The 57120-nt window shown below is 31.5% G+C and carries 68 protein-coding genes and 1 riboswitch (2 of these 69 only partly in view); of the genes, 58 read left to right on the top strand and 10 right to left on the bottom strand.

Annotation, left to right across the window (positions count from 1 at the left end; all coding sequences use genetic code 11):
• From grpE to recO, 17 genes are all read left to right on the top strand, one after another.
• Positions 1-260, top strand: partial view of a nucleotide exchange factor GrpE gene (gene grpE / locus ER639_RS03510; protein ID WP_129064367.1) — the end only. Its footprint begins 328 nt before the window's first position; 260 of the gene's 588 nt are visible here — the last part of the coding sequence; the start codon falls outside the window, past its left edge; the stop codon is at positions 258-260.
• 58 nt (positions 261-318) lie between these two features.
• The gene (dnaK, locus tag ER639_RS03505) at positions 319-2148 is read left to right on the top strand and encodes a molecular chaperone DnaK (RefSeq protein ID WP_129064366.1); all 1830 of its coding nucleotides are present in this window, start codon (positions 319-321) and stop codon (positions 2146-2148) included.
• A gap of 103 nt (positions 2149-2251) precedes the next feature.
• Positions 2252-3370 (top strand): molecular chaperone DnaJ, encoded by a 1119-nt coding sequence (dnaJ, locus tag ER639_RS03500; protein WP_129064365.1) that lies wholly within the window; start codon positions 2252-2254, stop codon positions 3368-3370.
• 2 nt (positions 3371-3372) lie between these two features.
• Positions 3373-4308, top strand: coding sequence for a 50S ribosomal protein L11 methyltransferase (prmA, locus tag ER639_RS03495; protein ID WP_129064364.1), 936 nt, complete (start codon positions 3373-3375; stop codon positions 4306-4308).
• A gap of 1 nt (position 4309) precedes the next feature.
• Positions 4310-5047, top strand: coding sequence for a 16S rRNA (uracil(1498)-N(3))-methyltransferase (locus tag ER639_RS03490; RefSeq protein ID WP_129064363.1), 738 nt, complete (start codon positions 4310-4312; stop codon positions 5045-5047).
• A gap of 139 nt (positions 5048-5186) precedes the next feature.
• The gene (mtaB, locus tag ER639_RS03485; protein ID WP_129064362.1) at positions 5187-6542 is read left to right on the top strand and encodes a tRNA (N(6)-L-threonylcarbamoyladenosine(37)-C(2))-methylthiotransferase MtaB; all 1356 of its coding nucleotides are present in this window, start codon (positions 5187-5189) and stop codon (positions 6540-6542) included.
• 104 nt (positions 6543-6646) lie between these two features.
• Positions 6647-6823: a 30S ribosomal protein S21 gene (gene rpsU, locus ER639_RS03480; protein ID WP_041636032.1), complete on the top strand. Its 177-nt coding sequence runs from the start codon at positions 6647-6649 to the stop codon at positions 6821-6823.
• A 262-nt stretch (positions 6824-7085) separates the two neighbouring features.
• The gene (locus tag ER639_RS03475; protein WP_129064361.1) at positions 7086-7721 is read left to right on the top strand and encodes an NfeD family protein; all 636 of its coding nucleotides are present in this window, start codon (positions 7086-7088) and stop codon (positions 7719-7721) included.
• Between the two features lie 10 nt (positions 7722-7731).
• Positions 7732-8730, top strand: coding sequence for a flotillin-like protein FloA (floA, locus tag ER639_RS03470; protein ID WP_164993342.1), 999 nt, complete (start codon positions 7732-7734; stop codon positions 8728-8730).
• Between the two features lie 11 nt (positions 8731-8741).
• Positions 8742-9275: a hypothetical protein gene (locus ER639_RS03465; protein WP_129064360.1), complete on the top strand. Its 534-nt coding sequence runs from the start codon at positions 8742-8744 to the stop codon at positions 9273-9275.
• 72 nt (positions 9276-9347) lie between these two features.
• Positions 9348-9794 carry a hypothetical protein gene (locus tag ER639_RS03460; protein ID WP_129064359.1) on the top strand — a complete coding sequence of 149 codons (447 nt, stop codon included), beginning with the start codon at positions 9348-9350 and terminating at the stop codon, positions 9792-9794.
• A gap of 52 nt (positions 9795-9846) precedes the next feature.
• Positions 9847-10791 (top strand): PhoH family protein, encoded by a 945-nt coding sequence (locus ER639_RS03455; protein ID WP_129064358.1) that lies wholly within the window; start codon positions 9847-9849, stop codon positions 10789-10791.
• Complete coding sequence (ybeY, locus tag ER639_RS03450) at positions 10791-11255, top strand: rRNA maturation RNase YbeY (RefSeq protein ID WP_129064357.1); 465 nt, start codon at positions 10791-10793, stop codon at positions 11253-11255. The genes ER639_RS03455 and ybeY overlap by 1 nt, the downstream gene beginning before the upstream one ends.
• A gap of 2 nt (positions 11256-11257) precedes the next feature.
• Positions 11258-11605 (top strand): diacylglycerol kinase family protein, encoded by a 348-nt coding sequence (locus ER639_RS03445; RefSeq protein ID WP_129064356.1) that lies wholly within the window; start codon positions 11258-11260, stop codon positions 11603-11605.
• A gap of 79 nt (positions 11606-11684) precedes the next feature.
• Positions 11685-12092 carry a cytidine deaminase gene (gene cdd / locus ER639_RS03440; RefSeq protein ID WP_240663980.1) on the top strand — a complete coding sequence of 136 codons (408 nt, stop codon included), beginning with the start codon at positions 11685-11687 and terminating at the stop codon, positions 12090-12092.
• Complete coding sequence (era, locus tag ER639_RS03435) at positions 12082-12984, top strand: GTPase Era (protein ID WP_129064354.1); 903 nt, start codon at positions 12082-12084, stop codon at positions 12982-12984. Before cdd ends, era begins: the two co-directional genes overlap by 11 nt.
• On the top strand, positions 12984-13724 hold the full coding sequence (recO, locus tag ER639_RS03430) for a DNA repair protein RecO (protein ID WP_129064353.1): 741 nt from the start codon (positions 12984-12986) through the stop codon (positions 13722-13724). The genes era and recO overlap by 1 nt, the downstream gene beginning before the upstream one ends.
• Positions 13725-13762: 38 nt before the next feature.
• On the opposite strand, the gene ER639_RS03425 is transcribed toward recO, so the two are convergent.
• Entirely contained in the window at positions 13763-15151 is a 1389-nt protein-coding gene (locus tag ER639_RS03425) for a glycine--tRNA ligase (RefSeq protein ID WP_129064352.1), read from the bottom strand.
• A gap of 284 nt (positions 15152-15435) precedes the next feature.
• Here ER639_RS03425 and ccpN point away from each other — a divergent pair, with 284 nt between their 5' ends.
• The 7 genes from ccpN (at position 15436) to ER639_RS03390 (ending at position 22043) form a co-directional block, all read left to right on the top strand.
• Positions 15436-16068, top strand: coding sequence for a transcriptional regulator CcpN (ccpN, locus tag ER639_RS03420; RefSeq protein ID WP_129064351.1), 633 nt, complete (start codon positions 15436-15438; stop codon positions 16066-16068).
• A gap of 9 nt (positions 16069-16077) precedes the next feature.
• The gene (locus ER639_RS03415; protein WP_129064350.1) at positions 16078-16893 is read left to right on the top strand and encodes a pyruvate, water dikinase regulatory protein; all 816 of its coding nucleotides are present in this window, start codon (positions 16078-16080) and stop codon (positions 16891-16893) included.
• Positions 16894-16909: 16 nt separating this feature from the next.
• Complete coding sequence (gene dnaG / locus ER639_RS03410; protein WP_129064349.1) at positions 16910-18685, top strand: DNA primase; 1776 nt, start codon at positions 16910-16912, stop codon at positions 18683-18685.
• Positions 18685-19782 carry an RNA polymerase sigma factor RpoD gene (gene rpoD / locus ER639_RS03405; protein ID WP_129064348.1) on the top strand — a complete coding sequence of 366 codons (1098 nt, stop codon included), beginning with the start codon at positions 18685-18687 and terminating at the stop codon, positions 19780-19782. The genes dnaG and rpoD overlap by 1 nt, the downstream gene beginning before the upstream one ends.
• 93 nt (positions 19783-19875) lie before the next feature.
• Positions 19876-20226, top strand: coding sequence for a c-type cytochrome (locus tag ER639_RS03400; protein WP_129064347.1), 351 nt, complete (start codon positions 19876-19878; stop codon positions 20224-20226).
• A gap of 51 nt (positions 20227-20277) precedes the next feature.
• Positions 20278-20958: a tRNA (adenine(22)-N(1))-methyltransferase gene (locus ER639_RS03395; protein ID WP_129064346.1), complete on the top strand. Its 681-nt coding sequence runs from the start codon at positions 20278-20280 to the stop codon at positions 20956-20958.
• A complete protein-coding gene (locus ER639_RS03390; RefSeq protein WP_129064345.1) occupies positions 20955-22043 on the top strand; it encodes a Nif3-like dinuclear metal center hexameric protein in 1089 nt (362 codons plus the stop codon). Before ER639_RS03395 ends, ER639_RS03390 begins: the two co-directional genes overlap by 4 nt.
• 69 nt (positions 22044-22112) lie before the next feature.
• On the opposite strand, the gene ER639_RS03385 is transcribed toward ER639_RS03390, so the two are convergent.
• Positions 22113-22958, bottom strand: coding sequence for a CAP domain-containing protein (locus ER639_RS03385; protein ID WP_129064344.1), 846 nt, complete (start codon positions 22956-22958; stop codon positions 22113-22115).
• Positions 22959-23413: 455 nt separating this feature from the next.
• On the bottom strand, positions 23414-24379 hold the full coding sequence (locus tag ER639_RS03380) for a 4-hydroxy-3-methylbut-2-enyl diphosphate reductase (protein WP_129064343.1): 966 nt from the start codon (positions 24377-24379) through the stop codon (positions 23414-23416).
• 136 nt (positions 24380-24515) lie between these two features.
• Between ER639_RS03380 and ER639_RS03375 the strand changes: the two genes are divergently transcribed.
• Genes ER639_RS03375 through ER639_RS03355 form a run of 5 tightly spaced genes read left to right on the top strand, consistent with a single transcriptional unit; the run spans position 24516 to position 28785 of the window.
• A complete protein-coding gene (locus ER639_RS03375) occupies positions 24516-25844 on the top strand; it encodes a DEAD/DEAH box helicase (protein ID WP_129064342.1) in 1329 nt (442 codons plus the stop codon).
• Positions 25845-25850: 6 nt separating this feature from the next.
• Positions 25851-26747, top strand: a complete 897-nt coding sequence (locus ER639_RS03370) for a deoxyribonuclease IV (RefSeq protein ID WP_129064341.1) — start codon at positions 25851-25853, stop codon at positions 26745-26747.
• 22 nt (positions 26748-26769) lie between these two features.
• Positions 26770-27537 (top strand): metal ABC transporter ATP-binding protein, encoded by a 768-nt coding sequence (locus tag ER639_RS03365; RefSeq protein WP_129064340.1) that lies wholly within the window; start codon positions 26770-26772, stop codon positions 27535-27537.
• Positions 27534-28385 carry a metal ABC transporter permease gene (locus ER639_RS03360; RefSeq protein ID WP_129064339.1) on the top strand — a complete coding sequence of 284 codons (852 nt, stop codon included), beginning with the start codon at positions 27534-27536 and terminating at the stop codon, positions 28383-28385. Before ER639_RS03365 ends, ER639_RS03360 begins: the two co-directional genes overlap by 4 nt.
• Entirely contained in the window at positions 28375-28785 is a 411-nt protein-coding gene (locus tag ER639_RS03355; RefSeq protein ID WP_129064338.1) for a Fur family transcriptional regulator, read from the top strand. Before ER639_RS03360 ends, ER639_RS03355 begins: the two co-directional genes overlap by 11 nt.
• 20 nt (positions 28786-28805) lie before the next feature.
• On the opposite strand, the gene ER639_RS03350 is transcribed toward ER639_RS03355, so the two are convergent.
• From ER639_RS03350 to ER639_RS03340, 3 genes are read right to left on the bottom strand one after another with little or no spacing between them, the layout of a single operon-like run.
• Positions 28806-29378: a 5' nucleotidase, NT5C type gene (locus ER639_RS03350; protein WP_129064337.1), complete on the bottom strand. Its 573-nt coding sequence runs from the start codon at positions 29376-29378 to the stop codon at positions 28806-28808.
• Entirely contained in the window at positions 29371-30474 is a 1104-nt protein-coding gene (gene ispG / locus ER639_RS03345; protein ID WP_205757686.1) for a flavodoxin-dependent (E)-4-hydroxy-3-methylbut-2-enyl-diphosphate synthase, read from the bottom strand. Before ispG ends, ER639_RS03350 begins: the two co-directional genes overlap by 8 nt.
• Before the next feature lie 42 nt (positions 30475-30516).
• A complete protein-coding gene (locus ER639_RS03340; protein WP_129064335.1) occupies positions 30517-31293 on the bottom strand; it encodes a DUF1189 family protein in 777 nt (258 codons plus the stop codon).
• Positions 31294-31416: 123 nt separating this feature from the next.
• Here ER639_RS03340 and ER639_RS03335 point away from each other — a divergent pair, with 123 nt between their 5' ends.
• The 13 genes from ER639_RS03335 to ER639_RS03275 all read left to right on the top strand — a co-directional run bounded on the left by ER639_RS03335 (position 31417) and on the right by ER639_RS03275 (position 42458).
• Entirely contained in the window at positions 31417-32016 is a 600-nt protein-coding gene (locus tag ER639_RS03335) for a superoxide dismutase (protein ID WP_129064334.1), read from the top strand.
• Positions 32017-32175: 159 nt separating this feature from the next.
• Positions 32176-34167 (top strand): peptidoglycan D,D-transpeptidase FtsI family protein, encoded by a 1992-nt coding sequence (locus tag ER639_RS03330; protein WP_129064423.1) that lies wholly within the window; start codon positions 32176-32178, stop codon positions 34165-34167.
• A 160-nt stretch (positions 34168-34327) separates the two neighbouring features.
• Positions 34328-35290, top strand: a complete 963-nt coding sequence (locus ER639_RS03325) for a phosphate ABC transporter substrate-binding protein PstS family protein (RefSeq protein ID WP_129064333.1) — start codon at positions 34328-34330, stop codon at positions 35288-35290.
• A 69-nt stretch (positions 35291-35359) separates the two neighbouring features.
• Positions 35360-36289, top strand: coding sequence for a phosphate ABC transporter permease subunit PstC (pstC, locus tag ER639_RS03320; protein ID WP_129064332.1), 930 nt, complete (start codon positions 35360-35362; stop codon positions 36287-36289).
• 1 nt (position 36290) lies between these two features.
• Entirely contained in the window at positions 36291-37184 is an 894-nt protein-coding gene (gene pstA / locus ER639_RS03315; RefSeq protein ID WP_129064331.1) for a phosphate ABC transporter permease PstA, read from the top strand.
• Between the two features lie 45 nt (positions 37185-37229).
• The gene (gene pstB, locus ER639_RS03310) at positions 37230-38072 is read left to right on the top strand and encodes a phosphate ABC transporter ATP-binding protein PstB (protein WP_129064330.1); all 843 of its coding nucleotides are present in this window, start codon (positions 37230-37232) and stop codon (positions 38070-38072) included.
• Between the two features lies 1 nt (position 38073).
• Positions 38074-38715, top strand: coding sequence for a phosphate signaling complex protein PhoU (phoU, locus tag ER639_RS03305; RefSeq protein ID WP_483306222.1), 642 nt, complete (start codon positions 38074-38076; stop codon positions 38713-38715).
• Between the two features lie 68 nt (positions 38716-38783).
• Complete coding sequence (gene rpmG / locus ER639_RS03300) at positions 38784-38933, top strand: 50S ribosomal protein L33 (protein WP_129064328.1); 150 nt, start codon at positions 38784-38786, stop codon at positions 38931-38933.
• Positions 38934-39015: 82 nt separating this feature from the next.
• Positions 39016-39573, top strand: coding sequence for a 5-formyltetrahydrofolate cyclo-ligase (locus ER639_RS03295; protein WP_164993341.1), 558 nt, complete (start codon positions 39016-39018; stop codon positions 39571-39573).
• Positions 39566-40987: a rhomboid family protein gene (locus ER639_RS03290; protein WP_164993340.1), complete on the top strand. Its 1422-nt coding sequence runs from the start codon at positions 39566-39568 to the stop codon at positions 40985-40987. The genes ER639_RS03295 and ER639_RS03290 overlap by 8 nt, the downstream gene beginning before the upstream one ends.
• 4 nt (positions 40988-40991) lie before the next feature.
• Positions 40992-41198 (top strand): YqgQ family protein, encoded by a 207-nt coding sequence (locus ER639_RS03285; RefSeq protein ID WP_129064325.1) that lies wholly within the window; start codon positions 40992-40994, stop codon positions 41196-41198.
• Entirely contained in the window at positions 41176-42147 is a 972-nt protein-coding gene (locus tag ER639_RS03280; RefSeq protein WP_129064324.1) for an ROK family glucokinase, read from the top strand. Before ER639_RS03285 ends, ER639_RS03280 begins: the two co-directional genes overlap by 23 nt.
• A complete protein-coding gene (locus tag ER639_RS03275) occupies positions 42147-42458 on the top strand; it encodes an MTH1187 family thiamine-binding protein (protein WP_129064323.1) in 312 nt (103 codons plus the stop codon). Before ER639_RS03280 ends, ER639_RS03275 begins: the two co-directional genes overlap by 1 nt.
• Before the next feature lie 24 nt (positions 42459-42482).
• On the opposite strand, the gene ER639_RS03270 is transcribed toward ER639_RS03275, so the two are convergent.
• Entirely contained in the window at positions 42483-42722 is a 240-nt protein-coding gene (locus ER639_RS03270; protein WP_129064322.1) for a DUF2759 family protein, read from the bottom strand.
• Between the two features lie 88 nt (positions 42723-42810).
• Here ER639_RS03270 and ER639_RS03265 point away from each other — a divergent pair, with 88 nt between their 5' ends.
• Positions 42811-43440 carry an MBL fold metallo-hydrolase gene (locus tag ER639_RS03265; protein WP_129064321.1) on the top strand — a complete coding sequence of 210 codons (630 nt, stop codon included), beginning with the start codon at positions 42811-42813 and terminating at the stop codon, positions 43438-43440.
• Between the two features lie 73 nt (positions 43441-43513).
• On the opposite strand, the gene ER639_RS03260 is transcribed toward ER639_RS03265, so the two are convergent.
• Positions 43514-43762, bottom strand: coding sequence for a DUF2626 domain-containing protein (locus ER639_RS03260; protein WP_129064320.1), 249 nt, complete (start codon positions 43760-43762; stop codon positions 43514-43516).
• 213 nt (positions 43763-43975) lie between these two features.
• On the opposite strand from ER639_RS03260, the gene comGA reads away from it, so the two are divergent.
• The 10 genes from comGA (at position 43976) to gcvPB (ending at position 52076) form a co-directional block, all read left to right on the top strand.
• On the top strand, positions 43976-44950 hold the full coding sequence (gene comGA, locus ER639_RS03255) for a competence type IV pilus ATPase ComGA (protein ID WP_129064319.1): 975 nt from the start codon (positions 43976-43978) through the stop codon (positions 44948-44950).
• The gene (comGB, locus tag ER639_RS03250) at positions 44913-45962 is read left to right on the top strand and encodes a competence type IV pilus assembly protein ComGB (RefSeq protein WP_129064318.1); all 1050 of its coding nucleotides are present in this window, start codon (positions 44913-44915) and stop codon (positions 45960-45962) included. Before comGA ends, comGB begins: the two co-directional genes overlap by 38 nt.
• 14 nt (positions 45963-45976) lie before the next feature.
• Positions 45977-46312 carry a competence type IV pilus major pilin ComGC gene (comGC, locus tag ER639_RS03245; protein WP_129064317.1) on the top strand — a complete coding sequence of 112 codons (336 nt, stop codon included), beginning with the start codon at positions 45977-45979 and terminating at the stop codon, positions 46310-46312.
• Positions 46296-46724: a hypothetical protein gene (locus ER639_RS03240; RefSeq protein WP_129064316.1), complete on the top strand. Its 429-nt coding sequence runs from the start codon at positions 46296-46298 to the stop codon at positions 46722-46724. Before comGC ends, ER639_RS03240 begins: the two co-directional genes overlap by 17 nt.
• Positions 46711-46962 carry a hypothetical protein gene (locus tag ER639_RS12220; RefSeq protein ID WP_164993339.1) on the top strand — a complete coding sequence of 84 codons (252 nt, stop codon included), beginning with the start codon at positions 46711-46713 and terminating at the stop codon, positions 46960-46962. The genes ER639_RS03240 and ER639_RS12220 overlap by 14 nt, the downstream gene beginning before the upstream one ends.
• Positions 46952-47359 (top strand): competence type IV pilus minor pilin ComGF, encoded by a 408-nt coding sequence (comGF, locus tag ER639_RS03235; protein ID WP_164993349.1) that lies wholly within the window; start codon positions 46952-46954, stop codon positions 47357-47359. The genes ER639_RS12220 and comGF overlap by 11 nt, the downstream gene beginning before the upstream one ends.
• 176 nt (positions 47360-47535) lie before the next feature.
• Positions 47536-48042, top strand: coding sequence for a shikimate kinase (locus ER639_RS03230; protein ID WP_129064314.1), 507 nt, complete (start codon positions 47536-47538; stop codon positions 48040-48042).
• Positions 48029-48115, top strand: a riboswitch (glycine riboswitch). Its footprint overlaps the gene before it by 14 nt.
• A 64-nt stretch (positions 48116-48179) precedes the next feature.
• The gene (gcvT, locus tag ER639_RS03225; RefSeq protein ID WP_129064313.1) at positions 48180-49262 is read left to right on the top strand and encodes a glycine cleavage system aminomethyltransferase GcvT; all 1083 of its coding nucleotides are present in this window, start codon (positions 48180-48182) and stop codon (positions 49260-49262) included.
• Between the two features lie 14 nt (positions 49263-49276).
• Positions 49277-50620, top strand: coding sequence for an aminomethyl-transferring glycine dehydrogenase subunit GcvPA (gcvPA, locus tag ER639_RS03220; RefSeq protein ID WP_129064312.1), 1344 nt, complete (start codon positions 49277-49279; stop codon positions 50618-50620).
• On the top strand, positions 50613-52076 hold the full coding sequence (gene gcvPB / locus ER639_RS03215) for an aminomethyl-transferring glycine dehydrogenase subunit GcvPB (protein WP_129064311.1): 1464 nt from the start codon (positions 50613-50615) through the stop codon (positions 52074-52076). Before gcvPA ends, gcvPB begins: the two co-directional genes overlap by 8 nt.
• A gap of 81 nt (positions 52077-52157) precedes the next feature.
• Here gcvPB and ER639_RS03210 read toward each other — a convergent pair whose 3' ends face one another.
• Positions 52158-52538 carry a rhodanese-like domain-containing protein gene (locus ER639_RS03210; protein ID WP_129064310.1) on the bottom strand — a complete coding sequence of 127 codons (381 nt, stop codon included), beginning with the start codon at positions 52536-52538 and terminating at the stop codon, positions 52158-52160.
• 100 nt (positions 52539-52638) lie between these two features.
• Between ER639_RS03210 and ER639_RS03205 the strand changes: the two genes are divergently transcribed.
• Complete coding sequence (locus ER639_RS03205) at positions 52639-53466, top strand: lipoate--protein ligase family protein (RefSeq protein WP_129064309.1); 828 nt, start codon at positions 52639-52641, stop codon at positions 53464-53466.
• 35 nt (positions 53467-53501) lie between these two features.
• Here ER639_RS03205 and ER639_RS03200 read toward each other — a convergent pair whose 3' ends face one another.
• Complete coding sequence (locus ER639_RS03200; protein ID WP_129064308.1) at positions 53502-54089, bottom strand: lipoprotein; 588 nt, start codon at positions 54087-54089, stop codon at positions 53502-53504.
• Between the two features lie 84 nt (positions 54090-54173).
• Between ER639_RS03200 and ER639_RS03195 the strand changes: the two genes are divergently transcribed.
• The 4 genes from ER639_RS03195 to accC all read left to right on the top strand — a co-directional run.
• Entirely contained in the window at positions 54174-55223 is a 1050-nt protein-coding gene (locus ER639_RS03195) for a M24 family metallopeptidase (protein ID WP_129064307.1), read from the top strand.
• Positions 55224-55248: 25 nt separating this feature from the next.
• Complete coding sequence (efp, locus tag ER639_RS03190; protein WP_129064306.1) at positions 55249-55806, top strand: elongation factor P; 558 nt, start codon at positions 55249-55251, stop codon at positions 55804-55806.
• A 137-nt stretch (positions 55807-55943) separates the two neighbouring features.
• A complete protein-coding gene (gene accB, locus ER639_RS03185; RefSeq protein ID WP_129064305.1) occupies positions 55944-56402 on the top strand; it encodes an acetyl-CoA carboxylase biotin carboxyl carrier protein in 459 nt (152 codons plus the stop codon).
• A protein-coding gene (accC, locus tag ER639_RS03180) for an acetyl-CoA carboxylase biotin carboxylase subunit (RefSeq protein ID WP_129064304.1) crosses the window boundary here: on the top strand, positions 56402-57120 show its 5' portion. Its footprint extends 628 nt past the window's final position; the window shows 719 of its 1347 coding nt (coding positions 1-719); the start codon lies at positions 56402-56404; its stop codon lies beyond the right edge, outside the window. Before accB ends, accC begins: the two co-directional genes overlap by 1 nt.

The following is a 57120-nucleotide window of genomic DNA, read 5'->3' as shown; positions in this document are numbered from 1 at the left end:
AAAAAGGTGAAAGTGCAGAATTCAAATCTTTACATAAAGGTGTAGAGATGGTTTATGAAAGCTTATTAAATTCACTGAAAGAAAACGGTCTTGAAGTGATAGAAGCCCTTGATCAACCGTTTGATCCTAATTTCCATCAAGCTGTGATGCAAGAAAGTAATCCTGAAAAAGCATCAGGTATTGTTTTAGAAGAATTACAAAAAGGCTATAAATTAAAAGAGCGCGTTTTACGTGCATCGATGGTAAAAGTAAACGAGTAATCGTTGAAAATATAAAAATATTACAAAAGATTTATTGAAAAAATGGAGGAATTATATAATGAGTAAAGTAATCGGAATTGACTTAGGAACAACAAATTCATGTGTATCTGTATTAGAAGGTGGCGAGCCTAAAGTAATCGCAAATCCAGAAGGTAATCGTACAACTCCATCAGTTGTTGCATTTAAAAATGGAGAAACACAAGTTGGTGAAGTAGCAAAACGCCAAGCAATTACAAATCCAAACACAATCATTTCAATTAAACGTCATATGGGTACAGATCATAAAGAAAATATTGAGGGAAAACAATATTCACCACAAGAAATTTCAGCAATGATTTTACAAAACTTAAAAGCTACTGCAGAAGCTTACTTAGGTGAAAAAGTTTCTAAAGCTGTTATTACAGTACCTGCATACTTTAATGATGCTGAGCGTCAAGCTACAAAAGATGCTGGTAAAATCGCAGGTCTAGAAGTTGAACGTATTATTAACGAACCAACAGCTGCAGCGTTAGCTTATGGTTTAGATAAAACAGATAAAGAACAAAAAGTATTAGTATTCGACTTAGGTGGCGGTACTTTCGACGTTTCTATTTTAGAATTAGGTGATGGTGTATTCGAAGTATTATCTACTGCAGGTGATAACCGTTTAGGTGGAGATGATTTCGACCAAGTTATCATTGACTACTTAGTAGAAGAATTCAAAAAAGAAAATGGTTTAGATTTATCAAATGACAAAATGGCGATGCAACGATTAAAAGATGCAGCTGAAAAAGCAAAAAAAGATTTATCAGGTGTATCATCAACTCAAATTTCATTACCATTCATTTCAGCTGGTGAAGCTGGTCCATTACACTTAGAAGTTACATTATCTCGTGCAAAATTTGAAGATTTATCACGTAACTTAGTAGAACGTACAATGGGTCCAACACGTCAAGCAATGCAAGATGCTGGTCTTTCTAAATCTGATATTGACGAAGTATTATTAGTTGGTGGTTCAACACGTATCCCAGCTGTACAAGAAGCAATCAAAAAAGAATTAGGTAAAGAACCAAATAAAGGCGTTAACCCTGATGAAGTAGTAGCGATGGGTGCTGCTATTCAAGGTGGTGTATTAACTGGTGATGTACAAGATATCGTATTATTAGACGTTACACCTTTATCATTAGGTATTGAAACAATGGGTGGCGTGTCTACAGTTTTAATCGAACGTAACACAACAATTCCAACATCAAAATCACAAGTATTCTCGACTGCAGCTGATAACCAACCAGCAGTAGATATTCACGTGTTACAAGGTGAACGTCAAATGGCAGCAGACAACAAAACATTAGGTCGCTTCCAATTAACAGACATTCCACCAGCACCACGTGGTGTTCCTCAAATCGAAGTGACATTTGATATCGATAAAAACGGTATCGTTAATGTAACAGCAAAAGATTTAGGTACTCAAAAAGAACAAAAAATTACAATTCAATCATCTTCTTCATTAAGTGATGAAGAAATTGAACGTATGGTTAAAGATGCAGAAGCAAATGCTGAAGCAGATAAAAAACGTCGTGAAGAAGTAGATTTACGTAATGAAGCAGATCAAATGATTTTTGCGACAGATAAAGCAATTAAAGATTTAGAAGATAAAGTTGAAGCTTCTGAAAAAGAAAAAGCTGAAGCTGCAAAAGCAGATTTACAAAAAGCACTAGAAGGTAATGATATTGAAGAAATTAAAGCGAAAAAAGATGCTTTAAATGAAGTTGTTCAATCATTATCAATGAAACTTTATGAGCAAATGGCACAAGCACAACAAGGTGCTGAGGGACAACCTGAAGCTTCTAAACAAGATGATGTTGTAGATGCTGACTTCACTGAAGTGAAAGACGACGACAAAAAATAATATGAACAGATGAAGTCAAAGTCAATTTATTGGCTTTGGCTTTTTCTTTTAAAAAAAGATATAAACTGATATAGTGTAATAGAATTTAAAAAGGAGAATGAATGTGGCTAAAAGAGATTATTATGAAGTATTAGGACTTCAAAAAGGTGCATCTAAAGAAGAAATTAAACGTGCATATAAAAAATTATCAAAGAAATATCATCCTGATATCAATAAAGAGCCAGATGCTGATGAGAAATTTAAGGAAATTGCAGAAGCATATGAAGTATTAAGTGATGAGCAAAAGAAAGCACAATATGATCAATTTGGTCATGCCGGAATGGGTCAAGGTGCAGGCTTTGGTGGTGCTGATTTCGGTGGTTTCGGTGGTTTTGAAGATATCTTTTCAAGCTTCTTTGGTGGTGGCGCAAGACGTGATCCGAACGCACCACGTAAAGGTGATGATCTTCAATATCAAATGAACGTTTCATTTGAAGAAGCGGTATTTGGTGTTGAAAAAGAAATTTCAGTGAAAAAAGAAGTAGCATGTGATACATGTAATGGGTCAGGTGCGAAACCGGGTACAAAAGTGAATACATGTCAAACATGTCATGGTCGTGGTCAAGTTCATGTTGAACAAAATACACCGTTTGGACGAGTTAGAACAGAAAGAACGTGTCCTGACTGTAGTGGGACAGGTAAAACATTCGAAGAGAAATGTCATGACTGTCATGGAACAGGTCGCGTCGTGAAAACAGTAAAAATCAAAGTCAATGTACCAGCTGGTGTTGATAATGGCCAACAAATCCGTTTATCTGGTCAAGGTGAACCAGGTATCAACGGTGGACCTCAAGGTGATTTATATGTTGTGTTCCGTGTTATGCCAAGTGATAAATTTGAGCGTGAAGGTGACGATTTATTCTATAAATTAGATTTAACAATCGCTCAGGCAGCTTTAGGTGATGAAATAGAAGTGCCAACATTGACAGGTAAAGTTGTATTAACAATTCCTGCGGGTACCCAAACAGGTAAACGTTTTAGATTACGAGATAAAGGTGTTAAAAATGTTCATGGCTATGGCCAAGGTGACTTATACGTAACAGTTAATGTTAAAACACCTGTAAAAATGACAAATCGTCAAGCAGAATTATTAAGAGAATTTGCAGAAATTGATGGCACAGATATAACAGAACAGCCATCAAATTTCTTCGATAAGACAAAACGCTTCTTTAAAGGAGAATAAATATGAATTATAAAGAAATCACAATGATGATTAATCATGAATTAGAGCCATATATTGCAGAAATACTAAATGAAGTAGGTGCAAATGGCGTCGTAATTGAAGACAGTAAAGAACTTGAAATCGGTCGCATAGAAACTTACGGTGAAATATACGAACTTGATCCGAATGATTATCCTGAAGAAGATGTACGTGTAAAAGTCTATTTTTCTGAATTTGATTATAATGATGGGATTATTGATCAAATCAAAGAAAAAATTCATGATTTAAAAGATGTACCAGTTTCAAGACTTGAATTTAGTACTGGTGATATTGAAGACGAAGATTGGGCAAATGAATGGAAAAATCATTTTCATGCATTTAAAGCATCAGAACGCTTTGTCGTTGTACCAAGTTGGGAAACTTATGAAAGACAATCGGATGATGAATTAATTATTGACTTAGATCCTGGAATGGCATTTGGTACAGGAGATCATGCTACAACTTCTATGTGTTTGAAGCTTGCAGAAAAATATGTTCAACCCAACAAATCTGTCATTGATGTAGGTACTGGGTCTGGGATATTATCAATTGCAGCACACATGTTAGGGGCAAAAGATATTAAAGCATTAGACTTAGATCAAGTAGCAGTTCAAGTAGCGATTGACAACTTTAAGAAAAATCATTGTGAGAACTTTATAGAAGCACAACCTGGAAATTTATTAGTTGGGGAGACTAAGAAAAGAGATATTATTTTTGCTAACATTTTAGCGCATATTGTAGATATGATGATTGATGATAGTTATGCACTATTGAACGAAAATGGACTAATCATTACTTCAGGTATTATTGATGAAAAAGAACAAATGATTGTGGAACATTTAGAACGTGTGGGTTATACAATCGTTGAAATCATGCGTGAAAAAGGTTGGGTTGCAATCGTAGCTAGAAAAGAGGTATAACATGCAAAGATACTTCTTAAATGCAGATGGCGTATTGAATCAACACTATCAAATCATCGATAAAGATGATATACATCATATCAAGAATGTTATGCGACAAAATCTAAATGATCAATTCATCGTGAATTTTGATAATGCAGTTATGGTTGGTAAGATCACTGAAATCGCAGACACAATCACATTTCATACGATAGAGCAATTGGATATTCAGACTGAACTGCCTGTTCAAGTTACAATTGCAAGTGGATTATTAAAGAATGATAAATACGAATGGATGATACAAAAAGCAACCGAACTTGGCGCATCGAAGTTTATCCCATTTATTAGTGATCGAACAATAATTAAAGTCGATGACAAGAAGATGCACAAAAAAATAGAGCGCTTTGAGAAGATTGTAAAAGAAGCAGCAGAGCAAAGTTATAGACAAGTGATTCCTAATATTGAATTTGTCAAAAATTCAAAAGCACTTGTTGAAAAAATTCAATCATTTGATCACGTCTTTATTGCTTATGAAGAAGTGGCAAAGTCAGGTGAAACAAAATCATTTGTTAATGCATTAAATAGTGTAGAACAAGGACAATCTATATGCATTATTTTTGGCCCTGAGGGAGGACTATCTGAACAAGAGGTTGCAATGTTTGGTGGCCAAACAATTGGTTTAGGACCTAGAATATTACGTGCAGAAACAGCACCTCTTTATGCATTATCAGCAATGAGTTATCAATTAGAACTTAAATAAGCCTAATTTCGAGCAAACTTACTTTTTTTATAAAGTGAGTTTGCTTTTTTAATTTATAATGTACAATCATTCACATTGAAAAAATAACTGTTTCATGGTATTTTAATATAATGCAAAGAATTTTAAATGAGGTGAACCTATGTCAACTGTTGCCTTTCATACATTAGGATGTAAAGTAAACCATTATGAAACTGAAGCGATTTGGCAATTGTTTAAAGAAGCGAATTATGAACGTGTTGATTTTGAAACAAATGCAGACGTTTATGTCATTAATACATGTACCGTTACAAATACTGGAGATAAAAAGAGTCGTCAAGTGATTCGTCGTGCCATTAGACGTAATCCAGATGCTGTTATTTGTGTTACTGGCTGTTATGCACAAACTTCATCTGCTGAAATTATGGATATTCCAGGTGTAGATATTGTTGTGGGTACGCAAGATCGTAATAAAATGTTACCATATATTGAACAATATCGAACTGAGCGTAAACCAATAAATGGTGTTACAAATATTATGAAAAATAGAACATATGAAGAGTTAGACGTACCATATTTTACAGATAGAACGCGAGCATCTTTAAAAATACAAGAAGGTTGCAATAATTTCTGTACGTTTTGTATTATTCCATGGGCGCGTGGTTTAATGCGTTCTAGAGATCCTAAAGAGGTTGTTAGACAAGCAACACAATTGGTACAATCAGGGTATCAAGAAATTGTTCTAACAGGTATTCATACTGGTGGATATGGTGAGGATTTAAAAGATTATAATTTAGCACAATTATTACGTGATTTAGAAACGATTGATGGTTTAAAACGTATTCGTATTTCATCAATTGAGGCATCTCAATTAACAGATGAAGTCATCGATGTAATCGATAAAAGTGAAAAAGTCGTTCGTCACTTACATATTCCATTACAATCAGGTAGTGATACAGTATTAAAACGTATGCGTCGTAAATATACGATGGCGCACTTCTCTGAAAGATTGCAAAAGTTACATGCCATTATGCCTGGACTTGCTGTTACGAGTGATGTTATTGTTGGATTCCCTGGAGAAACTGAAGAAGAATTTCAAGAAACTTATGATTTTATTTTAAATCACGGATTTAGTGAGTTACATGTCTTTCCGTATTCAATGAGAACAGGAACGCCAGCTGCAAGAATGACTGACCAAATTGATGAAAGTGTTAAAAACGAACGTGTTCATCGCTTGATTGAACTTTCAGATCAACTTGCAAAAGAATACGCGAGTCGTTTTGAAGGTGAAGTATTAGAAGTGATTCCTGAAGAAAAAGCTTCAGAAGGTAATTTATTAGTAGGTTATAGTGATAATTATTTAAAAATCCAATTTGAAGGTCAAGAAGACCTTATTGGACAACTGGTAAAAGTAAAAGTTACAAAAGCAGGTTACCCGATTAATGAAGGTACTTTTGTAAAAGTGATTGAAAACAATATTTTTTCAAGTAAAAACGATCATGTAATGGCATCTATGTAAAATAGAGTGTTGACCATTAATTTTTGTTATTATATAATGTTTTAGTACATAGAATATTCTATGTTTAAACTTGTTTTGTTGATATTTGGAGGGAGGGAAATTAAATGTCTAAAACTGTAGTTCGTAAAAACGAATCAATCGAAGATGCTCTACGTCGTTTCAAACGTACTGTTTCTAAAAACGGTACGATTCAAGAAGTACGTAAACGTGAATTCTACGAAAAACCAAGTGTTAAACGTAAGAAAAAATCAGAAGCAGCTCGTAAACGTAAATTTAAATAATTTGACTCCCTCAAATATTATTTAAATATTGCCACAAACACATTCGTGTTTGTGGTTTTTGTTTTATTATTATTATTATATTTTTTATACTTTTATGTATTTGTGCTTTTATATGTTCATACTTCAATAATTATTAGTAGAATTTTTATATAACTATAGGTCATTTTGATAGAAATTGCGTTTTACCTTAAAATAACCTTAATTTCCTTGTAATGTGAATGTTGAAAAAATATACTTAAATTATACGGAATGGAGGTGTCTTATGGTTGAATGGCAATACCAGTTACTGTTGTTAATACTGATGTTATTAATGACAACGATGTTTATATGGCAGTTGTATAGTAAGAAGTTTAACTTTGCAGGTGTTTTAGCGCTAATTGGTGGCCTAGGATTTATAATTTTAAACATCTATATGAATACAATGGATGCACTAATACTTGTATTATTTACTACGGGTGTCATATTGATCATCATTGAGTTATTTGTAGTAGGTGCAATTCTAGGGTTACTAGGTATTGGGTGTATTATTGCTAGCTTTATGTTAGTTGGTGATAATATGTGGCAAATGTTAATGTTTGTTTCAATTAGTATTTTAGTTGGTCTAATTGAATGGTTATGGATTAAGAAAGTATTAAAAAGAAAAATGCCGTTACTTTCTGAAATTGTGTTATTGGATTCAACAAACAAAGCATCTGGCTATACCTCTCATGATGACCGTTCGTACTTAATCAATCAAGTTGCAGAAACGATGACTGAATTAAGACCTGCAGGCATAATTAAGTTTGGCAATGAGCGAATTGATGCAGTTTCAAATGGTAGTTTTATTAAACGTGGTGTTCAGGTAAAAATTATATATGTTGAAGGAACACGAGTAGTAGTAGAAGAAATAATAGAATAGGAGAATGATTATGACAAGTTCTTTTGTATTTATCGGTATCATTTGTATCGTCGGCTTTATCTTGTTGATGATTTTATTTTCATTTGTACCAGTTGGACTTTGGATTTCTGCATTAGCAGCGGGTGTTAAAGTTGGTATTGGTACATTAGTAGGGATGCGTTTACGTCGTGTATCACCAAGACGTGTTATTGATCCATTAATTAAAGCACATAAAGCAGGATTACATTTAACGACAAATCAATTAGAGTCACATTACTTAGCTGGTGGTAACGTTGATAGAGTAGTTGATGCGATTATTGCAGCACAACGTGCAGATATTAACTTGCCTTTTGAACGTGGTGCAGCGATTGACCTTGCTGGTCGTGACGTTTTAGAAGCGGTTCAAATGTCTGTAAACCCTAAAGTTATTGAAACACCATTTATTGCAGGTGTTGCTATGAATGGTATTGAAGTAAAAGCAAAAGCGAGAATTACAGTACGTGCAAATATCGAAAGATTAGTCGGTGGAGCTGGTGAAGAAACAATCGTTGCACGTGTTGGTGAAGGGATTGTATCAACAATTGGTTCAAGTGCGTCACATACATCAGTTTTAGAAAACCCAGATATGATTTCACAAACGGTTTTAGGAAAAGGTTTAGATAGTGGTACTGCATTTGAAATTCTATCGATTGATATTGCAGATGTAGATATCGGCAAAAACATTGGTGCAGATTTACAAACTGAACAAGCGTTAGCAGATAAAAATATCGCTCAAGCGAAAGCTGAAGAGCGTCGTGCGATGGCCGTTGCACAAGAACAAGAAATGAAAGCACGTGTACAAGAAATGCGTGCTAAAGTAGTAGAAGCTGAAGCAGAAGTACCGCTTGCAATGGCGAAAGCATTAAAAGAAGGTAATTTAGGTGTAATGGATTACTTAAACATGAAGAATGTTGAATCAGATACAGGCATGCGTAATGCGATTAATAAAATGAGTGACAGCAGTACGAATAGTGAAACACCTAAAAAATAAAGGGTGATAATATGAGTATCGGATTAATTCTATTTATTCTTGGTGTGATTTATTCAATTTATGAATGGATTGCAGAAGAAAATAAAAAGAAAAAGAAACAAACACCTTATAAAACAAAGGTGCAAAAGCATGCTGAAAAAGAACAAAGACAAAAGTCTAAAATAGAGCAAATTAAAGCGTTTGAAGCACGTGTAAATAAAAATGTTAAAAAGATTGAAAATACAGGTAAGAAAGTTCTTAGTGAAGCTGAAACAGTATCAAACAGAATGCAACAAGAACAAAATAAAGTGAAAGAAAAACAAAATAAGCAAAGTAGACAAAAAGTTTCAGAAATTAAAAATCATCATTTGTCAATAAATGAAAAAATAGATCGAATTCAAGCTGATCCACATTTATCAGAGAGACAAAAAATCAATCGCATTCAAAGTCTAATGATGGAACAAGATATTGAAAATGCACAATTCGAATTGGATTTATCTAAAAAAAGTTTAGTCAATGGTATTATTTTGTCAGAAGTGTTAAATAAACCGAAAAGTTTAAGATAAAAAAGCACCCTCAGGTGCTTTTTTTATTGCTCTTTTTGGCTCATTTGCTACTATTAAACTGAGGTGATTCTTATGAAGTATCACAGTATCATTAGCACGATACAATATGTTTGGGTGAGTATGATTTTTATATTAATGATTTTGGGCGCCGTACTAAGTATTAAAAGTGGCATCATCGCATTTTTATTAGGTATTATTTTAATCTATTTAATCATCAATGAAAGCTATATTATTGATGATATTTTGATTATTATTAAAGGCTTTCAAAAAATAAAGATTGATATTCAAGCCATTCAATTCATTAATATGGTGCCATACGGCAAACATATCTACTTAGAAATCGTAGATCAACAACAAAATATACAAATCGTTAAACCAAAAGAAATGGTTCAATTTATACAACATTTATTAAAAATAAATCCTCATATTCAAATTAATAATATTCAAAGTTTACAATGTCGAAATAAAAATGAACAAATAATGCAATTACAGAGCGAGATAAAGATAAATAAATTGTGAGTTTCAATGAGTTTTGATACAGTTAAAGTAATAATAAAAAGGGAGTTTTTTAATGCCAAATCCAATTATTTTTGAAAATTTAAACGAAGCTCAATCAATTGTTGGTAATCACGATGAACATATCATGTATTTAGAGGAAGTATTTAATGTTGAAATCCATACACGTGGTTCAGAACTTACAGTTGAGGGAGATGCAGTTGCTGTAGAACAAACAGTTCAACTGATTGAAAATTTAATCAAAATTATTCAAAAAGGAAGTCAAGTTACGTTTAAAGATGTACAATCCGCTGTAATGATGTCGAAAAATGGAACAATCAAGCATCTGAGTCAGCTTTATGATGAAGAAATAACAAAAGATGCGAATGGCAAAGCCATTAGAGCTAAAACTTTAAGTCAACGATTATATGTACATCAAATCAAAAATAATGATTTAGTATTCGGGATTGGGCCAGCTGGTACTGGGAAAACTTTTTTAGCAGTGGTTATGGCTTTAAAAGAACTAAGAGCTGGAACAGTAAAAAAAATTGTATTAACACGTCCTGCTGTTGAAGCAGGAGAATCTTTAGGTTTCCTACCTGGTGATTTAAAAGAGAAAGTAGATCCTTATTTAAGACCTCTTTATGATGGTTTGCATTTTGTATTAGGTAAAGAACATACCGAAAGGTTAATTGAACGTGGTGTTATTGAAATTGCACCTTTAGCATATATGCGCGGTCGTACTTTAGAAGATGCATTTATTATTTTGGATGAAGCACAAAATACAACGCATCCTCAAATGAAAATGTTTTTAACACGATTAGGATTTGGGTCGAAAATGGTTATTACAGGAGATGAAACCCAAATAGATTTACCACGAGGCGTTAAAAGTGGACTAATTGAAGCTGAATCAAGATTATCAAAAGTTAAAGGTATTGCTATCCATAAATTTGACGCATTAGATGTTGTCAGACATCCATTGGTAGGAAAAATTATCAACGCTTATGAGGGGGACGTATAATGTTAACGATAGATTTTTTAGATGAAGATAATTTAGTTTCAGAAAAAGCGATGCAAGATATTGAAGCATTACTTACTTTCGCAAGTAATGAAGAAGGTATTGAAGAAGAAGCAGAAGTTTCAGTTTCTTTCGTAACAGAAGAAGAAATTCAATCAATTAATAAAACGTATCGCAATAAAGATCAAGTAACAGATGTGATTAGTTTTGCATTAGAAGAAGGCGAAGATGAAGATTTTGAAATGCCGGAATCTATTCGTGTTTTAGGAGATATTATTATTTGTATCGAACGTGCGAAAGAACAAGCAGAAAGATACGGACACTCATTTGAAAGAGAACTAGGCTTTTTAGCTTTACATGGATTCTTACATTTACTTGGCTACGATCATATGAATGAGAGTGACGAAAAGAAGATGTTTGGTAGACAAGATGAAATATTAAATGCATTTGGCTTAACGAGAGATTAAATATGAAACGCTTTATTTATCCTCTACAAGGATGTATGACTTTATTAAAAAAGGACATAAACTTTGTATTACATCTCATTGCATCAGTGATAGTTATTACATTAGGGATATGCTTTAATGTTTCTAAGGTAGAATGGTTGTTTTTGATTATCGCTATTTTCACAGTACTATTTATGGAAGTAATCAATACTTCAGTTGAATATGTCGTTGACTTAGTGACTGAAGACTATCATGAATTTGCAAAGCATGCAAAAGATACTGCTGCATTTGCGGTACTATTAGCGAGTATAATGAGTTTAATCATTGGGTTAATGATTTTTGTTCCGTACATCATCAAATCAATGCAATAGATAAAGCATTCAACAAACTACATATCAGAAAAAATAAAGAAATATATATAATTAAAATAATATAAAAAAGGTGATAATGATGAAAAAAGAATGGTTTGAAGGCGTATTAAAATCTAGAGATAATGCTTATGCACCCTATTCAAAATTTAAAGTAGGCGCATATTTAATTTGTAAAGATGGTACAACTTTCAATGGTTGTAATGTCGAAAATGCTGCTTATGGAGATACAATTTGTGCGGAGAGAACGGCGTTTGTTTCTGCTATTGCTGCTGGTTATAAACCATGTGATTTCGAAGCTTTGGTGATAACAACTGATACTGAAACACCATCATCTCCGTGCGGCTCTTGTCGTCAAGTGATTAAAGAAATGTGTGAAGATGATATGGTTGTTTATTTAACAAACATAAAAGGTGATGTCATTCAGCGTACAGTTGATGAATTATTACCACTAGGATTTTCGGGAAGGGACTTAGAAGATGTCAAATAATTTTAAATCAGGTTTTGTGGCCATAATTGGTAGGCCAAATGTTGGTAAATCAACATTTATGAATAAAGTGTTAGGACAAAAAGTTGCAATAATGTCTGATAAAGCACAAACAACTAGAAATAAAGTACAAGGTGTATTAACGACTGATGACTCTCAAATCATCTTTATCGATACGCCTGGAATACATAAACCTAAACATGTTTTAGGCGATTACATGATGAAAGTAGCTAAAAATACTTTAAGAGAAGTGGATGCTATTTTATTTATGGTCAATGTTGAAGAAAGTCTCGGTCGTGGCGATGAGTACATTGTTGAAATGTTAAAAAACAGTAAGACACCAATATTTTTAGTTTTAAATAAAATTGATTTAATTCATCCAGATGAGTTAATTAAAGAAATTGAAAAATATAAAGATTTATTACCATTTGCAGAAATCATTCCAATTTCAGCATTACAAGGTAATAATGTAGACAGACTGGTAGAGGTTTTAGGGTCATATTTGCCTGAAGGACCAATGTTCTATCCTAAAGACCAAATATCAGATCACCCTGAACATTTTATTGTTGCTGAACTTATTCGTGAAAAAGCATTACATTTAACATCTCAAGAAATACCTCATGCGATTGGTGTAAATGTAGAAAAAATGAAGCGAGAAGATGAAGATAAAGTGCGTGTTGAAGCAACGATTTATATTGAACGTGAATCGCAAAAAGGCATTATCATCGGTAAAAAAGGTGCAATGCTTAAAAAAATCGGTACAATGGCAAGAAGAGATATAGAAATGTTATTAGGCTCAAAGGTCTATTTAGAATTATGGGTAAAAGTTCAAAAAGATTGGAGAAACAAACCTAATTTTATTAGACAAATTGGCTACAGAGAAGATGAGTATTAATGCTCAAAAAAACAAAAGGGATTGTCATAAAGAGAATACCTTATGGTGATCATCATTTAATTGTTACTTTTCTAAGTGAACATGGTGTAAAGACAACACTGATGGCAAGAAATGCTCGAAAATCAAATAAATATGGTGCAGGTCTAGATTTATTTTATGAAAATATATTTATTTATAGCCAATTTAAAGGTATGGGGACATTAAGTTCGATAGATACGATTAAGAGTCATTATGAATTACGACTAGATATTGAAAAACTAACATATTGCCAACTCATTTGTGAAACTATTGATAAAGCAATTGAGGAACATGATGTTTCTAAATTTTATTTTCAATTATTGCAGTTAGGTTTAGATCAATTAGATCAAGGCATTAAGCCTAAATTAATAGGGATTTTGGTAGGCTTAAAGTGTATGCCGTTATATGGGTTTACACCAATTTTTCATTGGTCGATGCATGAAAATCATGGTAATCAAGAAAAGTTTGTAGCTTATTCTATTAAGTACAATTCACCCATCACGAAACAAGGGCTTCTTGATGATGAACATGCGTTTAAAATACAAAATAGAAGTTTATATTTTATGCATCTACTTTATCATTTGCCAATTGAGCAAGAAGTAAATCTAAACATCAGTGACGAGTATTTAAAAGAAATGGAACATCTAATGTTTTTACTATATGATGAATTTATTGGAGTTCACTTAAAGAGCAGACAAATTATAAAACAATTAAATCTATAAAAAAATTCCGTTGATAGCTCAACGGAATTTTTTATAAATTAAAATCTAATTTTTTCTTCTAAGAATGATTTTAATTCTGAAATAGGCATACGTACTTGTTCCATCGTATCACGGTCACGTACAGTAACTTGTTGATCTTCTAATGAATCGAAGTCAAATGTAATACAATATGGTGTACCGATTTCATCTTGACGACGGTAACGTTTACCAATTGATTGACTTTCATCAAAATCAATCGCAAAATATTGACTTAATTCTTCATAAACTTTAATTGCATCAGCTGATAATTTTTTGCTTAGTGGTAAAATTGCTGCTTTATATGGTGCAAGTGCAGGGTGGAAGTGCATTACTGTTCTCACATCGCCACCTTCTAAAGTTTCTTCTTCATATGCATCACATAAGAATGCTAATGTTACACGATCAGCACCTAATGATGGTTCGATACAGTATGGTACATATTTTTCATTTGTTTCTTGGTCGTGATATGTGAAGTCTTCACCTGATACTGCCATATGCGCTTTTAAGTCAAAGTCAGTACGGCTCGCAATACCCCAAAGTTCACCCCAACCGAACGGGAATTTATATTCTATATCAGTTGTTGCGTTAGAGTAGTGTGATAATTCGTCTTCATCATGATCGCGTAATTTAGTATTTTCTTCTTTAATACCTAATGTTTTTAACCAATTAGAAGCATATTCTTTCCAGTAATTTTGCCATTCAATTTCAGTTCCTGGCTTACAGAAGAATTCTAATTCCATTTGTTCAAATTCACGTGTTCTAAAAATAAAGTTACCCGGTGTAATTTCATTACGGAATGATTTACCAACTTGTGCAATACCGAATGGTAATTTTTTACGCATAGAGCGCTGAACATTTTTATAGTTAACGAAAATACCTTGTGCTGTTTCAGGGCGTAAGAAGATTTCATTTGTACTCGATTCAGTAACACCTTGGAATGTTTTAAACATTAAATTGAATTGACGGATGTCTGTCCAATTTGCAGTACCAGATTCAGCACATACAATGCCTTTATCATCGATGAATTTTTTCATATCTTCAAAACTCATTCCGTCAGCGATAAAGTTTTCATCACCTTCGACATTGTGCATATAATCTTCAATTAGTTTATCTGCACGGTAACGAATTTTAGAATCTTTATTATCAATCATCGGATCGTTAAAGTTTGATAAATGACCACTTGCTTCCCATGTTTTTGGATTCATTAAAATCGCTGCATCTAATCCCACATTGTAAGGAGATTGTTGTACGAATTTTAACCACCAAGCTTTTTTAACGTTATTTTTTAATTCTACACCTAATGGACCATAGTCCCAAGTGTTGGCTAAACCACCATAGATTTCACTTCCAGGAAATACGAATCCACGATGTTTGGCAAGGTTTACGATTTGTTCCATTGTTTTAGTCATGATTTTGCCTCCTTGATATATGTTTAAAGTTGAATAAAAAAAGTCCCAAGGCAAAAAATTGCCTTGGGACGAGTATATATACCCGCGGTTCCACCCAAATTAGTGTATCCACTCAACTTTAATTATTGTATTGTTATGCCAATTTATTTGTTAAGCTTTCACCATTCTTAACTCGCTTAACAAAAATATAGCATGTTTTGTTTGAGAACTCAATTAAAAGCTATAAATTTGTCAAAAACTATAACTAATCATATAATAAAATTAACTAACTATGTCTGTATGAGGTGATTAATATAGAACTCAATAAAAGGCAAGATCGTATTCTACAAATTGTGAAGCAAGATGGACCGATTACGGGTGAGAAAATTGCTGAACAATTAAATTTAACGAGAGCAACTTTAAGGCCGGATCTTGCCATTTTAACGATGGCAGGCTACTTAGATGCTAGACCACGTGTTGGTTATTTTTATACGGGGAAATCAAGTACACAACTACTTAGTCAATCTATTAAGAAATTTGTAGTTAGAGACTTTCAATCTTTACCTGTAGTTGTACATGAAGATATTACTACTTATGATGCAATATGTACGATGTTTTTAGAGGATGTCGGCACATTGTTTGTAACAAACCATGACAATCACCTTGTAGGAGTTTGTTCAAGAAAGGATTTACTTAGAGCGAGTATGGGAGGACAGAATATTCATGAGCTGCCTGTGCACGTATTTATGAGTAGAATGCCAAATATCTCAGTATGTTATCCAGATGATTTATTACTATATGCTGCTAAACTATTAATTGAAAAAGAAATTGATTCATTACCAGTAGTAAATAAAGTTGATCAACATTTTGAAGTGACAGGAAGAATAACTAAAACAACAATCACAAAGGCTTTTGTATCTTTAATAGAAGGAGAATAAGGAGTTATTATGAAGAATATTAAATTAATCATTGCATCTGATTCGGTAGGTGAAACCGCTGAACTTGTTACGAAAGCATGTGTTTCTCAATTTAAACAATTTAATCATCATGTAGAAACAATTAGAGTTCCATATATTGAAACCATTCAAAATGTTGATGATGTGATTAATTTAGCAAAGGAGCAACAAACGATTGTTGTCTACACATTGGTTAAGCCAGAGATTAGAGCTTATATGCAGAGTGAATTGGCATTAAACAATATTCAAAACGTCGATATTATGGGTCCTCTCATGAATATCCTACAAGATGTTTTAAAAGAAGTACCTTTAAATGAACCTGGTATGGTTCATAAGTTAGATGAAGAATACTTTAAGAAGATTGAAGCAATTGAATTTGCTGTAAAATATGATGATGGTAAAGATCCAAGAGGGTTGCCAATTGCAGATATCGTATTGATTGGTGTTTCTAGAACGTCTAAGACACCATTAAGTCAGTATTTAGCGCATAAAAGGTATAAAGTGATGAATGTGCCATTAGTACCTGAAGTAGACCCACCAGAGATGTTATTTAATATTGATCCAAAGAAATGTATTGCACTTAAGATTGATCCTAATAAATTAAATGCTATAAGAAAAGAACGATTGGTTCAATTAGGTTTGAGTAATGATGCGAATTATGCTAGAGATCAAAGGATTTTAGAAGAACTTGAATACTTTGAAGAAATTGTTTCACGAATTGGCTGTCAAGTCATTGACGTTTCAAATAAAGCAATTGAAGAAACAGCTAACGAAATCATAAATATAATAGAAAACCAATCAAATTAGTGTTGGGAGAGATATTTTGCAAATTAGTAATGAAACGATAGAACAGATAAGGACTCAAAATGATATATATGATGTTGTGAGTCAATATGTAAAACTTGAAAAAAGGGGACGTAACTATATAGGTTTATGTCCCTTTCATGATGAGAAAACCCCTTCATTTACTGTATCCGTAGATAAACAAATTTGTCATTGTTTTGGATGTAAAAAGGGTGGTAATGTCTTTTCTTTTATACAAGAAATTGAAGGTATTTCATTTATCGAAGCGGTAAAGTTATTAGGAGAACAAGTCAATATTCCAGTCCAAATCAACCAACCAGTTGCAAAACAAGAATCCGATGATCATGCGGTAATGATTGAGATGCATGAAAAACTTAAAGATGCTTATCATTATATATTAAGGGCTGTAGAGGATGCTGAACCCGCATTAAATTATTTGTATGAACGTGGATTTACAGATGAAATGATTAATCGCGAAAAAATTGGTTTTGCTCCTAATGTAAGTCAGTATGCTTTACAATTTTTAAAAGAAAATAACTTTGATGTACAATTAGCATATGAAGCAGGCTTATTAAGTCGTAATGATGAAGACTTTAGTTATTATGATCGTTTTAGAAATCGCATTATGTTTCCAATTGAAAATGCACAAGGTAAAACCATTGGCTTTTCTGGAAGAACATATGATGGATCTGAACCAAAATATTTAAATTCTCCAGAATCACCAATTTTTCAAAAGCGACAAACATTGTATCATGTCAATCATGCGCGTAAATACATACGTCAATCCGATGAATTAATATTATTAGAAGGATTTATGGATGTGCTCAAACTTAATAAAATAGGAATTCAAAATGCATTAGCAACTATGGGTACTGCATTAAGTAGAGAACACACATTACATTTGAAAAAACTAGCAAATAACGTGACACTAATGTTTGATGGTGATTTTGCTGGTCAAGAAGCTGCAGAGAAGATTGGGCAAATATTATTGAAAGAACGTCTTAATGTATTTGTCGTTCCTATGAAAGAAAAAATGGACCCTGATGAAATGATTGAATCATTAGGAGAAACAGCGTTTAAAGAATATATTGCATTCAACAAACAACATTATTTAAGTTACTATTTAAAAAAATATAAAAAAGAAATAGAAAACAATGACTTAGCATACGAAAAGCATTTACAAAAATTTTTAGATGATGTAAAATTAATGAATTCGGCGCATTTACAGAAAAAAGTATTGCATGAAGCAAGTGAATTGTTTAAAGTAGATTTTGACGTTCTAAATTTTCAAAATACAAGACAGCCAAAACAGAAAAATCAGATGCCCACATTTCAACAAGAGCATTTGAGTAAATTGGATCGGGCAGAGCGTGTTGTATTGAAATATTTTATGAATGATAAACATCTATTTCAAACATTCAAAAGTATAGTAGATGTAAGTTATTTTAAAAATAAAATGCATCAAATGATTTATGAAGCACTTATAGGGTATTATAATAAAGAAGAGGAATACCAAATAAGTCGCTTTATCAATCATGTACCTATTGAACTGCATGAAATTATTATGAAGCTAGATGTACTTGAAGTGAATTTATCGCCTTCAAATGAGGAAGTAAATGATTATTTAAATGTATTAAACAGAGATTTAAATGTGCAGTCCCAGTTAGAGTCATTAAAGCATGAATTGAATCAAGCCATTCGTATTGGAGATATTGATGCTAGAAATGAACTAACGAGAAAAATCATGCATATACAAAAGCAACGTAAAGCGCGTAACATACAGGAGGGTTATTGATGTCTGATAAAGAAATTAACAAATTAAATGATGCTGTAATTACAGTTGACCAAGTCAAACAACAATTGATAGAAACGGGAAAAAAACAAGGTCATTTGAGTCATGAAGAAATTGCAGATAAATTACAAAACTTTGATATGGATTCAGATCAAATGGATGAGTTCTTCGAAGCAATTGCTGAAAATGACATCACATTAATTAATGAAAAAGATGCACAAGATACGGATGATAAATTAAATTTAAATGATTTATCAGCACCACCAGGCGTTAAAATCAATGACCCTGTAAGAATGTATTTAAAAGAAATTGGACGCGTTAATTTATTAAGTGCAGAAGAAGAAATTGAACTTGCTAAACGTATTGAACAAGGTGACCAAGAGGCAAAATCAAGACTTGCTGAAGCCAATTTACGTTTAGTAGTTAGTATCGCAAAACGTTATGTCGGTCGTGGGATGTTATTCTTAGATTTAATTCAAGAAGGTAACATGGGTTTAATTAAAGCAGTTGAAAAATTCGACTTTAATAAAGGATTTAAATTTTCGACATATGCTACATGGTGGATTCGTCAAGCAATTACAAGAGCTATTGCAGACCAAGCAAGAACGATTCGTATTCCTGTGCACATGGTTGAAACAATAAATAAATTAATTCGTGTTCAAAGACAATTGTTACAAGACTTAGGTCGTGATCCATCACCAGAAGAAATCGGTGAGGAAATGGATTTACCACCAGAAAAAGTGCGTGAAATTTTAAAGATTGCACAAGAACCAGTTTCATTAGAAACACCAATTGGTGAAGAAGATGATTCTCATTTAGGTGATTTCATTGAAGACCAAGAAGCCCAATCCCCAGCAGATCATGCGGCATATGAATTGTTAAAAGAGCAATTAGAAGACGTGTTAGATACTTTAACAGATAGAGAAGAAAACGTATTAAGATTACGATTTGGTCTTGATGATGGCCGTACTAGAACTTTAGAAGAAGTGGGTAAAGTTTTTGGCGTAACACGCGAGCGTATTCGTCAAATCGAAGCTAAAGCTTTAAGAAAATTACGTCATCCATCAAGAAGTAAACGTCTAAAAGATTTTATGGATTAAATTTTTGACGAATTTATGAAAAATGGCTTTGACTTCTACTGTTTTTAATATAAAATAGATATGTATATGGTGAAAATAAAGGGAGGTTTAATAATGAATCGTAATCCAGTAATTCCTTTTTTACTGATTATGCTTATGGGTGTAGGCTTAATTTTCTTCTTATCAGCACATGGTGCTAATAAAGCAGAAGAAGGTAAAGAAGGGGCTAAGACAGAACAAAAATTTGATGCAAAAACTTTTGCAAAAGATAACTGTACATCATGTCATGGTCAAAACTTAGAAGGTGGTATGGGTCCTAAATTAGCAGGAAGTTCTAAACCAGCGGATGCTTTTAAGAAAATTATTCGTGAGGGTAAAGGGGCTATGCCAGCTCATGACCAATCTAAAATTTCTGATAAAGACTTAGATACTTTAGTTAAGTTTTTAAAAGACGGCGCTAAATAATTCAAAAATCTTTTGCCTTCTGGCAAAAGATTTTTTTTATAAGGAGAAGTTATGATTCCATTAAATCAACGTTTAAAAGAAGTAAGTAATTTTGTTAATCATAAAACATTAGCAGATATAGGATCTGATCATGCGTATTTACCATTGTATTTATTAGAACAAGGTAAAATTGAACGTGCCATTGCTGGTGAAGTTGTGAAAGGACCATTTGAAGCAGCTAAGCAAAACGTTGCAAAATATCAAAAGCAAGATTTAGTTGATGTACGCTTAGGGAACGGATTAGATGTTATAAAAGCAGGAGAAGTGGATGTAATTACGATATGTGGTATGGGTGGACCATTGATTAAAGAAATATTATTAAATGGTAAAGATAAATTAACTCATTTTCCAACATTAATTTTGCAAAGTAATATACATACAGAAGCTGTTAGAGAAGCGATATTAACTTTAGGATATCAAATTGATCACGAGGTGATTATGAAGGAGAAGAAACACATTTATGAAATTCTCGTTTGTAATAAAGCCGAAAGAATATGTAACTACACACCATTAGAAATGAAGTTTGGACCATATCTTTTAAAAGAAAAAAATGAAGTCTTTAAAGAAAAATGGCAAAGAGAATTAAATCAACTACAAAATGTAGCAGCAGGCATTAAAAATCAAAAAGAACATCAAGAAAAGTATGCTTCGCTCATCAATCAAATATTAGCCTTAAAGGAAGTGTTAAAATGAACGTAGGTACATTATTAAGTGAAATCAATGATGTGATTCCGTTTGATAAAGTTGAGTCTTGGGATAATGTAGGATTGCTAATTGGTGATATACAAGAAGAAGTTAATGGGATAATAACGACGTTAGACTGTACTTTAGAAGTCGTTAATGAAGCAGTTGAGAAGGATTGTAATGTCATTATCGCTCATCATCCCTTAATCTTTAAAGGGCTTAAAAGCATCAATGAAGAAGGATATAATAAGATAATTCGTTTATTGATAAAACACAACATTAATTTAATCGCTATGCATACGAATCTGGATCATTATGAAAAAGGTGTTAGTTACTATATTTCAGAAAAAATCGGACTTAAAAATCCTCGTATACTACTACCATTAAAAGAAAAATATTGTTATCTTCAAACGTATGTACCTAAAGATAATGCGATTCATTTAAAGGATGCTTTAGCGGCAGCAGGAGTTGGCGAAATAGGCAATTATAAACATTGCTTTTATACTACTGAAGGCACTGGTGAATTTGAGGCTCAAAATAATGCCAATCCATATGTAGGTAATATAGGAGAGGTACATTACGAAGATGAGATGAAAATAGAAGGTGTGTTAAAGGAATCATTATCAAGAATTGTGATTAAAACATTAATTGATAATCATCCATACGAAACTCCTGCATATCAAATCATGCCTTTTGAGGTTGAAAGTAATTTTGGTACAGGGATTTTCGCTGAATTAGAAGTTCCTCTTACACTTTATGAGTTTGCGCAACTTGTAAAAGAGCGACTTCAATTAGACGTTGTAAAATTAATAGGTGATTCTAAAAGCTTAGTACAAAATGTAGGTATCATCGGTGGTTCTGGTTTTGATTTTTATCAATCTGTAAAAGGAACTAATGTTGATGTATTTTTAACAGGTGATATAAAATACCATGAAGCACATGATTTATTAATGCATCAATTAAATACATTAGATATAAGTCATTATAGTGAGTATGTGATGAAAGATGGGCTGAAATCTATATTAGAATTAATGGACTTAGAATGTAGAGTAATCGCTTCAGAAATAAATACAGACCCGTTTCAAGTCATATAGAAACACCCACATCGTAATTGTAATACGATGTGGGTGTTTTTTTATCATAATAATTTTTATGTTGGATAATTATTTTGAAAATGCTTGAACGCCATAGAAATAACTGTAGCGCCCAATTTCAATACGATTGTATTGAGACATTTTTACACTTACCGCCATAGTTTTATAATATGGGCGTAACATATTTTTATAATGTCCAGGTGAAGATTTCCATTGTTTATAAAATTTTTCAGCCATATATTTTTCTGACACAATTTCATACGGGTTACCACGATAGAAGTTCATACCTGTATTTTCTCCTACTTTATATGCAGCATTTGGAATATTTGTAAATGCAGTTGAAAATCTTGAATGATTAAGTCTGACGTGTGGTTTATGATTTATCTCAATGTGTCCATAATTTGCAAGTTCTTGTGCTCTAATATTTGCACCTTTTTGTAAAGCGGAAGAATATTTTAATGGTCTAACGCCTATTGCTTTACGATCTTTATTAACCATTTGTAATAGATAGTTGTTAAACGATTTATTGTTAAATAAAGTACCATTATTAAATGCAGTTTGTGTACCGAAATTTAATTTTGTCGGTGAATAGATACAATTTCTTTTATTTTGGCATAAAATCACTTGATTTTTATATTGTGCTTTTGATGCACGTTCATATTGTAATTTCTCAGGTTGTTTTTTTAACTGATCGAATGATTTGCTTGTTCTTATAATAACCTTTTCTACAGTATCACCTGTCCACAACTTAAGTTTTGGACGATAAGATTGATTTGCTGCATGACTGTAAGTATTGAATCGACCGTCTGAAAACTTACTTGGAATATTATATGTTGCAGCACATGTAATTTGTTGTGTGAGCAATAATGTCATACCAGTAAGCATCGCCATTTTTAAATGTCTGAATGTTTTCATGATTAATCGCTCCTTAAACTATTATAAAAAATCATATTGTAATCTATTCCCAATTACATTATAAAAGATGACATTAATAAAATCAATGTCACCTTTTAAATTATTTAATATTAATCCTTTGATATGTTAAGGTTTCTGGTAATTATTTTTGTCTATTTTTAACAAAAGTTAAAAACTAGACACTTTAAATATTCGTGTCTAGTTATTATTATTTATTTTTTATAAAATTTAATATTTTTTTGAAATAATAATAGTATGCTAAAATAGCTGTAAATTAATTGAATAATAAAGGACTTTAGTTTAATAAAAACTTTTGTGTTGTACGGTAAAAACGCACTTATAAATGAAATAAATTGTTAATTATTAAATTTATATATATGCAATTATTATTTAAATTGGAAATAGAGAAAATGTAACAAAATAAAAAAGTTTCGAGAGCAACTCGAAACTTTAAGTTAAATAATATTAACGGGTTTTGGATTTTTAATTTTAGGTAGAATTTTTTCGATTGGTACACTAGACTGCTTTGGTGTCTCAATACTTTTTCCGGGTTGATATGCTTTTAAGAAGTCGATAACTTCTTTAACTATAGGCGTTGGAGTAGATGCACCAGCTGTAACAGCTACTGTATTCATGCCTTCTAACCATTCGATTTTTAGTTCACTAATATCCGAAATTCGATATGCATTTGTAAGTGCAATTTCTTTAGAGACTTGAGCTAAGCGATTAGAATTATTACTTTTAGGGTCACCGACTACGATTAATAAGTCTGCTTGATTTGCTTGCGTAGCAACAGCTTCTTGTCTTACTTGTGTAGCTAAGCAGATTTCTTTGTGTACTTCAATATGTGGAAACTTTTCTTTTAATGATTCCATTAAATGAGCAACGTCCCATTGACTCATTGTTGTTTGGTTGGTTACTAATAATTTTTCATTTTTAAGGTTTTCATCTAATGCTTCGATATCTTTAATATTTTCAACAAGATGAACGATATCTGGGGCAACACCAACTGCACCTTCAGGCTCAGGATGTCCTTTCTTACCTATATAAACAACGTGATAACCTTCAAGTTTTTTTCTTCTAATTAAACTATGTGTATTTTCAACATCAGGGCATGTTGCATCGATACAAACCAAGCCTTTTTCTTTAGCACGTTTTTTTACTTCAGGACTCACACCATGTGCAGTGAAAATTACGGTACCTTCATTCACTTGTTCTAAAATTTCAAGTCTATTAGGACCATCTAAAGTAATGATACCATCTGCTTCAAATGCATCAGTAACATGTTTATTATGTACGATCATACCTAAAATATATATCGGTCTTGGAAGTGTTTTATCCAACGACGCGTTTCTGGCAATCACCATAGCATCTACAACACCATAACAATATCCACGTGGTGTAATTTTAATAATTTCCAATTAAATCCCTCCAAAATTATCCTTTGAAATACTTTAATCATACCACTTTATACATTTGAATAGAAATCATTACTTTTAATTATGTAAAGTTTCCTATATAATACATGAGATGAACGTATAAAAGGAGACTACAATTATGGAGAAACATCCATTCGAATATTTTGAAATTAAAGACTTTTTAGTTGAATCAGTAAAAGCTTTAAACTTCAACCAACCAACAGAAATTCAAAGACGAGTGATTCCAAAACTCAAAAAAGGGTTAAATTTAATTGGTCAATCACAAACTGGAACTGGTAAATCTCACGCATTTTTATTACCTTTAATCCATAATATTGATGCAACGATTCAACAACCTCAAATTATTATTATGGCACCAACGCGTGAACTTGCAAAGCAATTACATGAAACAGCAGAACAAATGGTTTCATTCACTGAAAGTATTAAAACAGGGCTTTTCATTGGTGGAACAGATAAGCAAAAGGATATTCAAAAAGCAAAAACAAATCCTCAAGTGATTATTGGAACACCGAATCGTATTTTAGATTTATCAAACGAACAAGCTTTAAATATTCATTTAGCAAAATCAGTTGTTGTAGATGAAGCCGATTTAATGATTGATTTAGGATTTTTACCTGCAGTAGATCAAGTTGTATCGAAATTATCTTCAGATGCACAAATTGCAGTATTTTCTGCAACAATTCCTAAAGCATTGCATCCATTTTTAAATAAATATTTAACTCAACCTGAGTTTATTGAAATTGAACCGAATCAAAAGACGAATAAAAACATTACATTCTATTTAATTCCAACAAAGAGTAATGATAAAAAAGCAAAACTTTTAACAGTTATTGATGTGATTAATCCATATTTAGCAATCATTTTTGCAAATAGTCGTGATCGAGCGGATGAAATTAATGAATATTTATTAGATAATGGTATTAAAGCTGGTATTATTCATGGTGGATTATCACCAAGAGAGCGTACGCAACAAATGAAACGCATTAAAAACTTAGAGTTTCAATATGTGATTGCAAGTGACCTTGCTTCTCGTGGTATTGATATTGATGGAGTTAGCCATGTGATTAATTATGATATTCCAAAAGATATTGACTTCTTTACTCACCGTGTTGGCAGAACAGGCCGTGGTAATTATAAAGGTACTGCAATCACTTTATATACACCAGATGAAGAAGATTTATTAAATCAAATTGAGAAAAAAGGCTTTACGTTTATACATGCAGATGTAAAACAAAAAGAAATTGTTGAAATTAAAGACCGTACAAAACGTGCAACACGTACTAAAAAAGAAGATGAATTAGAACAAGCTGTTAAACATAAAGTAAAGTCTAAGAAAAAAGTGAAACCTGGATATAAAAAGAAATATCGTTATAAATTAGAACAAGTAAAACGAAATGAGAAAAAAGCACACGCAAAACGTGTTAATAAACAAAATAGAAAAGGATAATGTCATATGTTAATAGGATCACATGTATCAATGAGTGGTAAAAAGATGTTGCTTGCAGCAAGTGAAGAAGCTAAAAGTTACGGCGCATCAACATTTATGATTTACACTGGAGCACCTCAAAATACAAGACGAAAAGCGATTGAAGATTTAAATATAGAAGCTGGATTAAAGCACATGAAAGAAAATGGGTTATCAAATATTGTTGTGCACGCACCGTATATTATCAATATTGCTAATACAACGAAACCTGAAGTGTTTGAACTTGGTGTAGAATTTTTACAAAAAGAAATAGAACGTACTGAAGCAATCGGAGCAAGCGATATTGTCCTTCATCCAGGTGCACATGTTGGTGCAGGAGAAGAAAAAGGTATCGCAAAAATTATTGAAGGCTTAAACGAAGTTTTAACAAATGATAATAATGTACGAATTGCTTTAGAAACGATGGCAGGTAAAGGTTCAGAATGTGGTAAAACATTTGAAGAAATCGCTAAAATTATAGATGGCGTTAAAAATAACGAGAGATTATCTGTTTGTTTTGATACATGTCACGTTCATGATTCAGGTTATGATATTGTGAATGACTTAGATGGTGTATTAGAACAATTCGATCAAATTGTTGGTCTAGACCGTATTAAAGTAGTTCATGTGAATGATAGTAAAAATGTTATGGGTGCAAAAAAAGATAGACATGAAAATATTGGATTTGGCAATATTGGTTTTGATGTATTAACAAACGTTATTTATCATGAAGTTTTTAAAGAAATTCCTAAAATTCTTGAAACACCCTATGTCGCTGTAGATGAAGAGAAAAAGAAAAAGAATGCACCGTATAAATTTGAAATTGAAATGATTAAGAATCGTCAATTTGATCCACAGTTACTACAAAAAATAATTGAAGCATAAATATTAAAAGGTAAGGTGAGCTATGGAACCCATATTTGAAATTAAACACGTTAGCTATCAATATCCTGATAAACATGCCTTAAATGATATTAATTTTAGCATTACAAAAGGTGAATTTTTAGCAATTGTTGGGCCAAATGGATCAGGAAAATCAACCTTATTGAAATTAATTTTAGGATTATTACCATTGCAAAAAGGTGATATTTTAGTAAATGGTACTTCAATTAAAAAAATCAATAATCAAAAAGGGATTGGTTATGTTTCACAAAAGGCCAATCGTGCAGCAAATGGATTTCCTGCTACTGTTAAAGAAGTCGTACGAAGTGGACTTGTGCAAGTAAAACCAATTTTTAAAAGATTTAACAAGCAAGACGAACAAAAAGTGGATCAAATATTAGAAAGATTAAATATAGAACATATAAAAGATAAAAATATATCTGATTTAAGTGGTGGACAACAACAACGTGTATTTATAGCACGTGCATTAATATCTGATCCTTCTGTATTAGTACTTGATGAACCAACAGTAGGTATCGATGCAAAACATGTTGCTAGTTTTTATGAATTATTAGCTGATTTAAAAGCAGAAGGTATCACAATACTTTTAGTTACACATGATATCGGTGTAGTTGCAGATACGGCTACAAAAGTTGCATGCTTAAATGAACACTTGCACTTTCATGGTACAATTCATGATTTCAAGTCTTTAGACGAAGTTGAGATTTCTAAAATATATGGACATCCTATTAAGTTCGTCAATCATGATCATGATAGGGAGTGTTGCAAATGAGTTTAATAGATGCGTTACTTCAATTTGATTTTATTCGGTATTCATTTATTAGTGGCATGTTGATCGGTGTATTGGCACCTTTAATTGGCACATTTATTGTTGTCAGAAGGTTATCTTTAATTGCTGATGCACTGAGTCACGTAACTTTAGGCGGTTTAGCTTTTGGTATGTATATGACTAAAGTGATTGGATTTGTGATTAATCCAGTTTGGACAGGTATATTATTTTCTGTAATTGGATCATTACTCATTGAAAGATTAAGAACAGTATATAAGCATTATCAAGAACTTGCTATTCCTATTATCATGAGTTTTGGTATTGGTATCAGTGTTATCTTTATATCTCTTGCTGATGGATTTAATCAAGATTTGTTTGGATTTCTTTTTGGTAGTATTAGTGCCGTAACACTATCAGATGTAATGATTGTTTTTGGTATTTTCTTAGTCGTAGTTGTTTTCATTGGATTATTATATAAAGAATTATTCATGTTATCTTTTGATGAAGAGTATGCATCTGTGATTGGTGTACCAAAATTTATTCATATTTTGTTCATGCTTGTTGTGGCATTGGTAATTAGTGCATCGATGCGTGTAGTTGGTATACTATTAGTAAGTAGTTTGATCACATTACCTGTTGCAAGTGCAATGCGTTTTTCTAAAGGTTATGGCACGTTAATGCTATTAAGTGTTATTATTGGTGAGATTTCAGTTATATTAGGATTAATTATTGCATTTTACTTGGATATTTCTCCAGGTGGGGTTATTGTTATGTTACTGGTTATTATATTGTTTTGCTCAATATTAATGAATCGAGTAAAACATGATAGGGGGAATACAAATGAATATTAATGAAGCAATTGCGACATTAAAGGAAAATGGTCACAAGTATACAGATAAAAGAAGAGATATGATTGCATTATTACAAGATTCAAATAAATATATTAATGCAAAAATGATTCAACAGGAAATGAATAAAAAGTACCCTGGTATCTCTTTTGATACAGTGTACCGTAATTTACACTTGTTTACTGAATTGAATATTATCGAAAGCACTGAATTTGATGGAGAGAAAAAATTTAGACTTTCATGTTCAACACATCACCATCATCACTTTATTTGTGAATCTTGTGGTGAAACACAAGTAGTTCATCATTGCCCAATTGACATTTTTCAAACTGAGCTACCAGATGTTGAAATTAAACGTCATAAAATCGAATTATATGGTATTTGTGAAAAATGTAAAAAATAAGGAATGGCATTTGCCATTCCTTATTTTTGTATCATTTGATTTAATTTTTGATCAAGAGATCGCCAATCAAAAACCCTTATAACACCTTCTGGTAATTCTGACTGGTTATAAGGTGTATTAAATAAAAATACTGGTATATTTAATTCGTGATGTATGTCTAATGCATTGTCTAATTTATCTTCAATAAAATAATCTACTTCTAATTTCTTGCATGCTTCTAATTTATTATGGCTGCCTGTGAGTTCGATATGGTGAAATGGTATATTGTGTTCCTTAAACCAATTCAACGTGATTTCATTTAAAAATTCATATCTTGCACTGATGAAAATAAGATGGAATGATTTTGCCCAATCATTTAACACTTTGTCTGCACCTTTATGTACAGGTGAAGTTCTATAAATTTCTTCTTGATAATCTTTAAACCATTGTTGAATGATATCATCAGGTTGATTTAATACTTTGCCTAAATCATATTCTGTAATATCTTCATATTTTAAGTTTTGATCGAAAGATTTTTGTAAAAATGGAACTAGTGCAGTAGGGCATGTTACACAGCCATCAATATCGATGCCTATTCTTAATTTTCTATGCATTTGTGCCTTCTTTTTCTGCTGCTTGCTTTTTAAAATATTCTTCGGCAAGTTTATCGATTTCGATTTTTAATTCTTCTACCATTGTTTCTTCAGGTACTTTACGAACAGTTTTTCCTTTCATAAAGAGTAAACCTTCACCACGGGCACCTGCAATTCCGATATCAGCTTCTCTTGCTTCACCAGGACCATTTACAGCACAACCTAGAACAGCAACTTTTAAAGGTGCTTTAATTGTAGAAATATATTCTTCAACTTCGTTCGCAATAGAAATCAAGTCAATTTCAATACGACCACATGTTGGACATGAAATAAGTGTTGCAGCATTGCTTGCTAAACCAAATGATTTTAATAACTCTCGAGCGACTTTAACTTCTTCTACAGGATCTGCAGACAATGAGATACGTAAAGTATTACCAATACCTAAACTCATAATCGCACCTAATCCAGCTGCAGATTTTACAGTACCTGCAAATAAAGTACCACTTTCAGTAATACCTAAATGTAATGGATAATTAAAAGCTTTTGCTGCTTTAGTATAAGCTTCAATTGCTAAGTTTACATCGCTAGCTTTCATTGAGACGATAATATCATGGAAATCTAAGTCTTCTAAAATTTTGATGTGATGAAGTGCACTTTCAACCATCCCATCTGCTGTAGGGTAACCGTATTTCTTAATGATATGTTTTTCAAGTGATCCAGCATTAACACCTATACGAATTGGAATACCTTTTGCTTTACAAGCTTTAACAACTTCTTCCACTTTTTCACGACGACCGATATTACCGGGGTTGATACGAATTTTATCGGCACCACCTTCAATGGCAAGTAGTGCTAACTTATAATCAAAGTGAATATCGACAACAAGAGGGATATTAATTTGTTTTTTAATTTCAGCAATTGCAAGTGCGTCTTCTTCTTTTGGACAAGCAACACGTACAATTTGACATCCTGCTTCTTCTAAACGCTTGATTTCAGCAACTGTAGCTTCAACATCATGCGTTTTTGTTGTTGTCATACTTTGGATAATTAATTCATTTGACCCGCCAATCGTTAAATCGCCAACTTTTACAGGTCTTGTCTTACTTCTATGTGTAATTTCAGACATGGTAACTCTCCTTTAAATCTATTTGATATAGTATTATTTATGAATTGGTTTTGCTTTGGGTAAATAGTAGATCAATAAACTCATAAGCATGACTATTATACACCAAGATAAGACTATGAATAAAGGATTCAAACTGATGTTTCCTAAAAACATAATGAATGTTGGAATTGTTAATAGGAAAGTAGAGATTTTCAATGTATTCATATATTTGAATTTACGATGCATGATTATTGCAAAAACATAAGCTATAGAAGTAATAAATATCGTTTTAAAAATGATTGAAACCATTTGTATCATAACTAATATTAAATATATTAAGGCAAGATAGAAGAAAGATGATTTTGAAAAAATATCAATCATTTGAATAAGACTCTTTTTATCTGTAATCATAGGAAGATTAGAGTATGGAATTTTTACTGATTCGCTTAAATATATATTGTGCTTAGAGAAAGTGATATCAGGTTTTAAATAAGAGATGGCTTCTATCGTTTCATTATCATTCGCTTCTATAAATAGTATATTTTTGTTAATATAATTTATTTGATTTTTATATTCGTTATTTTTCTGGGTATTTATGTTGTCTAATTTTAATTCATTTGAGACGATATTAAATTCAGGTATCGCATTCTTATCATTTGAAATAGATTTAAGCATATCAATGCCATATTTGTAAGTGCTCATTGGTGTTGTAGCAAGTATGCAACTCAAAATTAATAAATGTAAGAATACATATCTTAATTTTGCAGTTCGTAGCATTGGGTATTGCTTAGGATGTTTGAATACTCTTTTTAGTAGTTTTAAATAGTTCATATTTTCCTCCAGTTTATAATTATTAGTTTATCAAAAAATAAAGCAGATGTAAGCAAAGTAGTTGAGCGCTTTCAAATATCTTGATAATATTAATTTGTAATCATATATTAGGAGGAATTTATAATGGCTTTTGAATTACCACAATTACCATATGCATATGATGCATTAGAACCACACATTGATAAAGAAACGATGGAAATCCATCACACAAAACATCACAATACATATGTTTCAAATTTAAATGGTGCTGTTGAAGGTACAGAATTTGCTGATCTTTCTATTGAAGATTTAATGAAAAAAATTAACGAAGTACCAGCTGATAAAAAGACTGCAGTGATTAACAACGGTGGTGGCCACTATAACCACTCTTTATTCTGGACTTTATTAGCGCCTGGTAAAGAAGCAAAAGGTGAAGTAGTTGATGCAATTATCGCTAAATTTGGTTCTTTAGATGAATTTAAAGCACAATTCGCAGATGCAGCTGCTAAACGTTTTGGTTCAGGTTGGGCTTGGTTAGTAGTTAATAATGGTGAATTAGAAATCGTTTCTACACCAAACCAAGAAAATCCTTTAATGGAAGGTAAAACTCCAGTATTAGGTTTAGATGTTTGGGAACATGCTTACTACTTAAATTACCAAAACAAACGTCCAGATTATGTTAATGCATTTTGGAATGTTGTAAACTGGGAAAAAGTAAACGAATTATATTTAGCTGCAAAATAATTTATACTATTAGCATGTGCAATTGCACATGCTTTTTTTGTGTTTTTAGTGCAAATCTTTTTAATTTCATATATCATTAGATATTATGTATGAAAGTAGGTCGTATCGTTGAAAAGAGTTAAGCAAGAGTCAAGTGAATTAAAAAATAAACGATTGACTATGCGACGTATCAACGTCTTGTTTATGGCAGTTGTTTCATTACTCATCCTGCTTGTTTTACGTCTAGGCTATTTGCAAATTGCACAAGGCGATGATTATAAAAAAGCAGTTGATAATAATGAAAATATTGAAATCAATGAGTCAGTTCCTAGAGGTAGAATCTATGATAGAAACGGAAAGTTACTTGTAGACAATACTTCAAAAAGGGCCATTACTTATACTCGTGATCGTATGACGAGTAGGGGAGAGATTTTAGACACAGCAAAAAAATTGTCTAAATATATCAAAATGGATACAGGAGCTTTAACAAAGCGTGATAAACAAGATTTTTATATTTTGACACATAAATCCGATGTTGATCAATTAATGAAAAAAGAATTGAAGTTGGTTGAAACTGGTGAGATTACTCAAGCAGCATATGATGAAGCGTTATACAAAAAATTAACAGATAAATATACGGATCAATTGTCGAAAGACGAATTACAAGTTGCGAGTATTTTTCGAGAAATGTCATCTGGTAGTCAATTAAGTCCACAAATTATTAAAAATAAAGATGTGAGTGAAACGGAGTACGCTTTGGTCTCTCAAAACCTTAATCACTTGCCAGGTGTCAATACATCTATGGATTGGGAACGTAAGTATCTTTATGGAAAGACTTTAAGAACATTATTTGGAAAGGTTTCTTCTAAAGAAGAAGGATTACCTAAGGAATTGGTTGACTATTATTTATCTAAAGGCTATTCAAGAAATGATCGAGTTGGTCAAAGTTATTTAGAATTCCAATATGAAAACGTGCTTAAAGGAAAAAAAAGGAAAATGCGATATATTACAAATAAATCGGGAAAAATCATTGATTCTGAATTAATATCTGAAGGGTCAAGAGGGAATGATTTGATTTTATCCATTGATATTGATCTTCAAAAAAAGGTTGAAGATTTAGTTGATAAACATATTCGCAATTTAAGATCTTTAGGTGCTAAGGATATGGATAAGGTCTTAGTAGTGCTTCAAGATCCAAACAACGGTGATGTACTAGCACTTGCTGGGCGACAAATTGATAAGTCTGGTAACATTACAGACTATCATTATGGTACATTTACTTCTCAATATGCTGTTGGTTCTTCTGTAAAAGGGGCAACACTATTAACTGGTTATAGTAACAAAGCGATATCAGTAGGAGAAACGATGGTCGATGAGCCGTTGGAATTTAGTGGTGGTATGACAAAAAGATCATACTTTAACCAAAATGGTAAAAAAACGATTAATGATAAAGAAGCATTAATGCATTCATCAAACGTATACATGTTTAAAACTGCATTGAAATTAGCTGGTTTAAATTATAGTAATAAAATGACATTGCCTTCTGATATACAAGAAGCGGGATTAAAATTACGTAAAGGCTTAAATCAATTTGGATTAGGCGTTAAAACAGGTATTGATTTACCAAATGAAGTTACTGGTCAAACTGGTGTGCTTAAAAATAATCCTGGGAATTATTTAGATTTAGCAATTGGCCAATATGATACCTATTCGCCTTTGCAATTGAGTCAATATATATCAACGATTGCGAATGATGGTTATAGAATTCAGCCACACCTTGTTAAAGAAATTAGAGGGGCGAGTAAAACTGATAAATTAGGACCTGTTAAGGAATCAATTAAAGGAAAAGTATTGAACCGAATTAATAATTCTCAGAATGAAATCGATGAAGTTAAAGAAGGGTTTGATATGGTATTTAATAAGGTGGATGGGACAGGTTATCAAAGCTTTAATAATACTAAAGTAAGATCCGCAGGTAAAACGGGGACTGCTGAAGTATTTTTAGATGGAAAACCTCAAGTTAATTCGACTTATATTGGATATGCTCCAGCAAATAATCCTAAATTAAGTTTTTCAATTATCTATACAAACCAACCAGTACCACCACCTTGGCTGCCAGGTGGGGATCTCGGTAAAGATATTATTAACGAGTATTTTAATTCGAAAAAATAAATAAACTAAAGTGAAAGACAATTCTGACAATGAATTGTCTTTTTTCTTTACACAAAATTTACAATACATTCATTATGAATTAACAATCTTGTTTTATATTGAATATGTAAGTCACAAACAACAAATAATTATCGTCTATTTATTAGGAGGAAATTTTAACATGAAAAAATGGCAATTAGTTGGTTCTACTACTGTTTTAGGTACTGCATTATTATTAGGAGCTTGTGGTGGAGCTGCTGAAAAATCATCTTCATCAGATAAAGGTTCTGATTCTAAATCAGCATCAAAAGACATTAAAGGTGAAGTTAAAGGTGATGGTTCTACAACTGTTGCACCAGTTATTGAAAAAATTAACGAAAAATTCAACTCTGAATATCCAGATGTAACAGTATCAGTTGGTACTTCAGGTACTGGTGGTGGTTTCGAGAAATTCATCGCTGGAGAAACTGATTTCTCAAATGCATCTCGTGAAATTAAAGACGAAGAGAAGAAAAAATTAGAAGATAAGAAAATTGCTTATACTGAATTCAAATTAGCGACTGACGGTTTAACAGTTGCAGTAAACAAAGACAACAAATTTGTTGACTACTTAACTTTTGAAGAATTAGCTAAAATCTACTCTGGTAAAGCTAAAACTTGGAAAGATGTTCGTTCTGATTTCCCTGCTGAAGAAATCAAAGCATTCTCTCCTGACCAATCACATGGTACATATGACTTCTTTAGTGAAGAAGTTTTAGATAAAGGTGATATCAAAGCTGAGAAAAATGCGGATACAAACGTTATCGTAAAATCAGTTGAAGATAACAAATCAGGTATTGGATTCTTCGGATACAACTTCTACCAAGAAAACAAAGATAAATTAAAAGCAGTTAAAATTCAAAAAGAAGGTAAAGGTGAAGGTGTAGAAGCGACTGAAAAAACTGTTAAAGATGGTTCATACCCATTAAGTCGTCCATTATTCATCTATGCTAAAAATGATTCAATCAAGGAAAACGAAGCATTTAAAACATTCTTAAAATTCGTAATTGAAAATTCTAAAGATGCATCAAAAGAATCTGGTTATGTTGCATTAGAAGATAAATTATACGATGAAGATTTAAAGAAATTAGAAGAAGTTAAGTAATACTTAATAGAATCGAATTTTAGGAGCGAAACAATTTCGCTCCTTTTTTAAAATGAAGGAGTCTAAACTATGAGTGAAAAAGTTTCTATACAACAACTCATTGAACAAAACAAAGGGAAAGGTTCAAAGGGTTCAATTGAAAAAATTATCCCAACTATTCTATTGATCATTGCTAGTATTTCTGTATTAACGACGTTAGGAATTTTATATACTTTGTTAACAGAAACGATTACTTTCTTTACGAGAGTATCACCATTGGAATTTTTAACAAATACCCATTGGGATGCGTTTAGTCAACATCCTAAGTATGGTATTGCAGCATTAATTATGGGAACTTTTAAGGTAACGATTGTAGCAACATTATTTGCTGTACCAGTAGGCTTAGGTGCTGCACTTTATTTAAGTGAATATGCAAGTGAGCGTTCTAGAAAAATTATAAAACCAATACTTGAAATCTTAGCAGGTATTCCAACAATTGTTTACGGTTTCTTCGCATTAACGTTTGTGACACCAATGTTAAGAACGATTTGGCCAGCATTAGATAGTTTCAATGCTGTCAGCCCTGGACTTGTTATAGGAATTATGATTGTGCCTTTAATTGCGAGTATGTCAGAAGATGCTATGAGTGCTGTTCCACAAGCGATTCGTGAAGGTGCTTTAGGTTTAGGTTCAACGAAATTAGAAACAGCATTAAAAGTTGTTTTCCCAGCAGCATTATCAGGTATTTTAGCTTCAATTGTACTTGCGATTTCACGTGCGATAGGTGAGACGATGATTGTTGCTTTGGCAGCAGGTTCAAATCCAGAATTTTCATTAGATTTTACAAATTCATTACAAACAATGACAGGTTTCATTGTTCAAGTTGCTACAGGTGATGCAACTTTCGGTTCAGATATTTACTACAGTATTTATGCTGTTGGATTTACACTTTTTGTTTTTACCTTAATTATGAACTTTATTTCACAATGGGTAACAAACAAATTCAGAGAGGAGTATTAATATGCAATTAATTGATCAAAAGAAAGTTGAACACAAACTCTCTGGACGTTTATCTAAAAATAAAATAGTAAAAAGTATCTTCTTTTTGTGTACCATTATTGGTTTATTGGTTTTAGGCGTATTATTATTTGACATCATTAGAAAAGGTGCGGGCTATTTAACACCAGCATTTTTCAATAACTTTTCATCTACAACGCCTGCAAAAGCAGGTATTAAAGGTGCATTACTTGGAACATTATGGTTAATGATGACGATTGCACCAATTGCAATTGTATTAGGTGTTGCGACTGCCATTTACATGGAAGAATACGCGAAAGATAATGTATTTACTAGATTTATAAAAGTAAATATTTCAAACTTGGCTTCTGTGCCATCAGTTGTATTTGGTTTGTTAGGTTTAACAATTTTTGTGCGTGGTGCGGGGTTTGAATCATTAGCTTTAGGTAAATCGGTAATTGCCGCTGCGTTAACCATGTCTTTAATGATATTGCCAGTTATTATTGTTTCAAGTCAAGAAGCGATAAGAGCTGTACCAAATGCAATCCGTGAAGCTTCATTAGGTTTAGGTGGTACTAAGTGGCAAACTATAACGAACGTTGTATTACCTGCCTCAATTCCTGGTATTTTAACAGGTACAATTTTAGCTTTATCAAGAGCAATTGGTGAAACTGCACCTTTAGTTGTTATTGGTATTCCTACAATTTTCTTGAAAACACCAGACGGCATTATGGATCGTTTCCAAGCACTTCCAATGCAAATTTATACTTGGGCAAAATTACCTAAGGAAGAATTCCAATATCTTTCATCAGCAGCGATTATCGTCCTTTTAGTAATGTTAATCGCGATGAACTCAATTGCTATTTATATTCGTAATAAATATCAAAAGAAATATTAATTTTAATTTTTAAATAAAAGCTTTAAATTTGAGAGGGGTCTTAAAATGAATGAAACACAAGTAAAGGAAAATAAAATTATAACAACAACACCAGTTGTTGATAAAAAAGATAGTACAATTGTTGAAACTAAGAAAAACATTGTATATCAAACAAATAACTTAGATTTATGGTATGGCGATCATCATGCATTAAAAAATATCAATCTTGATATATTAGAAAATGAAGTAACTGCTATTATCGGTCCTTCAGGTTGTGGTAAATCAACTTACATTAAAACTTTGAACCGTATGATAGAACTAGTACCAAGTGTTAAAACTTCAGGTGAAATTTTATATCGTGGAGATAATATATTTGATAAGTCATATAAGGTTGAACATTTACGCACGCGAGTAGGTATGGTATTCCAAAAACCAAATCCATTCCCAAAATCTATTTATGACAATATTACTTATGGACCAAGAATTCATGGTATTACTGATAAAAAGATTTTAGATGAAATTGTTGAAAAATCATTAAAAGGTGCTGCGATTTGGGATGAGTGTAAAGATCGTTTAAACCAAAATGCATATGGTTTATCTGGTGGACAACAACAACGTATTTGTATTGCAAGATGTTTAGCGATTGAGCCAGATGTAATTTTAATGGACGAACCAACATCAGCACTTGATCCTATTTCAACATTAAAAGTAGAAGAATTAGTTCAAGAAATTAAAGACAAATACTCTATCATTATTGTTACACATAACATGCAACAAGCTGCACGTATTTCAGATAAAACTGCATTTTTCTTAAACGGCGTTGTAAATGAGTTTGACACAACAGATAAAATCTTCTCAAATCCTGCTGATGAGAAAACAGAACAATATATTTCAGGAAGGTTTGGTTAATATGAGAGAAATCTATCAAGAACATCTAGAGCAGTTAGAAAATTCTGTGTTTAACTTAGCGAATGAAGTTTATCATACGATTGAACGTAGTATAAATGTTTTAAGTAATGATGATATTAATGAAGCAAGAGAAATCATTAAACATGATGAAGTAATAAATCAAATGGAATATGATATTAATGATCAAATCGTAAGTTTAATTACAAAACAACAACCTATTGCTACGGATTTAAGAAAGATTTTATCAAGTATTCGTATTGCAGCTGAATTAGAGCGTATTGGAGACAATGCATCAAATATTGCTAAAATTCGTAAACGAGTTAAATTAGAAGATCATTATGTATTAACAAGATTAAAAACAATGGGTAAATTAAGCATGTTAATGCTTCAAGATTTAAAAGTGGCATATGAAACGAAAGATATGAATTTAGTTAAAGAAATCATTGAACGTGATAAAGATATTGATGATTTATATAAAGAAATTATTAATACAACATACTTAATTGATAATGATCCATATATTGCTGGTCAAGCTCATTTAGCAGGACGTTACTTAGAACGTACTGGTGATCATATCACAAATATTGCTGAAAATATTTATTATGTGATAACAGGTCAAAGATACGATCAAATCCCAAATTAATACTAGCTATCCTAACGATTTGATGTTATTATGATTAAGTCGTATGCAAGAAATAAGGAGGGAATATTATGCGCGTAAACGTAACTTTAGCTTGTACTGAATGTGGTGATAGAAACTACATTACAAAGAAAAATAAAAGAAACAATCCAGAACGTATTGAAATGTCAAAATTCTGTGCTAGAGATAATAAAAAAACTTTACATAGAGAAACTAAATAATTCATCTAAAAAGACACGTACTTCGTGTCTTTTTCTTTTTATATTCATATACAAAGTAAGGTATAATGAAATGGGTGATAATATGACAAATAAATCGGATTTCAGAAAATCAACGATTAAGCAATTAAAAGAGAATCGGTTAAAATATAATAATGAATTAAAGATATACAAAACTTTATTTGAGCAAAGTACATTTAAAGAAGCAAAAACCATTGCTATCACATTAAGTATGGCACATGAAATTGATACTAAATTTATTATTAAATATGCACAAATGTTAGGGAAACAAATCTATATTCCAAATTGTGATTATAAAAGTAAAGTAATGAATTTTCAGTTGTTTACCAATTTTGATGACTTAGTAATCGATAATTATGGCATTGAAGCAATGGGCTTTGAAACTGAAATTAATAATGAAATAGATTTGGTAATAACACCTGGAGTGGTATTTAACTTGAATGGCTACCGTATTGGTTATGGTGGTGGGTATTATGATCGTTTTTTATCTAATTATAATGGTGAAACAATCAGTTTAGCTCATGAAATCCAAATTCAAGAATTTGAACAGGATAGTTATGACGTACCTGTGCATAAAATAATAACAGAAAAACGCATTATTAATGGAGTACGAAATGATTGATAAGTTAATTTATAAACGCATTTACGAATGGATTAAATATGAAAATTATATTAATTTATTATATTTTTCTAACGAAGAAGACGTATGGCTATTTCACGAAAAAAACAAGACATTAAAACGTATTATCTTCACGAAAGAAACATTACAATCGATTCATTTTATTGTAGATAAAATGAATTTACAAAAAGCTGAAATTGAGCATTTGATTAACAATAAGATTCGGCACATTGAGTTGATTTTAGTTGATGAAGATAATATCACATCACAAAACATTGATGGTGTAAAAATTGATGTTATTAATCATCAGAAAAATATTAATCAAGTAATGCATCATAAGTTTATAGGTTTAACAAAATATGTTAAACCTCAGTCGAAATCATATTATAAAAGGCGTATATTTAACAATCAACTTATTGACAATGCAATCACGAAATTTAGTCCAATAACAACAGTTTTAATAGTTTTAAATATAGTGATTTACTTTGTTTTACTATTTAAACCATCATCAAATCAATCCGAATTTTTATTAGAAAATGGTGCACTTACTCACTTTAATTTTGTTCATGGGGATTATATTAGAATTATTACTTCAATGTTTGTTCATTTAGATTTTTCTCATTTATTATTAAATATGATGTCTCTTTTTATATTTGGAAAAATCATTGAATATTTATTTGGAACATGGCAATATTTGTTGATATATTTATTGGGTGGCATGTTAGGAAATTTGTTAAGTTTAACATTTGATACACATTCGATATCAGCAGGAGCAAGTGGTGGAATTTGTGCATTAATGGGTGCCTTTATTGTGTATTTGATAACTACAAAATTGTACAAACCAAAATTTATTATTCAAATAACTGCAATGTTTATTCTTTTTATGTTATTAACGAACTTGTTTAATAATGTAAATAACTATGCCCATTTTGGTGGATTTATTGGGGGTATATTAATCGCATTGATATTGTATTTGTTTAAATTGAATAAAAATTATTTTTGGTTTACTTTATTTGTGTTGATATTGACCATCTTTATGATGCTATTAAATATTTTTACACAGAAGGAGAACCATATTTATAATCGTTTGGCTATGTCCGAATTTGAAACAGGTGATGTGCCACATGCCAAAAATATAGTTAAGAAAATTATTAAACATGGTTATGAAAATGATGAAACATATACTATTTATGGCTTAATTGCCGCTCATGATGACAACATTGATAGTGCTATTGAGATTTGGAAAAAAGGTGTTAAACGTTTTCCTAATAGTCCAGATTTAAATTATCAACTCGCGTTAGCCTATCGATCAATTGATAAATATGACACTGCTCAAAAGTATATTGATAGAGCAGTAGCTTTAAAAAATAATAAGCAGTATGATACTTTACAACATGAAATAAAAACATTTAGGTGATAATATGAAAACTTTTTATGATGTACAACAATTATTAATGGGTTATGGCATCGTTATTTATTTTAAAGATGAACTGGATACGATAGAAATGATGAAACAAGAACTTAAAGGATTGCATGATGCAATGTTGATTTCTCATCAAGATTATATTCAGGCCAATTTAATTTTAAATCAAAGGAGCATTCAAAATGGTACTTATTTTAGCAGCTGATATAGGTGGTACTACCTGTAAATTAGGTGTATTAAATGAAGATTTGGATTTACTTCATCATTGGGAAATCCCTACGAATAAAGAAGAAAATGGTCAACATATTTTAAAAAATGTATATGATTCATTTAAAAAAAACGCAAGTTTAAAAAAATATGATTTTAATGATGTAAAAGGTATTGGTATCGGTGTTCCTGGACCGATAGATTTTGAAAATGGTATTGTAAACGGTGCAGTCAATTTAAATTGGCATGGCAAAAAAAATATAAAAGAAGAAATGATGCAAATCAGTCAATTGCCAGTAGTCGTTGATAATGATGCTAATGTCGCAACGCTAGGTGAAAAATTTAAAGGTGCTGGATTCAACGAACCAGATGTAGTTTGTATGACGTTAGGAACTGGTGTTGGTGGTGGTATTATCACAAATCATCAATTGGTACATGGTCACAATGGATCAGGTGGGGAGTTAGGCCATATTAAAGTTGATTTTAAAGAACGATTTAAATGTAACTGTGGTAACGTAGGGTGTTTAGAAACTGTCGCGAGTGCGACAGGTGTGATCAATTTAACGTATCATTATTATGAGGAATTAAAATTTTCTACAATGTTAAAAGAAAATATATTAAATAAAACGGTTCAAGCAAAACATGTTTTTGATGCTGCTAAAGCAGGTGACGAATTCGCAACCTATATTATTAAAAAAGTAGCGAAATACATTGCTTATGCAATCAGTATAATTAGTGTTACTACTAATCCAAAATATATCATTATTGGTGGTGGTGTATCAAAAGCTGGAGACTTTTTAATTCATCATATTGATAGTCAATATCAATCTATGGCATTTAAGCCGTCTTTAGACGGTACTAAAATAGTTACTGCAAAACTTGGTAACGATGCTGGAATGATTGGTGCTGCAGGCCTAGTGAAACAATATATATTGGAGGCTAAATAATGGCTATTATAGATGTTGTCGTAATACCTCTAGATAAAACATCAGTGAGTATTAGTAAATATATTGGAGAGATTCAGAATTTATTAAAAGAGAAAAAAGAAATTGGATTGATTGATTATCATTTGACACCAATGTCTACTTTAATTGAAGGGGAACTTTCTGACTGCTTAAAAGTATTAGAGGAAATACATGAGTTACCTTTTAAACATGGAATTGATCGTGTATGCACGAACATTAGAATTGATGATAGAAGAGATAAAAAACGAAAAATGTTTGAAAAATTAGATTCAGTGAAAAAACATATGCATTAAAAAAAGACGAGTAATCGTCTTTTTTTAATGGTGTAAAATTGGATAGCCGTAAGTTAAAATTGTAGCTAATGAAAAGAATCCAAAAGATACAGTTGCTAAAAATCCAAAGATAATACCCAAAACATTTTTGTTTTTAATTGCAGAAATGAATGCAAAAATTGATAAAATGAAAACACCTAACATTAATAATGCGAAAATGTTTACACCGATATGAATTTTTACACCAAAAATTTCGAATAATTCGCCAGTGTTAATAAAAGGCATGATATAACCCCCAAGTTAATTCTTTTATTATCATTAATATTGTATAATTAATACAAACAGATGTCTAGAGATTTTTAGGAGGAATTACATGCAAAGAATTAAAATGCCGTTAGGTGTTATCCAAACGAACTGTTATTTATTAAATAATGAGGATCAAGTATTAATTATAGATCCTGGTGCTGAATCCAATAAAATCATTAATAAAATTACGGAATTAAATAGTAAACCAGTTGCGATATTATTAACGCATGCACATTTTGACCATATTGGTGCTGTAGAAGAAATTTGTAATCATTATCAAATCGATGTATTTGTATCAGAAATTGAGAAGTACTGGTTAAGTGATCCTGTAAAAAATGGGTCTGAAAAATTTAAAGCATTTAACATACCTCCAATATCAACTGGAGTAAAACCGAAAATATTGCAAAAAGGCAAAATGAAAATGAAATCATTTGAATTTGAAGTAAGACATACGCCAGGCCATTCACCAGGGTCAATGTCATTTATTTTTGAGGACTTTGCGATTGTAGGAGATACTTTATTCAAAGATAGTATTGGTCGAACTGATTTATATGAAGGGAACCACCAACAACTCATTAATAGTATTAATGAATCTTTATTGAGTTTAGATGAATCAATGGTAATTTGTCCTGGTCATGGAGATGAGACTACGGTTCAACGTGAGATGGATTTGAACCCATTTTTAAATGGTTTTTAAGTCAACAAACGATATGAGATTTGGAAATTAATAATTGAATATAAAATAAAAAAACCTTCCGTAATGGAAGGTTTTATTCGTGATGACCAAAACTTGGCTCTAATAAGAATGTTGAATAGTATGTGAATCCTACAAAACAAACGATTAAGTATGCTGCGAAAATATACATATACATTCTTTCTGATAATTTTAAATATCCTAATAATACAAAAAATCCAGTTTGAGCTACAAATATGAAAGACATCATTGACATTCCGCCTACATAAAACATTACAGCGAAAATTGTTGTCCAGAATCCTAAAGTTTTAAAAACTTTATCCATCCTAAAGTTCCCCCTCTAATTCAGACTGTTCATATCATTTATTATTATAAAGTTCTATGAGACATAAGTAAACAGTATTTTTAGATTTAATCATTGTTATTTTATGGAATAGCCATGTTTAAAATAGAGTAAAGAAATTTATTTTTAATTTTTTTAAACAATTTACAAGAAAACTCGAATTTTTTTCCGATATATAAGTTAAGGAGGTGAGATATGGAAGCGTCGCTCAATAAAATATTATTAGATGCAATTCAGCAGCAAGCATCAGATATCCATTTTGTTCCATGCAGAAACAGTGTTTTGCTAAAACTAAGAATATTAGGTGATATTGAACTTTATGACACATTAGAAAATGATGATTTCTTAAAATTATTAACTTATATTAAGTATATTTGTAAATTAGATGTCTCAGAACGTAATAAAGCTCAAAGTGGTGTGGTTTCATACCATATTAATGATGCTGAATATCAACTTCGAGCTTCTACTTTACCACAATCAATTGGTGTTGAGGCACTAGTGATTCGAATGATTCCAGTAAATTTTAAACCATTAGCCATTCATCAACAAAATCTTTATGAACTTATCAAAATTGCTAGTGGTTTACTTTTAATTAGTGGGCCGACTGGTAGTGGAAAAAGTACATTAATGTATACATTACTTGATAAAGCGATTCATCAACTGAATCGTCAAGTGATTACTATAGAAGATCCAGTTGAACAAACATTAGAAGGAGCCATCCAAATTAATGTGAATCATAAGGCAAATATTACATACAAGAATTCTTTAAAAGCAATATTAAGATGTGATCCAGATATTATTATGATTGGAGAAATACGTGATGAAGAAACTGCAAAACATGCAATTTCTGCAAGTTTAAGTGGTCATCTTGTTATCGCAACAATACATGCATCGGATGCTGTAGGTGTAGTTGAAAGGTTATTGGAGATGGGCATTCAAAAAAATGAATTGTTACAAAGTCTTCATTGCATCATAAATCAAAGGCTAATTCGAATAAGAGATGAAAGAACATTAATTTTTGAAATTTTATATCATGATGAAATAAATAAATATATGAAAGGTCAACAACTTAAATACGATACACTCTTAGAAAAAATCACAATGCTATATCAAGAAGGGCAAATTACTAAAAATGAATATGAAAAATATATTTTTGAAAAAGCCATTTAAAAGATATCAAATCGATTTTTTATTAAGAACAGCTGAGCTATTGGAAAGTGGATTTACATTTTATGAATCTACGGTATTTTTATTAAATCAATATGATAAAATTCAACAAACTTATAAAGTAGATATTTTATCAGCAATAGAAAAAGGCGCAACTATCAGCGAAATTTATAATCAATTATTGTATTCAAATCATATTGTGATGCAAATTTACTATAGTGAGCAATATGGAGATGTGATTGAAACATTAAAGAAATGTCATCTATATGCTTTGACTCAAAAAATGTTAATGAATCAATTAATAAAAACCATTCAATATCCATTATTACTTATTTGTATATTTATTGGCTTAATTTTGACAGTTAATCAAACGGTATTGCCTCAATTTCAATCCATGTATGAAGCCATGGGTATTCAATTATCGAAAGAACTTTTATGGATAACGACAATATTATTTATGTTACCTAAATTCCTATTTGTTATTTTAATTGTCATTGGATTATGTATCATTTACTATTTTTATTTCTTCAAAAATAAAGATATTGAAAAACAAATTTTAATAATTAAAAAAATTCCCTTTTTAAACAAGCTTTATAAACTCTTCATAACTTATAAATTTAGCAAAGATTTATCGTTTTTCTTATCTAACGGGGTGATGTTAATTCAAATTATGGATGTTCTTGTAAAGCAAGATAAAGATAAATTGAATCAGTTTATTGCATATAAAATTAATAACGACTTATCTAAAGGGATACAATTGGTTGATAGTATTGAAAAATTAAATTTATTTGAAACAACATTTACGCATTTTATTTCACATGGAGAAAAAAATTCTAAATTAGATATTGAATTATCCTATTACAGCCAATATGTATTTGAAAAGTTGCAGTTTAAAATTTTCAAAATGATAAAAAGCATTCAGCCAGTGATTTTTATCATCTTAGGTTTATTAATAGTGGCTATGTATCTTATCATCATATTGCCGATGTTACAAATGATGGAAGGCATAAAATAAAGGAGACAATCAAAATGAAAAAATGGTTATTGACTTTAAAAAAACAGTTTACAAAGAAAGATGGATTCACATTGGTTGAAATGTTAATTGTACTTTTGGTTATATCAGTACTTATCATCATCATTATCCCCAATATAGCCAAACAATCTGAAAATGTACAAAATACTGGATGTCAAGCACAAGTTAAGATGGTCCAAGGTCAAATAGAAGCTTATAAATTACAAAAAGGGAATAACCCTGAGAGTGTTAATGATTTAGTGCCTGAGTTTTTAAAAGAATCACAAGTGAAATGTAAAAATGGAAAAGCCATAGAAATTCAAGGTGGCGAAGCAGTTGTCCAAACAACTTAAAGCATTTACTTATTTAGAAACTCTTATTACTTTACTGATAATTATTGTATTAATAAATGTTATTCACTTTACTCATTTCAATTTTGATGAAGCTAATGAGGAAGAGATTAATGATGAATTTATTACTTTATTAAATTATTATCAAACACTTGCTATTGCGGAAAATAAAATAATCACTGTCCAATTTCAATTGGGCGGTGATTTAGTAAAGTTTAATGCAGACGGATATACAATGGGTGAGTACCATTTAAAAAATGTTGTTTTTTATGAAAGTAATAATAATGTGCCACAAATATTTCTTAAACCTTCAGGTGTAAATCAAGGTACTTCTATTATTTATAAAATGAACCAATCTTATTATAAATTAATAATTCAGCTATATAGAGGTAGGATAAGAATTGAAAAAATGTGATGGATTTTTATTAATAGATGCATTACTTTCAATGAGTATTATTATCATCATTTGCTTAATTTTGTTACCAATTACATATCAATTGAATCAACAATATGAAAAAGCACTTATAGATTTAGAGCATGTGAGAGCATTTTATACAGAGGTTGTAATCAATGAAGAACAAATCATTCAAAATGACAAATCCATCTGTTTACAAAAGGATCATAGTACCTGTATCCAAATTGATGAAAATTAAAAGTGGATTTACGATTGTTGAATCTTTAATCAGTTTATCTATTTTGATGATTATTGCGAGTTTATTTCCATTAATTTTTTACCAAATTCAAAATATTTCTGGAAAAGCTGTCAATCATCAAGATATCAATATTCAGCTATTTTTACGTGACATTCAAGAAGAAATTAAAAATGACACAATAGAAATAAAGCACAATAAATTATTTCTAACTAAATCAAACTTATCATATGAATTTCATAATAACCGAATTGTAAGAAAGAAGAATGGTACTGGTTATGTCATTATGTTAGAAAATGTTAACGATGCCTATTTTTACTCAAAAAATGACAAGACTTGGATCTTCTTAAAGGTGAAAATCAATGTTCAAACGTTTGAAGTCCATTATATGTTGCAATAAAGCATTTACTTTTCCTGCCATGATGATCATTATGATGATTGTGACTAGTTATATAAGTTATTTTGTTTTAAGATTTGTTTTAAAAATATATACAATTGAAAATTTAAAAAAGTTCTATATCCAACAGATAATTGATACTATTAATTAAATAGTATCAATTTTTTTGAGGTGAGAAGATGAGTATTGTATTAATAGGATTTATGGGTTCAGGTAAGTCAACTTTAGGTAAACAATTATCTTTAATTCTAAGTAAACCATTTATAGATTTAGATGCATATATTGAAGCGGATGAATGCATGACTATTTCAGATATTTTTAAATTAAAGGGTGAATCATATTTTAGGGAAAAAGAAAATTTAGCATTAAAGAAATTTATTCATCGTGACATCGTTTTGTCAACAGGCGGTGGAATTATAGAAAATCCGAACAATAAAACATTATTTTTAAAAAATAAGTGTAATTTTTGGGTAGATACGAACTTTGAAACATTATATAATAGGATTGTTGGTGATTTAAATCGCCCGAATGCTATTTCAAAAAGTTACGAAGAATTATTAATCTTGTACAAGTCAAGGATTTCACGTTATAATGAAATCGCATACATAAGGGTTGATACGAGTCAATCAATCCAAACTTGTTGCAACGACATCGTAAACAAAATAATTTCGGATGAGAATGGTTAGAGAGCATGATTAAATTCATCGCCGAAGGTGCAAGCATTGCGAAACTCTCAGGCAAAAGGATAACCATTTGACGAAACCTGAAGCATTCGACAGGATAATGAATTATTCTGTTTTATTTTATTTATAGGGGGATAAAAATGACTGAATTAAAGAAAACACCATTGTATGACAAATACATTGAAGATGGCGCGAAAGTAATTGATTTTTCTGGTTGGGCTTTACCTGTCCAATTTTCTTCAATTAAAGAAGAACATACAGCTGTACGTGAAGCTGTAGGTATGTTTGATGTTAGCCACATGGGTGAAATTATTGTTGAAGGCGAGAAATCATTAGATTACTTACAACATGTACTTACTAACGATGTATCTAAAACAACAAAATTAAAAGCTCAGTATTCAATGATTTGTAATGAACAAGGTGGCGTTATCGATGATCTTGTTGTTTATAAGTTAGAAGAAAATAAATATTTATTAGTTGTTAATGCTGGTAATACTGACATTGACTTCGAATGGTTAAAATCTAAAGAGACGGATGGCGTTACGGTAACAAATGTATCATCTCAATATGGTCAAATTGCTGTACAAGGTCCTAAAGCATTAGAAGTTTTAAAACCTCATGTAAAAGAAGATATCGAAGCATTAAAATTATTTGAATTTTATCAAAATGTTTCTTTATTTGGCAAAAACGTTATTTTAAGTCAATCAGGTTACACTGGCGAACATGGTTTTGAAATTTATTGTGCTGCTGAAGACACAGTACATATCTGGTCTGAATTACTTAAATTAGGTATTGCGCCATGTGGTTTAGGTGCACGTGACACATTGCGCTTAGAAGCAGCTTTACCTTTACATGGTCAAGACTTAACAACATCAATCACACCTTATGAAGCAAAAATGGGCTTCAGTGTTAAATTAAATAAAGGTGAATTCATTGGATATGATGTATTGAAGAAACAAAAAGAAGAAGGTTTAACACGTAAAATTGTAGGTATCGAGTTATTAGATCGTGGTATTGCTCGTACAGATTATGTTGTTAAAAACAAAGCTGGTGAAGAAATTGGATACGTTACAAGCGGTACTCAATCACCAACGACTGGACGTTCTGTTGCACTTGCAATGTTAAACATTTCTGAAACAGAATTAGACAATGAAGTAGTTGTTCAAGTACGTAAAAAAGAAATACCTGCTAAAGTAGTTAAAACACCATTCCATAAAAACTAAAAGGGGAGAATAAAATGAGTCATCGTTATATTCCGTTAACAGAATCAGACAAAAAAGCAATGATGGATACGATTGGTATTAAATCAATTGATGAATTATTCCAAGATATTCCTGAACGCGTACGTTTCACAAAAGAATTAAATATTAAACCTAGAAAATCTGAAACACCATTATTAAAAGAGTTAGCAGCATTAGCAAATAAAAATATTACAAGTGACACACATGTTTCATTTTTAGGTGCTGGTGTATATGATCATTACATTCCTACTGTAGTAGATCATGTCATTTCTCGTAGTGAATTCTATACAGCTTATACACCATACCAACCTGAAATTTCTCAAGGTGAATTACAAGCGATTTTTGAATTCCAAACAATGATTTCTGAATTAACAGGTATGGATTGTGCAAACTCTTCAATGTACGATGGTGGTACAGCGTTTGCAGAAGCTGCAATGTTAGCTTGTGGCGACACTAAAAAGAAAAAAATTATCGTTTCTAAAGCTGTAAATGATCAATCTCGTGCAGTGTTAAAAACATATGCAACAGGACAACACTTAGAAGTTGTAGAAATTGATGTAAAAGATACAGTAACTGATTTAGATGCTTTAAAAGCAGCGATTGATGAAGATACTGCATGTGTTATGGTTCAATATCCTAACTTCTTCGGAAGCATCGAAGATTTAGAAACAATCAAATCATACACTGAAAGTACGAAAGCACACTTTATCGTATCAAGTAACCCAATGAGTTTAGCATTATTAACGCCACCAGGTGAATTTGGTGCAGATATCGTTGTAGGTGATGCACAAGTATTCGGTATTCCTGCACAATTAGGTGGCCCACACTGTGGTTACTTTGCAGCAACGAAAAAATTAATGCGTAAAATGCCAGGTCGTTTAGTAGGTCAAACGCAAGATGCGGATGGCAACCGTGGATTTGTATTAACTTTACAAGCACGTGAACAACACATTCGTCGTGATAAAGCGACTTCAAACATTTGTTCTAACCAAGCTTTAAATGCATTAGCAGCATCTGTTGCTATGAGTGCATTAGGTAAAAATGGTGCTTATGAAATGGCTAACCAAAACTTACAAAAAGCAAACTACATGAAATCAAAAATGATTGAAGAAGGATTTACTGTCTTAGAAGGCACTACATTTAATGAATTTGTTGTTAAATTTAATACATCAGTTGCAGAAATCAATGAAAAATTATTAGAAGATGGTTTCATTGGTGGTTATGATTTAGCTCAAGTTGATGAAAAGTATGCGAATCATATGTTAATTGCTGTAACTGAATTACGTACTAAAGAAGAAATTGATACATTTATCGCGAAAGTAGGTGTGTTCAATGCTTAAGGGAAGTAGTCCATTAATTTTTGAACGTTCAAAAGAAAATAGATTCAGTTATTCTTTACCTGAATTAGAAGTTGATAATAAAAAAGTAGAAGATATTTTAGATAGTAAGTTTATTCGTAAACAACGTGCAGAATTGCCTGAAATTGCTGAATTAGACTTAATGCGTCACTACACAGAATTATCAAATAAAAACCACGGTGTGGATTCAGGATTCTATCCATTAGGATCTTGTACAATGAAATACAATCCTAAAATCAATGAACGTGTAGCACGTATGTCAGGATTTGCTGCAGCGCACCCATTACAAGATGAAAAAACAATTCAAGGTTCTTTAGAAGTCATTTATGAATTACAAGAATCATTAAAAGAAATCACTGGTATGGATGAAGTAACATTACAACCTGCAGCAGGTGCTCATGGCGAATGGACTGCTTTAATGATGATTCGTGCATTCCATGAAGCAAATGGGGATCATAACCGTACTAAAGTTATCGTACCTGACTCAGCACACGGTACTAACCCTGCATCAGCTACAGTAGCTGGTTTTGAAACAGTCACTGTAAAATCAAATGAATTTGGTTTAGTAGATATCGAAGACTTAAAACGCGTTGTTGGTCCAGATACTGCTGCAATCATGTTAACTAACCCTAATACTTTAGGATTATTCGAAGAAGATATTTTAGAAATTCGTGAAATCGTGCATGCTGCCGGTGGTAAATTATACTATGATGGTGCAAACTTAAATGCCATTATGAGTAAAGTCCGTCCTGGTGACATGGGATTTGACGCTGTTCACTTAAACTTACATAAAACATTTACAGGACCACATGGTGGTGGTGGACCAGGTTCAGGTCCAGTTGGTGTTAAAGCTGATTTAATTCCGTTTTTACCAAAACCACATATCATTAAAACTGAAGATGGATTTAAATTCGATCACGATAGACCACAATCAATTGGTCGCGTAAAACCATTCTACGGCAACTTTGGTATTTACTTACGTGCATATACTTATATCCGTACTATGGGTCCAGATGGATTAAAAGAGGCTTCTGAAGTCGCTGTATTAAATGCAAACTACATGATGAGAAGATTACAAGAATACTATGTATTACCATTCGATCGTCATTGTAAACATGAGTTCGTATTAAGTGGTTCTAAACAGAAAAAATTAGGTGTTCGCACACTTGATATTGCAAAACGTCTGTTAGACTTCAACTTCCATCCACCAACAATTTACTTCCCATTAAATGTGGAGGAATGTATCATGATTGAACCTACTGAAACTGAATCGAAAGAAACATTAGATTCATTCTGTGATACAATGATTCAAATCGCAAAAGAAGCTGAAGAAAATCCAGACATCGTTTTAGAAGCGCCACATGATACAATCATCGGACGTTTAGATGAAACACAAGCAGCTCGTAAACCAGTTTTACGTTACACTAAAGAAGGTTAATCATTAAGGTTTGGGATAATCCCAAACCTTTTTTAATTAAAAAAGAAGTGGCATATCCACTTCTTAAAATAATAGACTTAATTATTTTGTTTTAATTTTACCAGTATATTGTTTATAGCCGCCTTTTAACATATACATGTTTGTATAGCCATGTTTTTTAAGCATTCGAGCTGCTCTATAACTTGCAATTCCATTAGCGTCTATAAAATAAATCGGTTGATCTTTTCTTAAACCAGTCATTCGTGTTCTAAAAATTGACATTGGTATATTTCTAGCACCATTAATATGGCCGTAATCATAATCAACTTTTTCTCTTAAATCGATTAACTGTGCTCTACGCATATCTTTTTGAAAGTCTTCTTGACTTAACTCTGTAACCGTTTTACGATTGATAAAGTAATTGACTAAAATATAAATCGCTAAAACAAGAATTACAATACCTATTGAAATCCAAATGTTCATGTTAACCCTCCTTAGTAATCATAATATCTATTATAATCATCATTGCAGGGTTTTCATAGTATAAAATCATATAAAATGACGAATTAAAAGAGGTTTTTAAATGGAAGAATGGTTATTTTTAAATACAAAAAAGCATGATCCGTACTTTAATATGGCGCTTGATGAAGCATTATTAAATTTAGTATCAGAAAATAAACTTAAACCCATCATTAGATTTTATGGTTGGTCACCCAAGACATTATCCGTTGGTTACTTTCAAAAATTAAATAAAGAAATAGACTTGGAGAAAGTTAAACAAGGTGGATACGGTTTAGTTCGACGTGCAACAGGTGGTAGAGGGGTTTTGCATGATCATGAGTTAACATATAGTGTTATCGTGCCTGAGGATCACCCTGAAATGCCCAAAACAGTTACCGAAGCTTATCGAGTGATTTCCATGGGGTTATTAGAAGGTTTTAAATCACTTGGATTTGATGCGTATTTCGCATTACCAAAGACTGAAGAACAACGTGCAAAATTAAAAGATCCAAGAAGCTCGGTTTGTTTTGATGCACCGAGTTGGTATGAATTGGTAGTAGAAGGTAGAAAAATTGCAGGAAGTGCTCAAACACGTCAAAAAGGCGTCATCCTACAGCACGGTTCTATTTTACAATCGATTGATGTTGACGAATTATTTGATTTATTTATTTATAAAAATGAAAGATTAAAAGAAAAAATGAAAAAAGCATTTTTTGAAAAAGCTGTCAGTATTCAAGATTTAACTGATGAAGTGATTACGATTGAAATGATGGAAAAAGCATTTTTTGATGGCTTTGAAAAAGGATTGCAAATTAAATTAAAAGAAATCGAATTGACTGATGAAATATTAGATGAAACAAATCGACTTATAGAAAAATATAAAAGTGATGAGTGGACTTTTAGAAAGTAATTAAAATAAAGCATCGAGTTTCTCGATGCTTTATTTTAATTGAATTGTATTTGATCAAATTGATCAATGCCTTTTCTTAATTGTTCTTGTGCTTTAGTTAATTGCGCTTGATCACTTTTTTTATAACTTTGATTAATTAAATCAATACCTTCAACTAAATTTTTATCTGCTTTCATAATTTGGTCGTGGATATTATTAAAGCTTTCAGGCACATTATTTGAAGAAAATGATTTATCAAATGTTTTAGATGTTGATTGAACGGCTTTTGAGATATCATCAAGTTCAGTTTGAATATTTGGATCTTTTTTAAGTGCTTTAACATCTTCTTCAATATCAGCATAGCGTTTAAAATTATCACCCATATTTTTAGCATAAGTATTAAAAAAATCAGTATAATTTGTATTGCTCATATGGCTAGAAGAGCCTTTGATTAATTCTAGTTCTTTATTAATTTTTTCTAATGAATTATTGATTGCTTTATGCTTGATTTTTTCATCGCTAATTTTAGATTTTAAGTCTTTGATTTCTTTTTGTATAGCTTCCTTTTCTTCTAATTGTGGGTTTTCTTTGTTACATGCAGTTAAAAATAAAACACTCGAAAGTATTATTAAACTTTTTTTCATAATTTTTACTCCTTATAACTACCTATGATATTAATTATGGTAACATGGATATAATAGAATATAAATAAGAAGGGGCAGTTTTATATGAAGTTTGAAAAAGTACAACAGTTATTGAAAGATAAAAATGTAGATGCTTTAGTCATTTTATCACCACACAATCGTCGCTATTTATCTATGTTTACTGGTTCAAGTGGTAGCTTGTTAATAACGAAAAATCAAAATTATTTAATTACAGATTTTAGATATATTGAACAAGCTACAAAGCAAGCCAAAGGGTTTGAAATTATTAATGAACGAAATATAAGTATTGCTTTGAAGCAATTATGTGAAAAACACCAAATCAAATCATTAGGTTTTGAAGGTGATTTAATCACATTCCATCAATATACCGCTCTAAAAGATATCGCGGAACTTGTTGATGTTGCAGGTGAAATTGAAAAAATTAGAATGATTAAAGAACCATTTGAAATTGAATTGATCCAAAAAGCTGCTGATATTGCTGATGAAACATATGCATTTATTCAAACAATAGTGAAACCTGGTGTTTCTGAAATGCATATTAATCATTTAATGGAGATGAAAATGAGAGAATTAGGTGCTACAGGATCTTCATTTGACACTATAGTAGCAAGTGGTGTAAGAGGTGCATTACCACATGGTGTTGCATCAGATAAGATTATTGAATCTGGTGATATGATTACATTTGACTATGGTGCAATTTACAATGGTTATGTTTCGGATATTACAAGAACATTAGCTGTCGGTAATCCCAAAGATGAAATGATTAAAATTTACAATATTGTCCTTGAATCACAAATGACAGCTTTAAATACAATTAAAAAAGGGATGACTGGTGGACAAGCAGATAAGATTTCACGCGATGTGATTGCTTCATATGGCTATGGTGAAGCTTTTGGCCATTCTTTAGGTCATGGTATTGGTTTAGAAGTCCACGAAGGGCCAATGTTGCATAGTAAATCAGAAACCATTTTAGAAGAAAACATGTGTATTACTTTAGAACCAGGTATTTATATTGAAGGTTTAGGTGGCGTACGTATTGAAGATGACTGTTTAGTTACTGAAAATGGTCTAAAGCGCTTTACACAATCAACAAAAGACCTTATTATTTTATAAGGAAGTATTTTTAGGAGGATTTTCAATGATTTCAGTAAATGATTTTAAAACAGGTTTAACAATTGAAGTAGATAATGGTATTTGGAGAGTTTTAGAATTCCAACATGTAAAACCGGGTAAAGGTGCAGCGTTCGTACGTTCAAAATTACGTAACTTACGTACTGGTGCAATCCAAGAAAAAACATTCCGTGCAGGTGAAAAAGTAGGTAAAGCCCAAATCGATAACCGTCGTATGCAATATTTATACGCTTCTGGAGATCAACATGTATTCATGGATAATGAAACTTACGATCAAACAGAAATCTCAGAAACACAATTAGAGCACGAATTAAAATTCTTAAAAGAAAACATGGAAGTTCATATTCAAAGTTACCAAGGTGAAACTTTAGGTGTAGAATTACCTAACACAGTTACTTTAGAAGTAACAGAAACTGAACCAGGTATTAAAGGTGATACAGCCCAAGGTGCAACAAAACAAGCAACTGTAGAAACTGGATACACATTAAATGTACCTTTATTTGTAAACCAAGGTGATATGTTAATTATTAACACAACAGACGGATCATATGTATCTCGTGGATAATCATTTAAACACTCGAATATTTTCGAGTGTTTTTTTCTTTTTATAAGAAAAAAATGAAATGCCTTGAATTGGTCTGACCACTACGATAAAATGAATTAGTAACTGCTCATAATTTCTAGTATAAAAAGGAGTTTATTATGCAAATTGAAGATATTAAAAAATTGATTCAGTTATTAGATGAATCTAATTTAACTGAATTATGTTTAGAAGAAGAATCATATAAAATTAAATTAAAAAAAGAAAAAGAAGTTATTAGGGTTGAAAAAGAGGTTAGTACAATTTCTGCGCCAGCACTGACACATTCAAATCCGACACCACAAAATAGTCCAACTCAAGTGGATACTTCAATTGAAGATACTGATTATCAGATTATTAAAGCGCCTATGGTGGGGACATTTTATAAATCGCCATCCCCTGAAAGTGATCCATATGTGACAATCGGTGATCAAGTTAAAGCTGAAAGTATCGTTTGTATATTAGAGGCGATGAAACTATTTAATGAAATTCAAGCTGAAGTTTCAGGTGAAATCATTGAAATATTAGTTGAAGATGGTCAAATGGTTGAATTTGGGCAACCGTTGTTCAAGGTGAAATAATGAAAAAAGTTTTAGTTGCTAATCGTGGTGAAATTGCAGTTAGAATTATTCGTACGCTAAAAGAATTAAATATACAATCTGTGGCAGTATATTCTGAAGCGGACCGTGATGCATTACATACCCAATTAGCAGATGAAGCATATTGTATAGGGCCAACACAATCTAAGGATTCGTATTTGAATATCCCAAATATTTTATCAATTGCGAGTAGTACAGGTTGTGATGGTATCCATCCAGGTTATGGCTTTTTAGCAGAGAATGCAAACTTTGCTGAAATGTGTGAAGCTTGCCAAATAAAATTTATAGGTCCAAGTCATGAATCAATATCAAAAATGGGTATTAAAGATGTTGCAAAAAAAGAAATGATTAAAGCAAATGTACCTGTTGTACCAGGAAGTGACGGTTTATTAAAAAGTATTGACCATGCAAAAGCTTTAGCGAATGAAATGGGCTATCCAGTGATTATTAAAGCGACAGCAGGTGGTGGTGGTAAAGGTATCCGTGTTGCAAGAAATGAATTGGAATTAATTCAAGGATATAAAATGACAGAACAAGAAGCATCAAATGCCTTTGGTAATCCAGGCTTATATTTAGAAAAATTCATTGAAGCTTTTAGACATGTGGAAATTCAAATACTTGCAGATCAATATGGGCATACCATTCATTTAGGTGAACGTGATTGTACTATTCAACGACGAATGCAGAAACTTGTAGAAGA

Source organism: Macrococcus sp. DPC7161 (genome assembly GCF_004117835.1).
Classification (GTDB): Bacteria; Bacillota; Bacilli; order Staphylococcales; family Staphylococcaceae; genus SDSC01.
Note: the sequence above shows the minus strand (reverse complement) of the source record. Positions and strands in the feature narration are given on the sequence as shown.

What these genes read in the sequence shown, in the direction of transcription:
- ER639_RS03340 (WP_129064335.1), bottom strand. Translation starts at nt 31,293, where the DNA reads ATGAACTATTTAAAACTACTAAAAAGAGTATTCAAACATCCTAAGCAA.
- ER639_RS03325 (WP_129064333.1), top strand. Translation starts at nt 34,328, where the DNA reads ATGAAAAAATGGCAATTAGTTGGTTCTACTACTGTTTTAGGTACTGCA.
- dnaK (WP_129064366.1), top strand. Translation starts at nt 319, where the DNA reads ATGAGTAAAGTAATCGGAATTGACTTAGGAACAACAAATTCATGTGTA.
- ER639_RS03365 (WP_129064340.1), top strand. Translation starts at nt 26,770, where the DNA reads ATGGAACCCATATTTGAAATTAAACACGTTAGCTATCAATATCCTGAT.
- ER639_RS03330 (WP_129064423.1), top strand. Translation starts at nt 32,176, where the DNA reads ATGCGACGTATCAACGTCTTGTTTATGGCAGTTGTTTCATTACTCATC.
- ER639_RS03270 (WP_129064322.1), bottom strand. Translation starts at nt 42,722, where the DNA reads ATGCCTTTTATTAACACTGGCGAATTATTCGAAATTTTTGGTGTAAAA.
- ER639_RS03490 (WP_129064363.1), top strand. Translation starts at nt 4,310, where the DNA reads ATGCAAAGATACTTCTTAAATGCAGATGGCGTATTGAATCAACACTAT.
- gcvPB (WP_129064311.1), top strand. Translation starts at nt 50,613, where the DNA reads ATGCTTAAGGGAAGTAGTCCATTAATTTTTGAACGTTCAAAAGAAAAT.
- gcvT (WP_129064313.1), top strand. Translation starts at nt 48,180, where the DNA reads ATGACTGAATTAAAGAAAACACCATTGTATGACAAATACATTGAAGAT.
- phoU (WP_483306222.1), top strand. Translation starts at nt 38,074, where the DNA reads ATGAGAGAAATCTATCAAGAACATCTAGAGCAGTTAGAAAATTCTGTG.
- ER639_RS03415 (WP_129064350.1), top strand. Translation starts at nt 16,078, where the DNA reads ATGAAGAATATTAAATTAATCATTGCATCTGATTCGGTAGGTGAAACC.
- ER639_RS03195 (WP_129064307.1), top strand. Translation starts at nt 54,174, where the DNA reads ATGAAGTTTGAAAAAGTACAACAGTTATTGAAAGATAAAAATGTAGAT.
- ER639_RS03260 (WP_129064320.1), bottom strand. Translation starts at nt 43,762, where the DNA reads ATGGATAAAGTTTTTAAAACTTTAGGATTCTGGACAACAATTTTCGCT.
- era (WP_129064354.1), top strand. Translation starts at nt 12,082, where the DNA reads ATGTCAAATAATTTTAAATCAGGTTTTGTGGCCATAATTGGTAGGCCA.
- gcvPA (WP_129064312.1), top strand. Translation starts at nt 49,277, where the DNA reads ATGAGTCATCGTTATATTCCGTTAACAGAATCAGACAAAAAAGCAATG.
- prmA (WP_129064364.1), top strand. Translation starts at nt 3,373, where the DNA reads ATGAATTATAAAGAAATCACAATGATGATTAATCATGAATTAGAGCCA.
- comGF (WP_164993349.1), top strand. Translation starts at nt 46,952, where the DNA reads ATGAAAATTAAAAGTGGATTTACGATTGTTGAATCTTTAATCAGTTTA.
- ER639_RS03360 (WP_129064339.1), top strand. Translation starts at nt 27,534, where the DNA reads ATGAGTTTAATAGATGCGTTACTTCAATTTGATTTTATTCGGTATTCA.
- ER639_RS03210 (WP_129064310.1), bottom strand. Translation starts at nt 52,538, where the DNA reads ATGAACATTTGGATTTCAATAGGTATTGTAATTCTTGTTTTAGCGATT.
- mtaB (WP_129064362.1), top strand. Translation starts at nt 5,187, where the DNA reads ATGTCAACTGTTGCCTTTCATACATTAGGATGTAAAGTAAACCATTAT.
- ER639_RS03455 (WP_129064358.1), top strand. Translation starts at nt 9,847, where the DNA reads ATGCCAAATCCAATTATTTTTGAAAATTTAAACGAAGCTCAATCAATT.
- ER639_RS03370 (WP_129064341.1), top strand. Translation starts at nt 25,851, where the DNA reads ATGTTAATAGGATCACATGTATCAATGAGTGGTAAAAAGATGTTGCTT.
- pstC (WP_129064332.1), top strand. Translation starts at nt 35,360, where the DNA reads ATGAGTGAAAAAGTTTCTATACAACAACTCATTGAACAAAACAAAGGG.
- ER639_RS03465 (WP_129064360.1), top strand. Translation starts at nt 8,742, where the DNA reads ATGAGTATCGGATTAATTCTATTTATTCTTGGTGTGATTTATTCAATT.
- ER639_RS03400 (WP_129064347.1), top strand. Translation starts at nt 19,876, where the DNA reads ATGAATCGTAATCCAGTAATTCCTTTTTTACTGATTATGCTTATGGGT.
- ER639_RS03375 (WP_129064342.1), top strand. Translation starts at nt 24,516, where the DNA reads ATGGAGAAACATCCATTCGAATATTTTGAAATTAAAGACTTTTTAGTT.
- cdd (WP_240663980.1), top strand. Translation starts at nt 11,685, where the DNA reads ATGAAAAAAGAATGGTTTGAAGGCGTATTAAAATCTAGAGATAATGCT.
- ER639_RS03425 (WP_129064352.1), bottom strand. Translation starts at nt 15,151, where the DNA reads ATGACTAAAACAATGGAACAAATCGTAAACCTTGCCAAACATCGTGGA.
- ER639_RS03205 (WP_129064309.1), top strand. Translation starts at nt 52,639, where the DNA reads ATGGAAGAATGGTTATTTTTAAATACAAAAAAGCATGATCCGTACTTT.
- floA (WP_164993342.1), top strand. Translation starts at nt 7,732, where the DNA reads ATGACAAGTTCTTTTGTATTTATCGGTATCATTTGTATCGTCGGCTTT.
- ER639_RS03460 (WP_129064359.1), top strand. Translation starts at nt 9,348, where the DNA reads ATGAAGTATCACAGTATCATTAGCACGATACAATATGTTTGGGTGAGT.
- ER639_RS03280 (WP_129064324.1), top strand. Translation starts at nt 41,176, where the DNA reads ATGGTACTTATTTTAGCAGCTGATATAGGTGGTACTACCTGTAAATTA.
- ER639_RS03265 (WP_129064321.1), top strand. Translation starts at nt 42,811, where the DNA reads ATGCAAAGAATTAAAATGCCGTTAGGTGTTATCCAAACGAACTGTTAT.
- comGC (WP_129064317.1), top strand. Translation starts at nt 45,977, where the DNA reads ATGAAAAAATGGTTATTGACTTTAAAAAAACAGTTTACAAAGAAAGAT.
- ER639_RS03445 (WP_129064356.1), top strand. Translation starts at nt 11,258, where the DNA reads ATGAAACGCTTTATTTATCCTCTACAAGGATGTATGACTTTATTAAAA.
- ybeY (WP_129064357.1), top strand. Translation starts at nt 10,791, where the DNA reads ATGTTAACGATAGATTTTTTAGATGAAGATAATTTAGTTTCAGAAAAA.
- ER639_RS03385 (WP_129064344.1), bottom strand. Translation starts at nt 22,958, where the DNA reads ATGAAAACATTCAGACATTTAAAAATGGCGATGCTTACTGGTATGACA.
- ER639_RS03285 (WP_129064325.1), top strand. Translation starts at nt 40,992, where the DNA reads ATGAAAACTTTTTATGATGTACAACAATTATTAATGGGTTATGGCATC.
- pstB (WP_129064330.1), top strand. Translation starts at nt 37,230, where the DNA reads ATGAATGAAACACAAGTAAAGGAAAATAAAATTATAACAACAACACCA.
- ER639_RS03290 (WP_164993340.1), top strand. Translation starts at nt 39,566, where the DNA reads ATGATTGATAAGTTAATTTATAAACGCATTTACGAATGGATTAAATAT.
- efp (WP_129064306.1), top strand. Translation starts at nt 55,249, where the DNA reads ATGATTTCAGTAAATGATTTTAAAACAGGTTTAACAATTGAAGTAGAT.
- ER639_RS03350 (WP_129064337.1), bottom strand. Translation starts at nt 29,378, where the DNA reads ATGCATAGAAAATTAAGAATAGGCATCGATATTGATGGCTGTGTAACA.
- pstA (WP_129064331.1), top strand. Translation starts at nt 36,291, where the DNA reads ATGCAATTAATTGATCAAAAGAAAGTTGAACACAAACTCTCTGGACGT.
- rpmG (WP_129064328.1), top strand. Translation starts at nt 38,784, where the DNA reads ATGCGCGTAAACGTAACTTTAGCTTGTACTGAATGTGGTGATAGAAAC.
- ER639_RS03335 (WP_129064334.1), top strand. Translation starts at nt 31,417, where the DNA reads ATGGCTTTTGAATTACCACAATTACCATATGCATATGATGCATTAGAA.
- ER639_RS03295 (WP_164993341.1), top strand. Translation starts at nt 39,016, where the DNA reads ATGACAAATAAATCGGATTTCAGAAAATCAACGATTAAGCAATTAAAA.
- accB (WP_129064305.1), top strand. Translation starts at nt 55,944, where the DNA reads ATGCAAATTGAAGATATTAAAAAATTGATTCAGTTATTAGATGAATCT.
- comGA (WP_129064319.1), top strand. Translation starts at nt 43,976, where the DNA reads ATGGAAGCGTCGCTCAATAAAATATTATTAGATGCAATTCAGCAGCAA.
- ER639_RS03390 (WP_129064345.1), top strand. Translation starts at nt 20,955, where the DNA reads ATGAACGTAGGTACATTATTAAGTGAAATCAATGATGTGATTCCGTTT.
- recO (WP_129064353.1), top strand. Translation starts at nt 12,984, where the DNA reads ATGCTCAAAAAAACAAAAGGGATTGTCATAAAGAGAATACCTTATGGT.
- ER639_RS03275 (WP_129064323.1), top strand. Translation starts at nt 42,147, where the DNA reads ATGGCTATTATAGATGTTGTCGTAATACCTCTAGATAAAACATCAGTG.
- ER639_RS03355 (WP_129064338.1), top strand. Translation starts at nt 28,375, where the DNA reads ATGAATATTAATGAAGCAATTGCGACATTAAAGGAAAATGGTCACAAG.
- rpoD (WP_129064348.1), top strand. Translation starts at nt 18,685, where the DNA reads ATGTCTGATAAAGAAATTAACAAATTAAATGATGCTGTAATTACAGTT.
- rpsU (WP_041636032.1), top strand. Translation starts at nt 6,647, where the DNA reads ATGTCTAAAACTGTAGTTCGTAAAAACGAATCAATCGAAGATGCTCTA.
- comGB (WP_129064318.1), top strand. Translation starts at nt 44,913, where the DNA reads ATGAATATGAAAAATATATTTTTGAAAAAGCCATTTAAAAGATATCAA.
- ER639_RS03200 (WP_129064308.1), bottom strand. Translation starts at nt 54,089, where the DNA reads ATGAAAAAAAGTTTAATAATACTTTCGAGTGTTTTATTTTTAACTGCA.
- ER639_RS03395 (WP_129064346.1), top strand. Translation starts at nt 20,278, where the DNA reads ATGATTCCATTAAATCAACGTTTAAAAGAAGTAAGTAATTTTGTTAAT.
- ER639_RS03230 (WP_129064314.1), top strand. Translation starts at nt 47,536, where the DNA reads ATGAGTATTGTATTAATAGGATTTATGGGTTCAGGTAAGTCAACTTTA.
- ER639_RS03475 (WP_129064361.1), top strand. Translation starts at nt 7,086, where the DNA reads ATGGTTGAATGGCAATACCAGTTACTGTTGTTAATACTGATGTTATTA.